General features: G+C 33.3%; 58 protein-coding genes, 1 pseudogene and 2 riboswitches (1 of these 61 running past the window's edge). Of the genes and pseudogenes, 26 read left to right on the forward strand and 33 right to left on the reverse strand.

All coding sequences use genetic code 11. The features are described 5' to 3' along the window. Positions 1-185: 185 nt before the first annotated feature. The 3 genes and pseudogenes from Z054_RS0117890 to Z054_RS32730 form a co-directional block, all read right to left on the reverse strand. Positions 186-761: a hypothetical protein gene (locus tag Z054_RS0117890; RefSeq protein ID WP_024771414.1), complete on the reverse strand. Its 576-nt coding sequence runs from the start codon at positions 759-761 to the stop codon at positions 186-188. 16 nt (positions 762-777) lie between these two features. Beyond that, a complete protein-coding gene (locus Z054_RS0117895; protein WP_024771415.1) occupies positions 778-1,026 on the reverse strand; it encodes a hypothetical protein in 249 nt (82 codons plus the stop codon). A gap of 63 nt (positions 1,027-1,089) precedes the next feature. Then, positions 1,090-1,234, reverse strand: a pseudogene (locus Z054_RS32730) (tyrosine-type recombinase/integrase); the annotation flags it as partial. A gap of 386 nt (positions 1,235-1,620) precedes the next feature. Here Z054_RS32730 and Z054_RS0117900 point away from each other — a divergent pair. From Z054_RS0117900 to Z054_RS0118005, 22 genes are all read left to right on the forward strand, one after another. After that, positions 1,621-2,238 carry an HAD family hydrolase gene (locus Z054_RS0117900; RefSeq protein WP_024771416.1) on the forward strand — a complete coding sequence of 206 codons (618 nt, stop codon included), beginning with the start codon at positions 1,621-1,623 and terminating at the stop codon, positions 2,236-2,238. Positions 2,239-2,287: 49 nt separating this feature from the next. After that, positions 2,288-3,028: a protein phosphatase 2C domain-containing protein gene (locus Z054_RS0117905; RefSeq protein ID WP_024771417.1), complete on the forward strand. Its 741-nt coding sequence runs from the start codon at positions 2,288-2,290 to the stop codon at positions 3,026-3,028. A 65-nt stretch (positions 3,029-3,093) separates the two neighbouring features. Then, positions 3,094-3,822, forward strand: a complete 729-nt coding sequence (locus Z054_RS0117910; protein WP_024771418.1) for a phytanoyl-CoA dioxygenase family protein — start codon at positions 3,094-3,096, stop codon at positions 3,820-3,822. Positions 3,823-3,964: 142 nt separating this feature from the next. Continuing rightward, positions 3,965-4,528 carry a Crp/Fnr family transcriptional regulator gene (locus Z054_RS0117915; protein ID WP_024771419.1) on the forward strand — a complete coding sequence of 188 codons (564 nt, stop codon included), beginning with the start codon at positions 3,965-3,967 and terminating at the stop codon, positions 4,526-4,528. A gap of 124 nt (positions 4,529-4,652) precedes the next feature. Continuing rightward, positions 4,653-4,847 carry a tautomerase family protein gene (locus tag Z054_RS0117920; protein ID WP_024771420.1) on the forward strand — a complete coding sequence of 65 codons (195 nt, stop codon included), beginning with the start codon at positions 4,653-4,655 and terminating at the stop codon, positions 4,845-4,847. A 5-nt stretch (positions 4,848-4,852) separates the two neighbouring features. Further along, positions 4,853-5,596 (forward strand): SDR family NAD(P)-dependent oxidoreductase, encoded by a 744-nt coding sequence (locus Z054_RS0117925; RefSeq protein WP_024771421.1) that lies wholly within the window; start codon positions 4,853-4,855, stop codon positions 5,594-5,596. A gap of 11 nt (positions 5,597-5,607) precedes the next feature. Beyond that, positions 5,608-5,976: a nuclear transport factor 2 family protein gene (locus tag Z054_RS0117930; protein WP_024771422.1), complete on the forward strand. Its 369-nt coding sequence runs from the start codon at positions 5,608-5,610 to the stop codon at positions 5,974-5,976. Positions 5,977-6,921: 945 nt separating this feature from the next. Further along, positions 6,922-8,313: an RtcB family protein gene (locus Z054_RS0117935; RefSeq protein ID WP_024771423.1), complete on the forward strand. Its 1,392-nt coding sequence runs from the start codon at positions 6,922-6,924 to the stop codon at positions 8,311-8,313. Positions 8,314-8,327: 14 nt separating this feature from the next. Further along, positions 8,328-9,023: a peptide chain release factor H gene (gene prfH / locus Z054_RS0117940; RefSeq protein WP_024771424.1), complete on the forward strand. Its 696-nt coding sequence runs from the start codon at positions 8,328-8,330 to the stop codon at positions 9,021-9,023. Positions 9,024-9,026: 3 nt separating this feature from the next. Continuing rightward, positions 9,027-9,560, forward strand: coding sequence for a tetratricopeptide repeat protein (locus Z054_RS0117945; RefSeq protein ID WP_024771425.1), 534 nt, complete (start codon positions 9,027-9,029; stop codon positions 9,558-9,560). Between the two features lie 49 nt (positions 9,561-9,609). After that, positions 9,610-10,152 (forward strand): 3'-5' exonuclease, encoded by a 543-nt coding sequence (locus tag Z054_RS0117950; protein WP_024771426.1) that lies wholly within the window; start codon positions 9,610-9,612, stop codon positions 10,150-10,152. 47 nt (positions 10,153-10,199) lie between these two features. Next, a complete protein-coding gene (locus tag Z054_RS0117955; RefSeq protein WP_024771427.1) occupies positions 10,200-11,663 on the forward strand; it encodes a cobyric acid synthase in 1,464 nt (487 codons plus the stop codon). Beyond that, positions 11,660-12,682 carry a pyridoxal phosphate-dependent aminotransferase gene (locus tag Z054_RS0117960; RefSeq protein ID WP_024771428.1) on the forward strand — a complete coding sequence of 341 codons (1,023 nt, stop codon included), beginning with the start codon at positions 11,660-11,662 and terminating at the stop codon, positions 12,680-12,682. Before Z054_RS0117955 ends, Z054_RS0117960 begins: the two co-directional genes overlap by 4 nt. Beyond that, entirely contained in the window at positions 12,664-13,590 is a 927-nt protein-coding gene (cbiB, locus tag Z054_RS0117965) for an adenosylcobinamide-phosphate synthase CbiB (protein ID WP_024771429.1), read from the forward strand. The genes Z054_RS0117960 and cbiB overlap by 19 nt, the downstream gene beginning before the upstream one ends. Next, entirely contained in the window at positions 13,590-14,114 is a 525-nt protein-coding gene (locus tag Z054_RS0117970; protein ID WP_024771430.1) for an AAA family ATPase, read from the forward strand. Before cbiB ends, Z054_RS0117970 begins: the two co-directional genes overlap by 1 nt. Before the next feature lie 12 nt (positions 14,115-14,126). Beyond that, positions 14,127-14,314, forward strand: a riboswitch (cobalamin riboswitch). 100 nt (positions 14,315-14,414) lie between these two features. Further along, entirely contained in the window at positions 14,415-15,236 is an 822-nt protein-coding gene (locus tag Z054_RS30425; protein ID WP_024771431.1) for a (2Fe-2S) ferredoxin domain-containing protein, read from the forward strand. Then, positions 15,223-16,038 carry a Rossmann-fold NAD(P)-binding domain-containing protein gene (locus tag Z054_RS0117980; protein ID WP_024771432.1) on the forward strand — a complete coding sequence of 272 codons (816 nt, stop codon included), beginning with the start codon at positions 15,223-15,225 and terminating at the stop codon, positions 16,036-16,038. The genes Z054_RS30425 and Z054_RS0117980 overlap by 14 nt, the downstream gene beginning before the upstream one ends. 41 nt (positions 16,039-16,079) lie before the next feature. Continuing rightward, positions 16,080-16,802, forward strand: coding sequence for a uroporphyrinogen-III C-methyltransferase (cobA, locus tag Z054_RS0117985; protein WP_024771433.1), 723 nt, complete (start codon positions 16,080-16,082; stop codon positions 16,800-16,802). Between the two features lie 168 nt (positions 16,803-16,970). After that, complete coding sequence (locus tag Z054_RS0117990) at positions 16,971-17,909, forward strand: sirohydrochlorin chelatase (RefSeq protein WP_024771434.1); 939 nt, start codon at positions 16,971-16,973, stop codon at positions 17,907-17,909. 343 nt (positions 17,910-18,252) lie between these two features. Beyond that, the gene (locus Z054_RS31790; protein ID WP_159025424.1) at positions 18,253-18,429 is read left to right on the forward strand and encodes a hypothetical protein; all 177 of its coding nucleotides are present in this window, start codon (positions 18,253-18,255) and stop codon (positions 18,427-18,429) included. A 3-nt stretch (positions 18,430-18,432) separates the two neighbouring features. Then, entirely contained in the window at positions 18,433-19,029 is a 597-nt protein-coding gene (locus Z054_RS0118000; protein ID WP_035092568.1) for a superoxide dismutase, read from the forward strand. Position 19,030: 1 nt separating this feature from the next. After that, positions 19,031-19,480 (forward strand): tetratricopeptide repeat protein, encoded by a 450-nt coding sequence (locus Z054_RS0118005; RefSeq protein ID WP_024771436.1) that lies wholly within the window; start codon positions 19,031-19,033, stop codon positions 19,478-19,480. Between the two features lie 144 nt (positions 19,481-19,624). On the opposite strand, the gene Z054_RS0118010 is transcribed toward Z054_RS0118005, so the two are convergent. The 5 genes from Z054_RS0118010 to Z054_RS0118030 form a co-directional block, all read right to left on the reverse strand. Further along, positions 19,625-20,194: a hypothetical protein gene (locus Z054_RS0118010; RefSeq protein WP_024771437.1), complete on the reverse strand. Its 570-nt coding sequence runs from the start codon at positions 20,192-20,194 to the stop codon at positions 19,625-19,627. A gap of 104 nt (positions 20,195-20,298) precedes the next feature. Next, positions 20,299-21,423, reverse strand: coding sequence for a helix-turn-helix domain-containing protein (locus Z054_RS0118015; RefSeq protein ID WP_024771438.1), 1,125 nt, complete (start codon positions 21,421-21,423; stop codon positions 20,299-20,301). Between the two features lie 156 nt (positions 21,424-21,579). After that, positions 21,580-22,728 carry an NAD-dependent epimerase/dehydratase family protein gene (locus Z054_RS0118020; protein WP_024771439.1) on the reverse strand — a complete coding sequence of 383 codons (1,149 nt, stop codon included), beginning with the start codon at positions 22,726-22,728 and terminating at the stop codon, positions 21,580-21,582. 63 nt (positions 22,729-22,791) lie between these two features. Further along, complete coding sequence (locus Z054_RS0118025; RefSeq protein ID WP_024771440.1) at positions 22,792-23,859, reverse strand: helix-turn-helix domain-containing protein; 1,068 nt, start codon at positions 23,857-23,859, stop codon at positions 22,792-22,794. 169 nt (positions 23,860-24,028) lie between these two features. Next, entirely contained in the window at positions 24,029-24,634 is a 606-nt protein-coding gene (locus Z054_RS0118030) for a hypothetical protein (RefSeq protein ID WP_024771441.1), read from the reverse strand. A gap of 181 nt (positions 24,635-24,815) precedes the next feature. On the opposite strand from Z054_RS0118030, the gene Z054_RS0118035 reads away from it, so the two are divergent. Further along, entirely contained in the window at positions 24,816-25,682 is an 867-nt protein-coding gene (locus tag Z054_RS0118035; RefSeq protein ID WP_024771442.1) for a winged helix-turn-helix domain-containing protein, read from the forward strand. Between the two features lie 136 nt (positions 25,683-25,818). Here Z054_RS0118035 and Z054_RS0118040 read toward each other — a convergent pair whose 3' ends face one another. From Z054_RS0118040 to Z054_RS30430, 13 genes are all read right to left on the reverse strand, one after another. Further along, positions 25,819-26,037, reverse strand: coding sequence for a hypothetical protein (locus tag Z054_RS0118040; RefSeq protein ID WP_024771443.1), 219 nt, complete (start codon positions 26,035-26,037; stop codon positions 25,819-25,821). A gap of 14 nt (positions 26,038-26,051) precedes the next feature. Then, positions 26,052-26,468: a hypothetical protein gene (locus Z054_RS0118045; RefSeq protein WP_024771444.1), complete on the reverse strand. Its 417-nt coding sequence runs from the start codon at positions 26,466-26,468 to the stop codon at positions 26,052-26,054. Further along, positions 26,465-27,010 (reverse strand): RNA polymerase sigma factor, encoded by a 546-nt coding sequence (locus Z054_RS0118050; protein WP_024771445.1) that lies wholly within the window; start codon positions 27,008-27,010, stop codon positions 26,465-26,467. Before Z054_RS0118050 ends, Z054_RS0118045 begins: the two co-directional genes overlap by 4 nt. A gap of 235 nt (positions 27,011-27,245) precedes the next feature. Continuing rightward, positions 27,246-27,827 (reverse strand): fibrobacter succinogenes major paralogous domain-containing protein, encoded by a 582-nt coding sequence (locus Z054_RS0118060; RefSeq protein ID WP_024771446.1) that lies wholly within the window; start codon positions 27,825-27,827, stop codon positions 27,246-27,248. Positions 27,828-27,874: 47 nt separating this feature from the next. Continuing rightward, entirely contained in the window at positions 27,875-29,212 is a 1,338-nt protein-coding gene (locus tag Z054_RS0118065; protein WP_024771447.1) for a dicarboxylate/amino acid:cation symporter, read from the reverse strand. A gap of 178 nt (positions 29,213-29,390) precedes the next feature. Then, complete coding sequence (locus Z054_RS0118070; RefSeq protein WP_024771448.1) at positions 29,391-30,146, reverse strand: hypothetical protein; 756 nt, start codon at positions 30,144-30,146, stop codon at positions 29,391-29,393. 192 nt (positions 30,147-30,338) lie between these two features. Further along, entirely contained in the window at positions 30,339-30,767 is a 429-nt protein-coding gene (locus Z054_RS0118075; RefSeq protein WP_024771449.1) for a hypothetical protein, read from the reverse strand. A 334-nt stretch (positions 30,768-31,101) separates the two neighbouring features. Then, entirely contained in the window at positions 31,102-31,599 is a 498-nt protein-coding gene (locus tag Z054_RS0118080) for a VOC family protein (RefSeq protein ID WP_024771450.1), read from the reverse strand. A gap of 75 nt (positions 31,600-31,674) precedes the next feature. Beyond that, positions 31,675-32,490, reverse strand: coding sequence for an AraC family transcriptional regulator (locus Z054_RS0118085; protein ID WP_024771451.1), 816 nt, complete (start codon positions 32,488-32,490; stop codon positions 31,675-31,677). A gap of 255 nt (positions 32,491-32,745) precedes the next feature. Next, positions 32,746-33,408: a hypothetical protein gene (locus tag Z054_RS0118090; RefSeq protein ID WP_024771452.1), complete on the reverse strand. Its 663-nt coding sequence runs from the start codon at positions 33,406-33,408 to the stop codon at positions 32,746-32,748. 150 nt (positions 33,409-33,558) lie between these two features. Further along, entirely contained in the window at positions 33,559-37,305 is a 3,747-nt protein-coding gene (cobN, locus tag Z054_RS0118095) for a cobaltochelatase subunit CobN (protein ID WP_024771453.1), read from the reverse strand. Further along, positions 37,296-38,591: a cobyrinate a,c-diamide synthase gene (locus tag Z054_RS0118100; protein ID WP_024771454.1), complete on the reverse strand. Its 1,296-nt coding sequence runs from the start codon at positions 38,589-38,591 to the stop codon at positions 37,296-37,298. Before Z054_RS0118100 ends, cobN begins: the two co-directional genes overlap by 10 nt. Positions 38,592-38,790: 199 nt before the next feature. After that, positions 38,791-40,455: a VWA domain-containing protein gene (locus Z054_RS30430; RefSeq protein ID WP_024771455.1), complete on the reverse strand. Its 1,665-nt coding sequence runs from the start codon at positions 40,453-40,455 to the stop codon at positions 38,791-38,793. A gap of 485 nt (positions 40,456-40,940) precedes the next feature. Between Z054_RS30430 and Z054_RS0118110 the strand changes: the two genes are divergently transcribed. Next, positions 40,941-42,104: a response regulator gene (locus tag Z054_RS0118110; RefSeq protein WP_024771456.1), complete on the forward strand. Its 1,164-nt coding sequence runs from the start codon at positions 40,941-40,943 to the stop codon at positions 42,102-42,104. 36 nt (positions 42,105-42,140) lie between these two features. Here the strand turns inward: Z054_RS0118110 and Z054_RS0118115 are convergent, their stop codons facing one another. The 10 genes from Z054_RS0118115 to cbiE all read right to left on the reverse strand — a co-directional run bounded on the left by Z054_RS0118115 (position 42,141) and on the right by cbiE (position 52,146). Further along, positions 42,141-42,458, reverse strand: coding sequence for an Hpt domain-containing protein (locus Z054_RS0118115; protein ID WP_024771457.1), 318 nt, complete (start codon positions 42,456-42,458; stop codon positions 42,141-42,143). Between the two features lie 229 nt (positions 42,459-42,687). Next, entirely contained in the window at positions 42,688-43,140 is a 453-nt protein-coding gene (locus tag Z054_RS0118120; protein ID WP_024771458.1) for a tRNA (cytidine(34)-2'-O)-methyltransferase, read from the reverse strand. A 71-nt stretch (positions 43,141-43,211) separates the two neighbouring features. After that, entirely contained in the window at positions 43,212-43,922 is a 711-nt protein-coding gene (locus Z054_RS0118125; RefSeq protein WP_024771459.1) for a hypothetical protein, read from the reverse strand. Further along, complete coding sequence (locus Z054_RS0118130) at positions 43,919-45,016, reverse strand: cobalt-precorrin-5B (C(1))-methyltransferase (protein WP_024771460.1); 1,098 nt, start codon at positions 45,014-45,016, stop codon at positions 43,919-43,921. The genes Z054_RS0118125 and Z054_RS0118130 overlap by 4 nt, the downstream gene beginning before the upstream one ends. Positions 45,017-45,389: 373 nt before the next feature. Then, complete coding sequence (locus Z054_RS0118135) at positions 45,390-46,124, reverse strand: precorrin-6A/cobalt-precorrin-6A reductase (RefSeq protein WP_024771461.1); 735 nt, start codon at positions 46,122-46,124, stop codon at positions 45,390-45,392. Next, on the reverse strand, positions 46,121-47,977 hold the full coding sequence (gene cobM / locus Z054_RS0118140; RefSeq protein WP_024771462.1) for a precorrin-4 C(11)-methyltransferase: 1,857 nt from the start codon (positions 47,975-47,977) through the stop codon (positions 46,121-46,123). The genes Z054_RS0118135 and cobM overlap by 4 nt, the downstream gene beginning before the upstream one ends. 257 nt (positions 47,978-48,234) lie before the next feature. Next, complete coding sequence (locus Z054_RS0118145) at positions 48,235-49,248, reverse strand: glycosyltransferase family 2 protein (protein WP_024771463.1); 1,014 nt, start codon at positions 49,246-49,248, stop codon at positions 48,235-48,237. Further along, positions 49,248-50,252: an NAD-dependent epimerase/dehydratase family protein gene (locus tag Z054_RS0118150; RefSeq protein WP_024771464.1), complete on the reverse strand. Its 1,005-nt coding sequence runs from the start codon at positions 50,250-50,252 to the stop codon at positions 49,248-49,250. The genes Z054_RS0118145 and Z054_RS0118150 overlap by 1 nt, the downstream gene beginning before the upstream one ends. A 173-nt stretch (positions 50,253-50,425) precedes the next feature. Beyond that, a complete protein-coding gene (locus Z054_RS0118155; RefSeq protein ID WP_024771465.1) occupies positions 50,426-50,827 on the reverse strand; it encodes a hypothetical protein in 402 nt (133 codons plus the stop codon). Positions 50,828-50,949: 122 nt separating this feature from the next. Beyond that, positions 50,950-52,146: a precorrin-6y C5,15-methyltransferase (decarboxylating) subunit CbiE gene (gene cbiE, locus Z054_RS0118160; RefSeq protein ID WP_024771466.1), complete on the reverse strand. Its 1,197-nt coding sequence runs from the start codon at positions 52,144-52,146 to the stop codon at positions 50,950-50,952. 201 nt (positions 52,147-52,347) lie between these two features. After that, a riboswitch (cobalamin riboswitch) is annotated at positions 52,348-52,536 on the forward strand. Between the two features lie 104 nt (positions 52,537-52,640). Between cbiE and Z054_RS0118165 the strand changes: the two genes are divergently transcribed. After that, the gene (locus tag Z054_RS0118165; RefSeq protein WP_024771467.1) at positions 52,641-54,980 is read left to right on the forward strand and encodes a TonB-dependent siderophore receptor; all 2,340 of its coding nucleotides are present in this window, start codon (positions 52,641-52,643) and stop codon (positions 54,978-54,980) included. A 104-nt stretch (positions 54,981-55,084) separates the two neighbouring features. Next, positions 55,085-56,548, forward strand: coding sequence for a PepSY domain-containing protein (locus Z054_RS0118170; protein ID WP_084050453.1), 1,464 nt, complete (start codon positions 55,085-55,087; stop codon positions 56,546-56,548). 133 nt (positions 56,549-56,681) lie between these two features. Here Z054_RS0118170 and bluB read toward each other — a convergent pair whose 3' ends face one another. Both bluB and cobJ read right to left on the reverse strand, forming a co-directional pair. Continuing rightward, the gene (gene bluB / locus Z054_RS0118175; protein WP_024771469.1) at positions 56,682-57,338 is read right to left on the reverse strand and encodes a 5,6-dimethylbenzimidazole synthase; all 657 of its coding nucleotides are present in this window, start codon (positions 57,336-57,338) and stop codon (positions 56,682-56,684) included. A 6-nt stretch (positions 57,339-57,344) separates the two neighbouring features. Next, positions 57,345-57,671, reverse strand: the 3' end of a protein-coding gene (cobJ, locus tag Z054_RS0118180) for a precorrin-3B C(17)-methyltransferase (protein WP_024771470.1). The gene runs 1,029 nt beyond the window's last position; only the last 327 of its 1,356 coding nucleotides appear in the window; its start codon lies off the right edge, out of view; the stop codon is at positions 57,345-57,347.

The following is a 57,671-nucleotide window of genomic DNA, read 5'->3' on the forward strand; positions in this document are numbered from 1 at the left end:
ACGTTAAATATATGGCAAGTTGGGCAGAAAACAAGCGATAATTATCGGTTTAGCCACAAGCCAAATCTTTTGTGTTTTGTTTTAATTTTTTCTTTTAATACCAAATCAAAAGATTTGGCGACTTCACAAATAGACAACAACCTTTTGATTAAACACCAATCGCCCAATTTGCTATATATAGTGTTCTACACCGTTTTTTCTTTCCGATATACATTTATTTCACTACTTGTCGCAGTAACAAAATACTCTCCATTATAAGAAAACCCGTAAGCTCTTAATTCATAATCGTGGAAGACTCTAAAGCAATCTTTTCCATCATCTTCTTTGTAAATACTTTTAAAGTTTGGTTCAAATATCAAGTCAATTATTGGCCATTCAGTTGCCATATATTGAATTCCATCACCAGACTTATTTGAAAGAGGTAATCCTCCTCCGTGTAAACCTCCAACCATTATTTTCTCATCCGAAAGTTTACCAATTCTCATAGCCCAAAGTTCATTAGAATTAATCCAATCAAAATCGTCATTATTATCTCTTTCAATTAATTCAAGTTTTGAGCAATCAATTATTCCTCTGCCTTGACTTGAAACAACTAATATCAGTTCAGGGTGTTTTTTTGAAAACCCAACTTCACTTAATCCACCAATTGCAAATGTTTCTTTTTTCCATCCAGTTGGAATGTCCGATTTTTTAGCATTATCGACAAGCTTTTGAAGTCTTAACCTATTTTCGTCTTTTATTTTGTTTTTAAATAATTTCATTAATTATTTCGAGTATTTATATCCAACAATTTGGCATTAGCCTCTCAATTTTTTCAATTTTAGCTGTAGTTATTTGTTCTGGTTCAGTATTGACTTTTTTCGTTTCAAATTGTTGATATTTTGAAATGTAATCAAACTCAATTTCGCCACTATAATCCGTTAAAACTTGTTTAACAATATCTTTGAATTCAGCGATTTTTTTTAAATGCTCATCGCTTGATGGTGATTCATTAGGAAACTCACTATGAATTATGATTTTCAGCATATTGTTTTTTTTGAATGGTGTAGAACAATTGGATATACCCAATTGGGTATATTTCTCTTTTACTCACAAATCTAGCGGATTTTTGGATAGACCTCAAATTATTTGTTGTCACTTGTGTATAAATTTCTGTTGTTTTGCTTGAACTATGACCTAATAAGGCCTGAATAATTCGCAAATCCGCTCCGTTTTCTAAAAGATGAGTAGTAAAGAATGTCTAAGCATATGGGCGTTACTCTTTTATATACCTTTGATTTTTGTGCTGTTTTGGCAACTATTATTCCTACACTTTTTCCAGAATATTTCATTGCATTTTAATTAATTCTCAGCATAAAAAAAAGAGCATATATCAGCCTGTTTCTTGAGGGTATTTTAAGTCATTTTATGCTTCAAAACTGAATGTTTTATGTGAAAAATTGAATTTTAATAAAAATCACACATTGGAACTATTGCTTTTACCTAGTAACACGGATTTGCACCTTAAATCCACACCATCGGGATGAAACTACTCTATTCATCAAAAATCCTGTAGATTTGTGAATGCATATCGCATATAAAGAACATATGTCTTTTGTATAATTGTTGTGAAGAATTGAGATGAATAATATTAAAACAATAGTTTTTGATTTATATAATACTTTGATTGAAATAAAAGAATCAAATCATTTCTTTTTGAAACTATTTAAAACTTCTCAGAACGGTTTTGGCATGGATGTTTCGGCATACCTACAGCTCGTGATGAAAAATAATCTTAACGGATTAAGAAATATTTTACCTTCTGAATTTAGCACATTATATGATAAAAAATTACCTGAGTTAGAACGAGAATTAAACTCTATCGTTATTTATGAAGAGGTTTTTAATGTTCTTAAAGACTTAAAAAAAGACTTTCGAATTTTCTTAATTTCAAATTTAGCATCACCATATAAGGAGCCCGTTTTTTATAATAATCTTGATCAGTATTTTGAGAAAATGGTTTTTTCTTGTGATTATGGATTTTTAAAACCAGATAAAGAGATTTTTAAAGAAATAGAAAAATTGACAGGTCACAAACCAAACGAAATATTGATGGTTGGAGATTCTTTTAAATCAGATATTGTAGGAGCAAAAAACATGGAATGGAATTATTTGAGAATTAATCGTTACACTCCTATTTCAAAAGAGTATGAAATAAAAAACTTGAACGAAATTAAAAAACGAATAACGACATTTTAAAAACGTTAAAACACATTTTATACGAAATATTGAGGCACATAAAAACTGAATGAAAATATATAAAACATTACATATTGGCGAATTTCATACCAACCACTGCGAAGATTTCTTAATTGAGGAGCAAATCGGAACAAATGAAAAACTACTAGCTGTCTTGGATGGCTGTACAATGGGAACAGAATCCGTTTTTGCTTCAATTCTATTCGGAAAGATTTTACGAAATATTGCTAAAAACAAATTTTATGAAGAGTTTGTAACGGATAACTCAATACAATTAAAAGACAAACTCAGGGAAGTTGTTAAAATCCTAATTCACGAGACTAAACTCTTCAAAAATCAACTAGGGCTTGAAATAAATGAACTGCTATCAACTTTAATAATTGGAATTGTTGAAACTAAAGAATCAAAGGCTGAGTTTTTGACAATTGGAGATGGACTAATCTGTAAGGATGGAGAATTAATTGAATATGAACAAGATGACAAACCTGATTATCTTGGATATCATTTAGGTGATGACTTTGATAGTTGGTTTGATAGTCAAGAACAAAAAGTCTCAATTTCTAATTTTAAAGATTTATCCATCTGTACAGATGGAATCTTTACATTTAAGAACCTGGAGAACAAATCAGAACAAAAACCTGAAAACGAAATTATCCAATATTTACTAATTGATAATAAAGGGGAAGAATTCGATAATTTCCTTGATAGAAAAATTCGAGTATTAAAAGATAAATGGAGTCATCTGGTAACAGATGATTTAGCAATAATTAGAATAAAAAACAATTTATAATTCATCTACTTCCCTTCCTTCTAGAAACAAATCTAACCTATAAAAGATAGTATCCGTAAGCTAAAATGAACTACGCAAAGAATAGAATAGAGCTTGAAGAAAATGGATATTCCGTTTTAGCCAACTTATATTCAGAAAATGAAATAAGTCAAATTTTGACTTGTATAGAAAATACTGAAAAAGAAGAGAATTCATTTCTAAAAACAAAGGATTTGTTCGCAATTCGACAGCTGACAAAAAGTGTTCCTGGATTAACCGAGTTATTGTTTAATGCAAAGCTGACTACATTAATTTCGGACCTTTCTGAATCTGACTATTTCTTAACCAAAGCTATCTATTTTGACAAACCAAGCGAATCGAATTGGTTTGTAGGGTATCATCAGGATTTGAGCATCTCGGTAGATAAAAAAGCAAATATGGAAAATTATGTGAATTGGACTTTTAAAAAAGACCAATACGGGGTTCAACCGCCAATTAAAATTTTGCAGGACACCATCACAATCCGAATTCATTTGGACGATACAGACAAAAATAATGGAGCACTAAAAGTAATTCCAAAATCACATCTAAAGGGAATAATTCGAGCAGAATCGAAAGATTGGAAAATTGAAAAAGAGCATATCTGTGAAGTTAAAAAAGGTGGAGTAATGTTAATGAAACCCTTAACTTTACACGCTTCAAATAGAACAACCAACGGAAAAAAAAGAAGAGTAATCCATTTAGAGTTAAATAAACATAAGCTGGCTGAGCCGTTGAATTGGTTGGAATATTGGAATGGAAAAACTAGTAAGTGATACTTCAAAGGTTCTTGTATATTTGCTATAGCACTAAATTTTTATAAGTTTAACAAGAAATAAAAATAACACAGAATAATCAATGGATTCAGGTATATTAGCCTTGCTTTGATTCATGTATTTAGCGTTAATAACAATTAAAATGACACACCCTTTACGACAACATATTGAAGAAATAATCAGTCTAACTGATGAAGAATTCGATTTCGTTTTGAGTCATTTTGAGCAAATCAAAAAACGTAAACATCAATATATCGTTCAGGAAGGAGAAATTGTAAACAAAGAATACTGGATCATAAAAGGATGTTTAAAAAGTTATTTTATAGACCATACTGGAAAAGAGCATATACTACAATTCGGAATGGAAAATTGGTGGATTACAGACTATGAGTCGTTTGTAAAACAAACTAAATCCAAAACTTCTATAGACTGTATAGAAGATAGCGAGTTACTCTATATAACTTTTGAAAATAGAGAAAAGCTAACGGCCAAAATGCACAAAATGGAACGTTTTTGGGCGAAAAAAAGTAAAACCGGTCGAATTGCACTTCAGAATAGAATTCTATCATTATTGAAAAACTCATCTAAAGAACGATATGAATTACTTCTCGAACACTATCCAAAACTTTTTCAACGTGTTCCCAAAAAAATGATTGCTGCATATTTAGGTGTTTCTAGAGAAACGCTTAGCAGATTAAACTCTTAATTTTATTTCTTTTACCATTCATCACATAAAGTGACATATATCACTTTAAAGAAGTGACAATCCTCCTTCGTAATAGTCTCATTCTACAACACCTTTGTATGACAATTAATTTAATAAAAAAGTCATGCCATACATTAATATTAAAGTTACCGATGAACAAGTAACTACAGACCAAAAACGTCAATTAATAGAAGGAACTACACAGCTCGTTGTTGACATACTCAACAAAAACCCCAAAACAACTCATGTCGTTATTGAAGAAGTACCCATCGAAAATTGGGGAGTAAACGGGAAACAGTATTTAGGAACTAAAAAATAGAGAACATGAAAAACAAAACAGTAATTATCACAGGAGCATCCACAGGAATTGGTAAAGAAATTGCAAAATACTTTATAGCAAGAGAAAGTAATGTTGTAATGAACTCTTCTAACGAAGAAAACTTAAAAAACGCTTATGAGGAACTCGGTTCTCCTTCGAACGCAATTTACCTGGTTGGAGATATCAGCAAACAAGAAACAGGACGAAAACTCGTGAACCTGGCAATAGAAAAATTCAATTCTGTAGATGTCCTAATTAATAATGCCGGGGTATTTTCTCCAAAACCTTTTTTAGATGTTGAAGAAAAAGATTTAGACCATTATTGGAATGTAAACCTTAAAGGAACATATTTCACATCACAAGCGGTGATTCCTAATATGATAAACCAACAAAATGGCTCAATTATAAACATCGGAACCGTCTTAGTAGACCATGCCATTGATGGATTCCCGGCAACAGCTCCTCTAACAAGTAAAGGTGCCATACATGCTTTAACCAGACAACTTGCTGCCGAATTTGGTAAAAATAACATCAAAGTAAACACAATCGCTCCGGGAATAATTAGAAGCCCATTACAAGGTAAAATCGGAATTGAAGATGCAGATAGTTTAGCAGGACTACATTTATTAAACCGAATTGGAGAAGCTAATGAAATTGCAGAAGCAGCATATTATTTAGCTACATCAAATTTTATAACCGGAGAAACGATTAATGTGGCAGGAGGGCATACAGTTGGGCACGCCATCTAAAAAAATAAATTATGTATCAAGAAAATATAAAAGAAATCGAAAATCTAATTACGAATTACTTTGAGGGAATTTTTTACGGAGATATAACCAAACTTGAATCTTGCTTTCATAAAAACGTATATATCTATGGAGATATCAAAGGTGTCGATTATTTAAAAAGTGTAAATGAATATCTTGAAGGAGTTAAAAGTAGACAAAGCCCTAGAGATCTAAACGAGAATCTAAAAATGAAAATTATAGGAATCGATATTATGGGCAAAATTGCCATGGCAAAATTACACGTCCCCATGCTAGGTTATAATTATTACGATTATTTATCATTAACCAAAATCAATAATGATTGGAAAATTGTAAATAAACTATTCACTCATGTGCAATAAATAAAGTATTACCATTTTAACCTGTTGTGTATTTTGATATTTTTGAATTCCAAATTTGTCAATTCGAGTGCTTCGACCATGGGAAGAAGTGTATCGAGAATAGAATTTGGGATCAAAAAAGATGAAGAGTTTCTTATAGCGGATAAAGTCTATTAGAGCTATGAATTCTAATAAACCCTTTGAAGGGTTAAAAAATAACCTCATATTTGCATCATAATTTTGAACCAAAAAACAAGTTTTAAGCCTATGTTATTATTTTTTACATATAAAAAGGACGCTGTAAAGCCGTTTTTAAATCAAGAATATAGGTAGCAAACTATACATGAGATATAAAAAACATAAGCGTCCAATACATTGGACGCTTTTTTTTATCATCTTTTTTTGTATATCTATTTTATCAAACAAAATGGTATTTGAGAGATAAACATCAGAATAGCAATTGGTTACCAAACAGGCTAATATCCGTTAAAAAACGGACAGGGATTCTTATGCCTAAAAACAACATAAAACATTGAATATCAATAAATAAAATTTAAAATTTTAGTTGCATAATTTAAAAATAGATTACATATTTGCACCGCAGTTCATAAATTGCAAAACCATAATAGTTAATCTTTAATAACCGAAATAATATGATTTTTACAAACATATATTGCAACACTCCAAAAGAATCAGATTCTTTTATGAGTATGCTTCGGGACTTCACTAGTAAATAATTTCCATTATATATAAGAAGAAGTCCGAAGCCTTAAAGTTTCGGATTTTTTATTTTTCCTTTTAGTCAGACTCAATTGTCACACTGAGCCCTTTGGTAAACTCAGGACAGGCTTTGTCAAAGTGTGGTCGAAATCTCAATAAAATCTCTCGAAACATTTTATCAAGTTTATGTCAGTAATGAAAATTTATTGCATCACTCATTATTGACAAATATCAAAACCTATACTAATGGGAAAGAAACTAAGCGGAAAAGACCTAATTAAATTAGGCTTTCCAAAGAATAATAGTATTAATGTGACTTTAGGTCAGATTAATCGATATCAGAAGAGAGTAAAAAAAGAACACATATTAATTGAAGCCAAAAAAGTATTGCTTAATCCAGAAGCATACCATGGTGATGGTATCTGGGGAAAGATAGCAGAGAGTTTATTGAAACCAGTAGAGGTCAAAAAGCATGCATTGAAAACAACTCGATCTCCTTTTCAGATTTATGGTGAAAACGAAATTGATGAACAAGCAAAATATCAATTGTTTGATGCCTTAAAATTACCGGTTGCAGTTGCAGGAGCTTTAATGCCCGATGCACATACTGGATATGGTCTTCCTATCGGAGGAGTATTGGCAACAAAGAATGCTGTGATTCCTTATGGAGTCGGAGTAGATATTGGATGTAGAATGTGTTTAACGATCTATCCTATAGCTATTTCTTACCTCAAAGGAAAAAAGCATCAGCTTGAGAATATACTTTCTGAACATACCAAGTTCGGAATGTATGAAACTCATAAGATAAAGCATGACCATGATATCTTCGAACGAGATGAATTTAAAACCATTCCGTTAGTCAAAAGATTGAAAGACAAAGCTTATAAGCAGTTAGGGACTTCGGGTGGTGGTAATCACTTTGTAGAATTTGGAGTAGTAACTATTACGGATACAGCGAATGAATGGGGGTTGAAGACTGGCGAATATTTAGGAGTGTTATCGCATAGCGGTTCAAGAGGGTTAGGGGCTAATATAGCCAAACACTATACTTATTTAGCTACTAAACAATGTCCGTTGCCAAAGCATGTACAACAATTGGCCTGGTTAGATTTAAACACTCACGATGGCCAGGAATATTGGTTGGCTATGAATCTTGCTGGTGATTATGCACAAGCTTGTCACGATGATATTCATGCCAGAATAGGAAAGTTATTAGGATCAAAACCAGTCACAAAAATAGAGAATCATCATAATTTTGCCTGGAAACAAGAAGTAAATGGAGAGGAGTGCATTGTGCATAGAAAAGGAGCTACACCGGCCGCCAAAGGTGAATTGGGAATCATTCCTGGATCTATGACAGCCCCAGGATACATCGTAAGAGGATTAGGAAACGAAGCAAGTTTACAATCTGCATCACATGGTGCTGGTCGCTTGCACTCTCGAAGAAAATGTAAAGAGAAATTTACAAAAAGTGAAATCAAAAAGCAGTTAAAAGCACATGATGTAACTCTTATAGGAGGAGAAATTGATGAGGCACCAATGGCATACAAAAACATTGAAAAAGTAATGGCCAATCAACAAGAACTCGTAGAAATTCTTGGAACATTTACGCCAAAAATTGTTCGAATGGACAAATGATAAAAAGTAAAAAAATGAATCAAAAGATTATACAAATAACAGCAGGAAGAGGCCCGGCAGAATGTTGCTGGGTCGTAGCCCAGGTGCTTAAGTATTTTTTGGATGACATACGACATACAGGAATAACCTATAGTATCATACAGAGAGTAAAAGGTATAGAAAACGGCACATTGCAATCTGCAACAATAAAGCTGCAAGGCAATGAAGTAAACTCTTTGGTAAGCTCGTGGTTGGGCACTGTACAATGGATAGGCACCTCAACTTTTCGCAAATATCATAAACGAAAAAATTGGTTTGTAGGTATCTATGAATTAGATCTTAAGCCGATAGAAAAAATAGCAGAAAAAGATATTGCATTTCAAACCATGCGAAGTTCGGGGCCGGGAGGTCAGCATGTGAATAAGGTAAATTCTGCAGTTAGAGCAACACACAAGCTTACAGGTACAAGTGTAGTGGTAATGGATAGTCGTTCACAACATCAAAATAGAAAAATTGCTGTCGAACGATTAAAAACCAAAGTAGTTGAAGTGCAATTAGAACAATTAAAAAAATCGATATCAGACGAATGGGAAAATCACCTGAATGTTCAACGTGGTAATCCGATTAGAGTATTTAAAGGAACTGATTTCAAAAAGAAAAGAGAGACAAAAACCTTTAAAAACAAACGAAATCAATTAAAAAATGATTTATACAATCAATTAAAGAATTAGAAAATGAGTAATTTACTAGACAAATATTTATTTCAGGCATTAGACGCCTATCCTTATAACTTAGAGGAAGCCGTAGAGTCTTTGAACTATGCATTGTCTTATGATGAAAAAAATCCAATTGCATTAAGTCTTTTGGGTCAGATATATGCAGAAAATTTGAAGAATTATGAGGTTGCAAAAGAGTATTATCAGCAGGCTTTAGCAGAGGACATGTATGCATTGGATGTATATCCTAAGTATATCAATGTATTACTTTGGAATGAAGATTATGAAGAAGTCGAAAAACTAATCGACTTTGCTCTTACCGTAAAAGGAACAGATAAAGCAATGCTACATCTAAGAAAAGGGATCCTTTTTGAGCAAAAAAAGGACTATAAAAAAGCATTAAAATGTCTGAAGTTGGCAAAAGAGAATGCCTACAATAATCATTTCATCAATGATATAAAAGAAGAGGAAGAACGAATTAAAAATAAAATGCCAAAGAAGAAAAAATCTAAGGATAAGTCTTCTTCTAAAAAGTCAAAGAAGAAATCATAAAATTTGTCATTCCAGCCTTCGCTGGAATGGCAAATTAAAAATGAAAAAAATGAAAACAACAAATACAATTATAATCATAGACCTAGAAGCTACCTGCTGGAATGGAGCTATTCCTGCAAGTCAGGTCAATGAAATCATAGAAATAGGAATCTGCCTTTTGGATACTCAAACGGGAAGCATTTCTAAAAATAAAGGAATACTAATTAAACCCGAACAATCAGAAGTAAGTCCTTTTTGCACAGAACTCACTACAATTACTCAAGAGCTATTGGACAAAGAAGGAATTTCTTTTGAAGCTGCCTGCAAAATGCTAAAAACTCAATACAATGGTCATGAATACACCTGGGCAAGTTACGGGCAGTATGATCTAAATATGATGAAGAAGCAATGTGCCAACAGAGGGATGGAGTACCCTTTATCACAAAATCATATTAATGTGAAAAAACTTTTTTCTGAGACCAAAGGATTAAGAAGAAAGGTTGGGATGAAAGGTGCATTAGGAATTTTAGAAATCCCTCTGGAAGGAACTCATCACAGAGGAGTTGATGATGCCAAAAACATTGCTAAAATCTTACATTGGTGTATTCGATAATATAATAATTTAGTTAATTTTGAAACCAATTCATTTCACAAATAAGAATGACAAAATTACGGCCTATTATGTTTGTAGGAACAGGATCAGATGTTGGGAAGAGCATTCTTGTTACCGGTATTTGTAGACTCCTGAAACAAAAAGGATATGCTCCCGCTCCATTTAAGGCGCAAAACATGTCACTTAATAGTTTTGTAACTCCAGATGGGTTAGAAATAGGGAGAGCGCAAGCTGTACAGGCCGAAGCATGCAAAATTGATTGCACTACAGACATGAATCCGATCTTATTAAAACCTTCTGGGGCTAATAAGTCCCAAATCGTTTTGCATGGCAAACCTATTGGTGATCAAACTATTAAAGAGTACTTCTTAGGAAATAATAAACAACAACTTTTTGAAGAAGCCAAAACCGCATTTCTTCGACTTCAGGAAAAATATAATCCTATTGTTTTAGAGGGAGCAGGAAGCATCAGTGAACTTAATCTAAAACATCGGGATATTGTAAACATGCGTATGGCACAAGCAGCCGACGCAGATGTATACCTTATTGCCGATATTGATAAAGGAGGTGTTTTTGCAAGTGTGTATGGTTCAATAGCACTTCTGGAACCCTGGGAAAAGAAACTGGTAAAAGGAGTGATTATCAACAAATTCAGAGGAGATATTTCTTTATTTGAAGATGGAAAAAAGACATTAGAAAAACTAACCGGAATTCCTGTTTTAGGAGTTGTACCCTATGCCAGTGACATTTATATTGAAGAAGAAGACTCTGTAGCCTTACAGAAAAAAGAGAAAACCATAGTGAATGGGCTAGTGAATATCGTAGTGGTCCTATTACCATACATTTCTAACTATACCGATTTTAATGTATTAGAAAAGGATTCTAGAACACATCTCTTTTATTCTAATGATCCCAAAAGCATATCTGAAGCTGATATTATTATACTTCCCGGTAGTAAAAACACCATTCAGGATCTTATATTTCTTAGAGAAAAAGGCATTGCTAAGGTGATATTAGAGGCTCACAAATCACAAAAAACCATTATTGGTATTTGTGGTGGATATCAGATGCTAGGAAAAGTGGTTGAAGATCCTCTGGGAGTCGAAAGTGATATTAAAACGCTTCCTGGGTTAGGTATTTTACCTATAAAAACTCAATTAACTTCAGAAAAGACTACTACGCAATGTAGCTTTACTTTTAAAGAATATCCAGAAACCATTTCGGGATATGAAATCCATATGGGAGAAACTACGGTCGAAGATCATCAACCTTTAAATTATATAGATGGCCAACCAGAAGGATATATCCAGGAGAATTGCTGGGGTACGTATATTCATGGTATTTTGGATCACTCTATCGTAATTGAAGATGTGTTGCAAAATTTTACCAATACCAAAACATCTTTTGATTATAAGGCCTATAAAGAAGAGAATTATGATAAGTTAGCTGCTTTATTAGAAAAAAACATTGATATAGACTCTATTATTTCTGAAATGCATACCATATTATGATATACGGACACGGTGATGACGGCTATCGCTACGCAATACCATTTAAAGCAAATTTTAGTTCTAATATTTGGCATGATGGGACTTCAGAGCAGTTACTTTCATATCTTAGAGAGCAGCTACCTCTTATTGCTAATTACCCAGCTCCTAATGCAGATGTATTAACGCAACAAATAGCAGATCATCATGGATTAAATTCATCACAAGTAGTAATAACTAATGGAGCTACAGAAGCTTTTTATAGTATAACTCCTCTTTTTTCTGGTAAAAAAACAGCCATTGGTATTCCTACCTTTTCTGAGTATGAAGATGCTTGTTTAAGGAGTAACATGAAAATCAAGCACTTTGATCGTTCTGAAGTACTACATACTTCTTTTGAAGAAGATCTCGTATTTCTTTGTAATCCTAATAATCCTGATGGTTTTAGCAATACGGTTTTAGAAATAGAGAAATTAATCGCTGATTTTCCTGATACAACATTTGTTGTCGATGAAGCCTATATTGATTTTACGGATAAGATCAAATCTTGTATCGAGCTTCTCGAAAAATTTGCCAATCTCATTATTATAAAATCACTAACCAAATTATTCTCGATACCAGGATTGAGGTTGGGGTATATTTTGTGTAGTACAGAAATAGGAGAAAAACTACAGCACTCTAAAATACCGTGGAGTGTCAATACCATGGCAATTGAAGCAGGAAAATACATATTTAAAAACTATAAAGCTTTATACCCGGATATGGCAACACTTCTAGAGTACAGCAATCAGTTACAACAACAAATCAATACATTAGATGGATTTACAGTTATCCCATCAGATACCAATTATTTTGTAGTAAAACTAGAAACACCAAGTGCTCCTCATCTTAAAGATTATTTAGCACATACCCATCAATTATTGATCAGAGATGCATCGAATTTCAGAGGTTTGGGCAGTCATTACATTCGTATTGCCAGTCAGAACCCCGAGAAAAATGAATTATTAATTCGCGCTTTACAGCAATGGAGTACACAACAGTAGTCATCCCCTTAGTGATTGGGTATATTCTCGATTTGATATTGGGAGATCCCAGGGGGCTTCCTCATCCTATACGATTATTCGGGAATAGTATTGCTTTTGGTGAAAAAAAACTAAACACAAACCCTTTTGCTTTTATAAAGGGAATGGTACTTACCATTGGATTACTCGCAAGCACAATTGCATTTTTTTACTATACTCAAAAACTCATTTCTCCATATATCATTGCCTATTATACGTTCACCTCTATATTTGTGTTCTACGCCTTAGCAAATAAAAGTTTAATAGATGAAGGCCGAGCTGTTTTTACAGCTTTACAAGAAGGAATAGAGCAAGGTAGAAAACGACTATCATGGATTGTGGGTAGAGAAACAGATCAATTAAATCCACAACAAATAAAATCAGCGGTATTCGAAACATTATCAGAGAATCTTAGTGATGGAGTTATTGCTCCTCTTTTCTACTATGCATTATTTGGGGTGGCCGGTGCTATGGGATATAAAATGATTAATACTCTTGATTCTATGATTGGTTATAAAAATGAGAGGTATATAAATTTTGGAAAATTTGCTGCAAAACTAGACGATGTGGCTAACTATATCCCGGCTAGAATTACGGCATTTCTAATGTTACTGGTAACTGGAAAACTTCATAAAATTCCTTTTGTAGTAAAATATGGCAAACAACATTCCAGTCCTAATGCCGGATATCCCGAAGCTGCGCTGGCCGCAATTCTGGATTGTAAATTTGGCGGACCTAATTATTATCACGGAAAACTAGTTGAAAAACCTTTTATAGGAACGAATGATCGAATCCTGAAAGATCAGGAAATAAAAACGGTAGCAAGGATCAATCAAAAAGTAACCTTTACATTTGTCCTTTTAATTTGTATGGTTTACTATTTTTTATAATGCCCAAAAGATATATCATTACCGGAGCACCGGGAACCGGAAAAACAAGTTTAATCCAGGCTTTACAAGCTAATGGATATCAGTGCTTTTCTGAAATTTCGAGAAAAATAATACTTGAACAACAACAGATAAAAAGTAATAAAACTCCATGGGGAGATCTTCCTTTCTTTGCAAATTTAGTCTATCAAGAAACGATTAGAGAGCTACAGATTCCTGTTGAAAAAAATATATTTGTAGATCGAGGACTGCCTGATATTATTGCCTATTTAAAAGCCAAATCTCATCCTATTCCAAAACACCTGTTGGACTTTCCGTTCAAAACACATTATGCGTCTACTGTATTTTTAATGTCTCCCTGGGAAGAAATCTATATCAACGATCCCCAACGTCCTCAATCTTATCAGGAAGCATTACATATTCATCAATGTCTCGTACAAGTCTATCAAAACTTCAACTTTACAATAGAGGTAGTACCTAAAACAACTTTAACAAAACGTGTGGATTTTATCCAATCATTTATTTAAACAAAAAAAGTATCTTCGCTGCTGATTTACGGTTCTTTTGGAAACAAAAGATGAAAAGGGAATTTGGTGAAAATCCAAAACTGTTCCCGCAACTGTAATACATATCTAAAATTATGATCCATATGCCACTGTAGTACAACTATGGGAAGGTGATCATAATTGTGTAAAGTCAGGAGACCTGCCATAAATCAAAATATGATATTAACTCTCGGGTAAAGGGTTGGTCTTGAATAGTTTTATGAATGCACATAAAGCACTCCTATTTTTGACTTCTCTTCCTGTTTTTAATTTCTTTTAATTATGGGAAAAAATCTAAGTAAAGTAAACACCACCTTTCAATTTTGTGATGGAGGGTCTTGCAAAAAAGCAAAAGGTGAAATCGCTATACGCGAAGCCAGAGCATATCTTCGTAACAAAGGGCTTTGGGACGCTACTCATACTATTAAAACAAGATGTAATGGTCGATGCGAAGATGCACCAACCTGGATCGTACAACCTGGTAATTTTTGGTATAAAAACCTGACTCCTGATAAAGCTGTTTCAATTCTAAAATCTCATTTAGAAGAAGATCAACCGGTAGAAGAATACTTATTATATAAAGAAGGATGGTCGGTCTTACTAACCGAAAATGAAAAAACCATTGCTCCTATTACTTTTAAAGATAAAACAGATACAGAATTGGGAGAAGCCTTAGTAGCCCGATCTTTTGCCTCTGATCAACACCTTTATCCTTTATTTAAGTACTTATTTCAAGAACCTAAACCTATTGCTGTGCAACAATACGACACAGCTGCAATTGAAATAAAATCGCCTCACCTGGTAGATTACACCGATGATTATGAAGTCAAAGTTACCGGAGAAGAGCTTCAGTTACAATTAACTATTGCCGGAATCCCAAAAGATATTTCTGATGAGATAGCCGATCGTAAAGTAAGTGTTGCAGAGGTGATCTGGCTTAAAAAATCTACTATCTTTACCAAGGCAATACGCTTGAAAAATAAAAAAGGAAAACACCTGGTAACATTTTGGATAAAAGAAGAGGATACAGTGACCTGGGAGCATATTCTTACTATTTACCTAGGGATGTCACCAAACCATATTAGAATCAGTGAAGAAGTCTAAACATATAAGTATATTAGGTTGCGGATGGTTAGGATTACCATTGGCAATAGATCGAATTGCCAACGGAGATACGGTAAAAGGGTCTACCACTACAGAAAGTAAAATCGAGAAGCTAAAAGCAGAAAGTATTATACCTCACCTTTTTACACTTGGAAAGTCTTCAGAAAAAGAATATATAGATTTTCTTTTAGGAAGCGAAATTGTCATTATCAATTTTCCTCCTAAAAGAATCTCTAATATTATAGAAATATACCAAGATCAAATAAAAAGTATACTTCCCTTTATTTCTGAAACTCAAAAAATAATCTTTATCAGCTCTACTTCGGTATATCAAAATACTAATGGAGAGGTAACCGAAACATTGAATATTGCGCCAGAAAAAGAATCAGGAAAAGCAGTTGCCGCTGTAGAGCGACTATTGCAAGAACAATTTGAAAATAGAGTGAGCATTATTCGACTATCTGGTCTTATTGGTGATGATCGATTACCAGGTCGATTTCTTGCTAATAAAAAAGAAGTGCAAAATGGAGATGTTCCTATTAATGTAATCCATAGAGAAGATTGTATTGGGTTAATTAATGCGGTTATCGAAAAAGAAGCTTGGGGAGAAATTATAAATGGTTGCGCAGATCAACATCCTATACGAAAAGAATACTATACACTTGCTGCACAAAAAATAGGACTTACCCCTCCTACTTTTATCAAACAAGAAAAGCAAGCATATAAGATTATCTCTAATGTCAAAAGTAAAACACTTTTAGGGTATTCTTATATCCATCCTGATCCTTTAAAATTAATATGAAACAAGCATTAAATGATTCCTAAAAATTTAAACGTTTAAAAATGAATGTTGTAGCCATAGTAGGTGCTGGTCCGGGAGATCCAGAATTATTAACCGTAAAAGCATCTCGCCTTATCAAAGAAGCAGATGTGATTCTTCATGACAATCTCGTTTCAGATACTATTTTAGCGATCAATACTATTGGAGAAAAAGTATATGTAGGACGTAAATTTGGAGATACTTCTGATCAAATAGAACGCCAACAAAAGATCAATGAATTACTCTATACTCATTATGAGAAAGGTAAAAAAGTAGTTCGTCTTAAATCTGGTGATCCTTATGTCTACGGAAGAGCAGCTGAGGAAGCACGATATCTAACAGAAAAAAATGTTCCTTTTGAGGTGATTCCGGGTATTTCTGCAGCACTGGCAGCCGCAAATATTTTTAATATTCCAATTACCGAAAGAAATAAATCCAATGCCATGCTGATATGCACGGCACATACAGCTGATTATTCTTTTGAGCAACTCACTGGGATTGCGCATATGCTTAAAGCTGGAAATACCATCTCAATATATATGGGACTTAAAAGCCTGCATAGGATTATTCCTAAGCTTTTAGAAGTTTGTGAAGATGATACTATCCCTGTTAATGCAGCCTCTAATGTATCAAGATTAAATCAGGAAATTATAACAGGCACGCTAGGTAGTATACAAGAACAGATCAAAAACAGTACATTGCAAATGCCTGTGGTGTTACTTATTGGAGCTAATCCAATTCGGTAAATTAATGTTTGGTATTCCTCTACAGACTGGAATCCATTTTTAACTATAGTCGATAATTCAATTTATAAATAAAAACAATGAAATGAGCCATAGCAATTGAGTTGATACCAACCGAGATGTTCAATGGCGAATTCCATCTGACAACTAAAAAATAATAAAAAAGAACAGATGAAAGAAGGAATATTACTTTGTGGACACGGAAGCCGTAGAGAAGCTGCCATCACTTCTTTTAAACGACTAGTAAGTATCCTAAAAGAACGTTATGAGAGTGACTATGAAGTAGATTATGGGTTTTTAGAATTTAACCATCCTACTTACGAAGCTGCTGTAGAGCGCATGTACCTAAACGGAATTCGAAAAATATATGCACTCCCGGTTATTTTATTTGCCGGGTCTCATGCAAAAAATGATATCCCATATGAATTGAACACCATTCAAAGTTATCATGAGGATTTAACCATTGCTATGGGAAAGCATATTGGTGTCAATTCCTTTTTGCTGGATCTTGCAGTAAAGCGAATTGAAGAGACAGAGGCTACCCTATCTAAACTAGATCGAAAAGAAACCTGCCTGGTGGTTGTGGGTAGAGGGACAACTGACCCCGATGCCAATAGTGATGTATGTAAGCTAACCAGTATGCTCTGGGAAGGAATGGGATTCGGATTTGCTACCACAGCATACAGCGGAACAGCCTATCCCAAAGTTGATGAATCGTTACAAATGATTGAAAAATTAGGATTTAAACGAACTATCGTTATTCCTTTTTTCTTTTTTACAGGAGTATTACTAGAACGTATTTATGGTCATGTCACCGATATGAATACATCTTCTACCCTAGAATATATCTATACAGACCCTTTTGGTACCGATGAATTATTGATGAAAGCATTTGACGAACGCTTAGAAGAAGCTAAAACAGGTACTGCTCATATGAACTGCCAACTTTGTAAATATCGAAAGCAAGTAGTAGGGTTTGAACAGGATTATGGTAAAGAACAAGTAGGGCACCACCTCAACGTAAAAGGTATCCTTTTTGAAGAAGATGAGAAACCAGGTGAAGTAAAAAACTCATTAGGTAGCAAAATCAAGAAGGTATTGGGAATCTAGATCTTTGATAATTCATTCCTATAATTCTATTGAAAATAACACTCCAAACTTAGTACACATACAATACAAGCCCTATTTGATAACATTAATTCGCCACTACTTTACCTTATTTACTCTAGTATTGTTTTGAAATAAATCCATCACTTTTGTCTCTTCCTAGACCTTTCTTATCTAATTAGACACTAATTACCAGCGCTCTAAATAAAAACATTCTTCCCTTCTACATCTATCATTATATGTAATTATAGTGCTATGCATAGTATAAAAATATTTATAAAATATAATTTGTTAGTTAAGGCTAACTTTTTTAGTTTTATACAGCTAATAAATTATATATTTACACATGGACTACGTTATTGAACTATTGGAAATGAAGAAACGGCAGTTAAACCGTGAAGTTATGAACCAAAATCTTCTGCAGAAAGATATTAGAAAAGGAATTTCAGAATTATCAAAAATCACAGAAATAACTAAGGCGATAAAGGTTTTAAAATCAAAAAGATACAAATACAAAAATTAAAACATGAAGATCACACAACAATTACCAGACCTACCGTATGATAAAAAATCACTTGAACCCATAATTACAGAAGAAACTTTTGATTACCATTATGGAAAACATCATGCAGCTTATGTAAACAATTTAAATACATTGATAAAAGACACTCCATTAGTAGACGTCACGGTACAAGAAATAATCCAATACGGGTCTCAACATAATGACACTCTTCTTTTCAATAACGCTGCACAACACTGGAATCATAGTTTCTTCTGGCATTGTTTATCTCCAAATGAAGGGAAAAAACCACACGGGGAGATCAAAAAACTTATCGAAAGAGATTTTGAAACATTCGAAAAATTTAAAGAACAATTTTCTACCAGTGCCATTAAATTATTTGGTGCAGGCTGGACCTGGCTTGTACAAAACCAGGAAGGAAAATTAGAAATTCTATCCTTGAAAGATGCTCAAACACCTATAATTGAAAATAAAACTCCTATCCTAACACTTGATGTCTGGGAACATGCATATTATATAGATTATCGTAATGCACGCCCAAAATTTGTAGAGAGTTTTTGGGAGATTGTAAACTGGAGTTTTGCTAATCAAAATCTAAAATAAGATGAGCGAATTATGCACTAATCAAATTGAAAATTATTGGAAAGCCAAAATAACAACTTCTAACATTCTGTTTAATAAAGGTAAACTCGACGAAGCATTATTAGGATATAAAGACGCTCTATACCGAGCTGAAATACTAAATATAAATCAGTCAGATTGTATTCGGGATAATATTCCATTTATACAGATATATATCATTTCTTGTAATAACATTGCTAATACCTATAAAGAATTGAAACAGTATGAAGAGGCTGAAAACACACTTAAAAGAGTCGTTTACTACCTTTTACACTTGTCTGGTAATGACGATTTAAACATAAATGAAATTAAAACAGAACTAAAAAGAGCTACCATTGCCTATATAAATTTTGTGAAGGAAAATGGAGGAGACAGAAAACAACAGGAACTATTATTTACCGTATTAAAAGAACAGTTAATAGAAAGTAATTAATACTACCAAAAACGTGAGTTTGATATAATATCTGGATTCAATTACTATTTGTTAAAATCAATAGTTATTATATCAAACTCACCTAAGTAAAATAGCAGTTTAACAATACTTAAAAACAGCTATTTTTGTTATGCCATTTATCTATTAAAATCGATAACCAATACGCAAATGCAAATTTACAGCAGCTTCGCCTTTATCTTTTGAGAATCCGGCGTTTTTAGAAAAATAATGGATATATCCAACTCCTACTCCAGCTTCATAATTAAAATGCTTTCCTATATTTCTTCTAATTCCCCAGGTTGGAATTATAGATAGATCGGTTACTATTTTGGTATCTTCATCATTATCCAAAACAATTAGCAGATCAGAATGATGCAAACTAGTTTTTAAAGAAAAGAAATTACCGCTATTCCCATCTATGCGTTTTGATTTACTTTCGCGTTTAGCTAAATTATAATACCAGCGAGGTTCTAGAGTAACTACAGTAGTTAATAAAAAACCTGTGTCTGAATAAAAATCACTCTTCCCATTTCGGGCATCAAAACCTAACTCACTTCTCAGTGCTATTTGATTTGATAGTTTTAACTCATTATATATCCAGAATCCTGCAAATCCGGTTTGTATTCCAAATGTTGATTGCTCTACACTAGCATTTTGAGATTTCGCAAATAGAGTAAACGCACAAAAGCCCAAAGTGAATATGATTTTTTTCATTGTATTATAAGTTTATAAATTCAATAGCAAATCAATGAATTTATAAGCGCTTTGATTGACCGATAGATGCAGTGGTGCTCTTTTTCAAAAAAAAGACACTAATCTTATAAAAATTGCTTTTTATAAACCGAAGGAGAGAGTCCTGTTTCTTTTTTAAAAATCCTATTAAAACTAGTTCTTGACTTAAAACCACACTCACATGCAATCCCAAATAGACTATAATTGTCATACAAATCTGACTGCATTTTTTCTTTTACTACGTTAATTCGATACGTATTAATTAAATCATAGAAAGTAGTATTCATGTATTGATTTAACAACATAGAGAGTTTTTTATCTGTCGTAGAAATTTGATTCGCTAATTTCCCTAAAGTTAAATCTTCATCCAAATAGGGACGATTTGTTACTAAAACGAATTCTAATTTGCTTTTTAATATTTCAAATTCTTCTTTCTTAAAACTCGGTAAAGTATTTTTTGACTTATTGGTAGTGAATTGATTTTTTTCTAATATATAATCTGGCAATAACACCTTAGATTGATTCACCCCATAATATCCCAAAAATGAAATTAGAACAACCATTGTTATTACAGAAATGAAGTCCACATTCCAATCAAAATCACCATAAAATGATTCATAAATTTTGAGTATTACATCAATACTAATAATACACAGTGCCCCCTGTAGCATAATCCTTATCCAATTAAAATCATATCGTGTTAAGTTTGAATAGTTAGATTTCATCAATTTCCTATACTTTGATAATAATCGCAGTGAAATAATAAGGTATAATATCAAATATAAATCTCCAATTCTTATAAAAAAATATATAAAATCTGATAGTATATATGATAATCTATCTATACTAAACATCCCGTATAACAATGTTGGAACTGCAATAAAGACAGTATATAATACCGCCGGAATAAAATGTCGAACCGAATTCTTTACCAGATTTTCTTCTTTTAAGAATAGCGATTTTATATACAAAAGTAATAATGGACCTACTACCAAAACAGTGATATCATTGGGAATAAAGCAGGTTCTAAACAACCAAAGAATATCATGTAACAGTGCATAAAAACATAGGATAACACATCCCAGGAAGACAAAAAATACAATTAATATTTTTTGCGACAATTGTTTCTTCTTTGACTTTATCAATAGCAATAACAGTATTGCTATAACAATAACACCACCAACTAAAACAAAATCTATAAGAAGCTTCATTACTTATTTTTGAACAGTATTGGTTTTTAATTAAGACTGCTAAAAATAAAATAATGTTGCAATTTTTGGATATCCTTATTCTTTATTTAAAGATCTACTACATATTCTATTCGGTTTGTATATTCTTAGGTTATCTTATCTATGCTTTCAGAAGGTTTATTTTGATCTGGACACCCATTTTTTTATAATTTCTTTTTCTTTTCTAACGCTATAGTATTTTATTTGTTTTCCCTGTATTACTTCTCCAAATACAATATCATTTTTGGGATATCTACTTTTATATCCTTCTAATTGATCTGATGTCATTTCGACCATAGGACGATTTACTAACCCTGCACTAATAGCTTTTTGAACATTAAAATAATACGCCCCTACAGGTTTTGATCTCCATAAAGGCATTATTTTATAAGGAAGGATTCCATTTTTTATAAGAAAGTCTCCATCAACCCAATGCAATTTTTTAGGCATATCTGTAGCATGAATGAGACTGGATACATAATCTTTAAAAGGAGTTGGATTAGAAGCGACATTGAATGCACCATATATCTTTGATTCTGAACAATGAACGATAAAGTTTGCCAAACTTTTTACATCTGTAACCTGCATGTGATGATTACGAACATTTGGCAATAGTATTTCTCCTCCTCTATAAAATCTAATCGGCCAGAAAGGCTCTGCATTTGGATCACCTGGGCGAGTAACTCTAAAACTTTTCATCCCATGAGATCTATATATCGTAAAATTATCCATCCGTTCTCTAATGGCTTCTTCAGCGAATGTTTTTCTTATGGCATATCTAAAATCTTCGCCTATTGTTTTTGGGAATTTTGGCAGAGGGTTTAAGGGTTCTGATTCTTCAATAAACTTTTTGTCCCATTTGTCATAAACAGATATAGTAGATATGTAGTGATAATGGCCAAATTGCCCTTTAAACTCTTCAAGGAAATCTGAAACAGCTTTTGGAGACTTTTGCCACGTATCTACAACAACATCCCAATAGGTTTCTTTATGTTTTTTATCAATATTTTTAAGTCCTTCCTTATTTTCTTTTTCCCGGTCACAAATGATAACGGGTAAATATTTAAAAAGTTCGGGATTGGTTTTTCCTCTGTTTAATAATGTTACTTCATAGCCTGATGCCAAGAATGTTTCGACAATAGTAGGGCCCAAAAATCCTCTACCTCCAAGGATAAGTACTTTTTTATTGATATCACCAAACATTTTAAATCCCGAAGCAGCTATTGGGTTTAAAAAAGTAATGGTTGAAGCGATCCCCAAAGTTTTAATAAAATCTCTTTTATCCATGTAATTCATCTTATGTTAGAATACAAATATGGGGGCAAGTAAGAGAATAGCAGAACTTCTTAATTAATCAGTACTTATTTCTTTTTTGAATTGTCCTGGAGTTTTTCCTGTATGTTTTTTAAAATGATGAAAGAAAGCCGATTTAGAGTTAAACCCGCACTCATAGCCTATACCTTCTAAAGTTAAATTTAATTCATCCCCCTCTTTTATTCTGTCTATAGCATACGCTACTCTTTTGGTATTGACTAAATCATAAAAAGTAGTATTCATTTCAGAATTTATGATTTGAGAAAGGTGATGCTTAGGAATGTTTACAGAATCTGATAAAGCAGCTAATGAAAAATCGGGATGTAGATATGCTTTATTTTCCTCGAAAAAACGATTAATAGAATCTATAAACATAATTATCTCATCGTTTTTGAGTGGACTATGTTTATACTTTTTTTTGTTAATTGCAGCATCAAAAGGTACTTCTGGGTGGTACACCATACCATATTTCAACCCATAAAACCCGATCACAGTTACGAGAATAACATACCGTAAAACATCCCAAACTTCAAAATACGCTACTCCCACCAAAAGTTCTATTGCTAATCTTATAAGACTAATTCCTATGCTTATAAGGAATAAAATTGCAATAATTCTAACCCAGGAGAGCTCAAGCATACTACTATCAGCTTTATGGGTTTTAAAAAACTTATCTGTTTTATAATAGGAATATAGTATGTACAATGGATAAAAAGTTAGAGAAATCAATTTTGCAATTAGAATTATTATTTCCCATAATAATTCTGATTCCTGCCTAATAAAAAAACTGAAAAAGGTAAAAATTACAAATGGCAAAAAATGTAAAAGATTGGCTTTAGTAATATATTGATTAAATAAGGATTTGGTATAAAACAGAAAAAAGGGACCGTGCAAAAAGCTAATTGTTGCTATTAATATCCCGGTTATACCGGTTAGGTATGAGCTTTTACCTATCCCTAATAATAAATGGATAGAAAACACTAAAAACCAAGTCAATAAAATTAGATCAGATGATTTTCTTTTCTTTTTCAATACAATGAGTATCGCAAATAAAATACTTTGAATAGATCCAATTCCTAAAATCACGACTAATGCATTAGACATTTTTATTATAGATTTTGGCCTAAGTTACTAGGTATTATTAAAAATTAGAGAAAGATAATATGATTTCACCTTTAATTTCAAGAAATTTTTAACTCTAATAACTTAGTACAACATTCCTTTATGTCTATTTTCAGAATTATAATAGGTTTTTACACATCCTCATCAAGTTTTACTTTTTCTTGTTTGGGCCATATACATCGCATACCATATCCGAAAAAATCCCAAAGTAAGCTGATCTATCTAGTTCTTTCACAGATAAAACTCCTGAACGTTGTGAAATAACAAATTTTACTTTTTCCATGGTACAGCGTGGTTCAATGACAAATTTGACCCAACCACTTACTTCAAAATCTTTTTGCGAGCCAATGGTGAGTTTCTGGGTGTAGGTGGTATTACGTTTTACAAAGTTTACCTGTCTGTCACTAAAAGGGTCATAACTTTCTAACGCCTTTGGGAATTCTACAATAGAGTCTTTCATAGCAAGATTCTTAGTTTCACTTAATGAAAGAGCAAAACGACCCATGAAATTACCATTGGAGTGCGGAGATACAAAAAAGGACTTATCATATAGATCAATCGAAACAATGAGGCTGTACTCATCCTTATCTATGGTATCGATTTTTAACGCTAACGAATAAGGATCATCCATTTTGCTAACAGTTGCTGTTTTGAGCGGATCAATTTGGAAAGTCTCTTTCTCTATATTTCCTTCCTGATTGTTTTTAGTACAACCTGCACTTAATAGTACTATAAATACGATTATAAATTTGTTCATTTTTTGATTATTTTAATTTGTTCTTTATGATGATGATAAGGATATGCATACCTATGATTTTTCTTATATTATTTTTATTTTTAGTAAAGCTAAATCGAACTACAATTAAAAGTGTCAAAAAAGTGTCAAAGAAATGTCAACTACTGTAAAATCTCATAAGATTGTATGTTATTTGTAATGTATGGAGAACAAAAAGATATATGTATTAGGAATTTTATTGGGGATTATTTTTCTCATTATGGGATTCTCTAACATAAAAGAGCAAACAGATGAGTTTTCAGAACTAGTAAAAATTGCATTACGTGATGTTGGAAATCAATTATTGTTGACCAATCAAGATAGTACTTCTTTGGTTTTACCTATAATGGCATTAGAAAAATCAAAGTATCAACTTTCTTTTGAAAACTCGCTTTCATTTGATCCCAGTGATTTGGTTTCAATTATAAAAAAAAGTTTTCAAAAAGCTGGATTGCCAGAGCAATATCGTGTTGAAGTATTACAATGTTTTGATAAAGAAGTTCCATATAGCTTCTTAATGAGGGATGATATTGCCAGAGATATTATTCCTTGTGGCGGAAGGTTTTTACCAAAAGGTTGCTATACTATTGAAGTACGATTTACCGAAACCCAGTCCAGTGACTTCAGTAAACAGACGTTAATCTATGGGTTACTTTTTATTGTGTTTATACTTCTTTTGTTGGTTTTATATAGAAGAAAGAAACTTAATGTTAACAATAAAAATGACACAAGTTATATATCTATAGGTAGCTTTCAGTTTTATCCTGAGCAACATAAATTGATTAAACAAACTATTGAAGTTAGTCTTTCAAAAAAAGAATGTGAACTGCTAGAGATTTTTGTTGCGCATCCTAATCAAATTGTTAAGCGAGATGAATTGATTAAAAAAGTATGGGAAGACAATGGCGTAATCGTAGGGAGAAGTCTGGACACATATATTTCTAAACTGCGTAAAAAGTTAAAAGATGACGAGGCGATTAAACTAATAAACATTCATGGTATAGGGTATAAGTTAGAGATAAAACCATAAGTATCATTATTTCACTTTTTAAACGTAAGTTAAATGTAATGAAGCATTCGAACTGATCTAGTTTTCTTACATCCAACTTACGTTTTATAAAATCTATTTCCTGAATTGTTTACAACTGGCTTTTATACTGGTAGTTTTAATCCGATAATGTTTTGATAAAAAAACCTTGTATTTGTACCAGATCAATAACATCTACTTCTGATAAATTTGTTGTAGCCTCAATTCTAAGTACATTGTCTATATCTTCGAGATCAATTGACCATTTAATAATATCTGAATGATTGTTAAGCACTGGTTTTAATGATTTAACTTTTTTCTTTGATTTAATATCTGTTCGAAATATTAGTAATTCCATATTGAAATTTAGTGTTATTCTGATTCTGGTTTCGAAGTGTCCTCTTCCACTTGATTTGATTGTCGTTCGATATATTGTTTGTAATATTCATCACCTTCTTCTTTCCAAAACTTATCATAGTATTTCCATTTTGAAAAATCAGTTTTCGAATCTTTTTTACAGGCGTCATTTGAATCTTTTGATGATTTTTTACCACTACCACTACCACAACCTCCAAGAAATATTTTTAGTAATATAAATACTCCGACAGCCTGCCAATAGGTAAGAGTAGTCAGTCCAAAAATCTCGGGCATAAGCCAATTCCATAGCCACATAATGACGAAGCCGAATAAAATGGCTAATCCTGTTATTGCAATTGCACCAAAAATGATTATTCCTACAATCTCTATTGGTGACTTTTTTCTGAATTTATGAGTGAAAAAATTTGTCATGATATATTTTTATTTTTATTAATCTCTACTTCTATTTTTTTATATAATATTCCTATTGCTCTATGCCTTCTAGACATTAGTGTTCCTATAGAAATTCCTGTTTTAGTCGAAATTTCTCTATATGAATACCCTTCAAAATCTACAGCTATGATAATATCTTTGTAGGCTGGTTTTAGCTGTTCTATGCACTTTTTTAACACTACTATCATTTGATCCGAAGTGTAATTGTCGGTTGATTGGTGCAATACCTCAGCTAATTCTAATAAATCTTTATCAATGTCAATCGAATTTGTCTTTTTTGTGGTTCGCATCACATCAATAATTTTATTTTTTATCGATCTGTAAACGAAACCAGCTACATTATTTATTGGAGCATATCGATCTGCTCCAGAAAATAATTTTAAAGCAACATCCTGGATGATATCTTCAGCATCCCGATTGGCTGTGTCACTTATTTTGGTTTTCACATACCTCTTGAGAGATTCATATTCTCTTCCAAAAAAATCGGTAAGCTTTTTACTGTTATCTGATTCCAAATTCATTAAAACCTTTTATGAAGGGTCTTCAATTAGAAAGACGACACTTTTTTAATCTATTGCATTTTTCAATATTTTTTTTTCAAAAAAATAAAATTTATGACGGAGTATTTCTTTTTATTGGCTACTATATAAGTCATGCAGTAGAAAAAAGAGTTTAGGCTAAAAGATAAGAATCCGGGTTTTAAACACTTAATTTAGTAAATACAAATTCATATGCCGTTGCATCTTATTACTCAACTTATTTAATACATCGTATAGAAAAAGCATAAGTTGGATGTTGTGATGCTTTTCTGATTTTATTGTTACCTTTTTCCAAAATATACGTCCAAATAAAATGTTCCTCTTCTTTAGAATTTGACCAAAATAATGTGTTTTCATTAAAATTATTTGGATGTTCCTCATTATTTCCTATTCCGGAAGGTCTTATAGAAAATCTACTACTGTTTGAATTTATTTCTCCTTTCCAAAACTGTTTATCTTTATAATTGCCCGCTACATTATCTTTTGAAAAATTAAATAGTTTTTCCCAATCCTTGTTGTTTGGTAGTCTCCAACCTTGAGGGCATACCTTACAAGCAGTTTCGAAATCATATAACAACCCATACAATTGAACATTAGTTGAATCTCCATCAGGGAAAAAATATTCTATATTGTTTTCATTTATATCTCGTCTAACTTTGAGATTTTCAGTCATCCAAAAAGTTTCCCCATACTTCATTATTGAATATCGATTTCCATCAATATCAATCAATTTTGCTGTTTCACTTTTGCAGCTAATAATTATGTAGAAAAGAAAAAATCCAAAAAATAATTTATTCATATGTTAGTTTTTCTAATGAAACACAACAGTTTTAACAGTCACTTGTTTTAGTGGTATCTATTTTTTGTTGGCAAATGTTTTATATTTTTATCCGAGCCATAAAACTTATTGAAAATTACGCTTGCAGTTAGGTCTCCAGTCACATTAACTGCTGTTCTAAACATTCCTAAAATTCTATCTATACCAATAATAATAATTAGTCCATCTATTGGAATTCCTGCGCTCTGTAGCACCGATGCAAGAATGATAACACCTCCTCCTGGAATAGCAGGCGTTCCGATGGACGCGGCTACAACTGTAGTGGTTATTAATATTAAGTTTATCACCGACAGCTCAATGCCATAAGCTTGTGCCATAAATAAAGTGGTTACACATTGAAATAGAGCAGTACCATCCATATTTATCGTTGCCCCAACAGGAATAACAAAGTCACTAATATTAGAGGATACCCCTAATTTTTCATCTGCTGTTTTCATAGATACCGGCATAACAGCTGCAGAACTAGCGGTAGAAAATGCTAATAGCTGAGGTTCACGGATCAAGTTTAAAAATTTCAAAGGATTCTTACGTGTGAAAGCGAATACCATTATTAAATAGAATATCATTAAGAGGATCAAGCCCAGAATAACGACTATCATATAGTAACCTAAACCAAGAAATATTTCAATGCCAATTTTAGATAACAAGGCTGCTATTAAACCAAATACAGCATATGGCACAAGCATCATCGCCCATGAAATTACAATCATGCAAATCTTCTGAATCGCTTCGACAAAACGAATGATAGGCCTTGCTGTGTCATGATTGAGCTGGGTAATCGCAACACCAATTATTATGGTAAATATTACTACTCCAAGCATTTCTCCCATTAAGATAGACTCCAGTGGATTATTTGGGATGAGCTTAGAAATAGTATCTGGAATGTTTTCGATCAGGTTCGTCTGTTCATTGGCTTCAATTAGTTTTTCTCCGCTGTTTGGAAATCCCCCCAGCTTGAAAACATATTGGCCGGGTTTCATGATGAATGTGACGATCAAGCCAATAGTGATAGCGATGACTGTAGTGAAAACAAAATACAATAACAGCTTTATCCCAAAGGCTTTAAGATTCTCAGATGTGTTCCCTACAATTCCCGAAATAATAGAAGCAAATATTAGGGGGATCATAATCATTTGAACTAACCTCATAAATATTTGACCTGGTAAGTCGAGCCAATTGGCTAATAATAAGCTAAAATTCTCTGGAACAAACCCAGTAGACGGGTTGATTACGATGCCAACCCCAGCACCTAAAATCAAACCAATAATTACCTTAAGCCATAAACGGCCTTTTATAAGGCGGTCCAAATAAACTGACAAATTATTAAGAGGTCTGATTTCTAGCATGGTGTGATTTATGAAATGTTTGCCAACGGCAGTTTGTGACGTAGTAGCGCAAAATGTTACCAAGCTATCAACGACTCTGTATTGATTTTATATCTTTTTCTTTCTAAAATCTAACACTACAACAAATATACGAGAACCTTCGATTAATCATGCTACTACTATGACATCTATACAATAGTTATTTTATAGCTTTAATCAGATTTTCTTTCGCTAATTTTAAAATTTCATGTAATTCCTTTAGAGATATTTCTGCTGCATTATTAAAATCCACTAGAACATGGTCATATTTTTTAGGATATTTTTCTTGTATAGCATCCCTAACAAATTTTACCGCAGGCCTTAAATGACGATATTCTCCATCAATAATAATAGATGATTCATAGAGTGCACAGAATAAGCTATAGGTGTTATTAGATTCACATACTCTAGTATCGTTTTTATTCCAACCTTCTGTAGATCCAAGTAGTTTAATCGTGTTTTCTATAATTTTCACTTCAATTTCACTAGGCTTAAACCAGTTCCCTTGTAATTGTGCATCTTGAAAGTTAAATTCTTTAATGACCATAGGGAGTATTTTTGTTCCGTCTTCAAAATTTCCCGCATAATAACCATCTGTATATTGAATAAGAGTTGCTATTCGTTTAGGCTTATTGGGCCAAGAAATCTCTACGAATCTTTGAACTGTATCGTTTTTGATAACTGTGAATTCCATTGGAGGTTTTCCATACGGAGCGAGAATGATGCTAGTTAAAGCCCTACCGTCCTTGATTATGTTATACCTACCTTGATGCACTTTTCCGTTCTCATCTGTGTAGGTTCCAAACCAAAGCTGTTCTTTCTGTGCAAAAATAGTACTAGAGAAGAAAAACAGAAATAGTAAAAAAAGGAGGTTTGAATAAAATGACGATTTGTTTTTTTTGATTGATGCTTGCATGACGTTTATATTTAACTGGTTAAATATAAGAGTACAATTACATCAAAACGTTACAGTTCAACAAGATAAGTCGATTTAGGCAAGATAATGTGGATACACCCAAGCAAATGTCATTTTCGCAATACGCTCATCATGATGTTTTGTGCTGCTCATATTTTGTGTTTATAATTTTGTTTAGTGCATTACCCTTGATTAAAAACTTATTCTTGTCATTGTTGTAAAAATTAGTAGCAATGTTAATATTCCAACAGCAGTTGTAAATATTCCGATTTTTTTTGATTTTGTCCATCCCGATAATGAAATCATAACCGTTAGAGAAAAGAGTCCAATCATAAAAGTCAGTAATCCAATTATTCTAGGAATTAAAAAGTCTTTTGTCACCACATCCTTTAAATATCCTCCTGGTGTAGTCATCATTGAGATTTGTATCATTGCAAATACAGTGACGAGAAAACAACCAGCAGATAACGTTGCAGACTTTAAAATTTTATTAGTTAGTTTATCTTTCTTGTCAGAAACTAATAGATTAGCAACTACGGTAATAGAAAAACCACTCAATAAAGAGCTTATCAGAATAGTTTGGTTAGCTAAAGTATTCCAATATTCTAATGTTATTTGCATATTCAGTTTGATATTTTTGTTTACTATTATTAGTAACTGTTTTGTCTAAAAGCACTTGCTTTTAAATAGCAATATACCTATTTAAACACAAAAAGCAGTTCGAGTTTGTACTCGAACCGCTTTTGCTTTTATATCTTGTTTTGCGTTCGCTTTTTTCTTCAACCCGATTATGCATTAAAACTTCGTTATGAGACTTGAAAGTACTATGAAATATGGCATTTTTTTTAGTTTTAGCATAGCATCGCTACGGTTAAACTGAAAAATGTAGTGCAACGGTATATTTTGAAGTAGTTACAAGGCGTAATAGATTTTCTAATGCATAATCCGGGTTTAATTAGTTTGGGGAATGTAACCCCATTTTATTTCCTTCAGAATCAAGAAACATTGCGAAATATCCGCTTTCATCGGCATGAGGTGTTTTGGGAACAATGATTTTACCGCTATTTTTCTCGACTTTATCAAGAATTACCTGAAGGTTATCTCCACCATTTAGGTATATAGTCACACCATCTGCCGAAGGCTGGAAACCTTCTCCTTTCATAATAACACCAGTAACCATCTGCCCTTCGTATGGAAGTATGCCCATTTCCATACCTGGCATTTCCATTTTCTCTATATTAATATCCAAAATTGCCTGATAAAATTCGATTGCTCGTAAAATGTCTGTTGCTGGAATTTCAAAAATTGAAACATAACTTTTCATGGCTTTTGCACTTTGATTTATAGTTGAATCATTTTTCTGTCTTTCTAATTCGGGTTTATCTGTGCTATTACAAGCAGTAAAGCCCAAGATTAATAGTGCAGTAAAAAGACTACATATTGTTCTTCTCATGTTTACTAATTAAATGTAGAGGTAAAGTTAAACTGTAAATGAGAATCGAAATTGTAAAAATGCGACAGATTTAATTCATTTGTAGAAAATAGAAGAAAGCGTCATGTTTTCATTCCCTAAAAACTCTTTTGGGCTAATTCCTGTAAACTCCTTAAAATCTTTGATAAAATGCGCCTGGTCGTAGTATTCACTTTCGTAAGCAATATTAGTGAGGCTTTCTCCTTCTTCGTTAAGCAACATTTTTAGAGCACTTTGTAACCGAATTACTTTACCTAACTGTTTCGGGCTGATCCCTATTTGTTTTACGAACATTCTTTCTAGTTGTCTCCTTTTGGATACATCTTCTTTAAGAATATCACGTATAGATGTACTCCCCTTTGTTGACAAAAGAGTATCTATAGTTGTTTTAACAATATTGTCGACTGTGACCTGCTCACTGAGTTTATTTAGAAGAAAAAATTCGATGATCTCTATTCTTTGTTTTGTATCTGTTGCTTGAATTATGTCTTGTTCTAATTTTTTGGCGGTTTTTTCTCCAAATAACATTTCTATTGGCGTTTCCTTGTTTGCCAACGTTCTGATTGGTACAGTTACAAAATTGGCAAAACCATAAGGATAAAAACGAATTGCAAATGTGTTAACATATCCTGTTGGCTCTATATAAAAAGGGGCAATGGTTTGTCCTAGCACCATTGAACGAGGTTGTATAATGAAATTATCTTCGGTAGTATATCGTTTTATATCATCTCCAAGTATAAATGCCATTTCGATTGTACCATCAGGAATTATTCGTTGTCTTTGGGTATCCTCTGCTGCAGGAACTTCCAAAGTCCAATAACAACTAATTAGCGATTCTAAATCTGGATGAGGCTGAAAAGTTTGATAATTCATGAACTGTTTCTTTTTCTTAAGTGAAACACAACGTCTCGGCTATGGTTAGTAAGGAAATTAAAAGTAGTAACCTTTTGGTTAAGTACTTAGTCAAAACTTTTTATTTTGTTTTTACCTTTTCATTTATAAGGCCAAAATAGATCATTTCGTTATCGCGTAATATTCTATTTGGCGGACTTCATTTTAAACACTAAACTTTGGATTAAGCACCAAACCCCGTATTAATTATAGCCATTGTTGCAGGTAGTTTTTTAATCAATAATTATACATGTCTAATTCATCAAAGTCTTTTATTTCAGACAGTTTGATTAGATTTTCTATTTCAATATTACTCCAAGTTTCCTTAAATATCTCATCTCCGCTTTCCGCATCCTCATTGGTATTTTCTCTAATTAGTTTCTTTTTTGTCAAGAAGTTAATGCTTGTTTCTCTATTTGTGATTGGACCACGATTACTACTAGAATCATATCCAATTAATTCAAAATTAGATTTTTGAAATCTGAAGGTGTAATCCCAATATCCGTATCTGCCGTGTCCATAATGCACATGCAATTTTTCATTTTTAATTTCAATCCATAATTCAGGTGGGAAATAAACTCCACCATCTTCATTTTCGGATGAAAAACAATTGTAATTTTTATCGGTAAGTTGATAACCATTCGCATTTTTAAATAACACAATTATTCCACGCCTATTTCTGTTAACTGTTTTGTCAAACCGATTTATAACCACATTACTTGTATCGGTTTTCTTAATTACAAGTACGCAGTCATCTTTTCCATCTTTATTAAGGTCTCCAAAATATTTGTCAAACTCTACATATCCTTTTGGAATAAATTCAGATGGTTCATTGTTTTGCGCGTTACAACCAAAATTCATCAATATAATTAGGGATAATATTTTTAAAACTTCATTCATTCGGTTTTAACTTCTGGCGGTTGGTTCAAATTACCTACAACAATGTTATAAAGGATATATATCCTTTATATTCTATGTATGTTTATTTACAAATCTACTGGTTTTTGCCCGATCTACGACATTAACCTGTTAGCCTAAAAGAAGATATACTTACTCTGTTAATCCTTCACCTTCCATATACAACTCCTCTAATTGTCTTTTAACCTCATCAGAAGGATTTGCCCACATCCCTCGTTGTATAGCTTCCAACAAGCGTTCACTCATATCTTTTAATGCCCAGGGATTGTTTTGGGTAATAAATTCTTTGTTTTCAGGAGTTAACAAATAGCTTTCTGTAATTCCTTCATACATAAAATCATCAATCAGATTTGTCGTAGCATCATAGGCAAACAGATAATCTAAAGTGGCAGCCATCTCAAAAGCTCCTTTATACCCATGCCGTTGTACTCCGGCAATCCATTTGGGATTAATTACCCGTGAGCGGTATACTTTTAGTAATTCTTCTTTCAATGTTTTTACCTTGGGGGTTTCTGGTCGGGAATGATCTCCAAAATAGATTTCGGCTTCATTACCTTTTACAGTTTTTACGGCATTGGCCAATCCCCCATGAAATTGGTAGTAATCATCACTATCCAAAATATCATGCTCCCTGTTATCCTGGTTTTGCATTACAATCTGCATCGCTTGTAATCGATATTGAAACGATTCATGTGCAGAAACTCCCTTTTTAGAATTGCCGTAGGCATATCCACTCCAATTGATATATACTTTGGCAAGATCTTCCTGGGTTTGCCAGTTCTTCTCATCGATTACTGCTTGCAGTCCTGCTCCGTATGCTCCCGGCTTAGAACCAAACACACGATATAAAGCACGTTGCGAAGCTTCCTCTTGTGGTAATCCTTGCTCCTGCCATTGTGATTGTTCTATCAAAAATCGTTTTCTGATTGGATTATCTTCTATAGGTTCATCCAGATTTGCCAAACGCGTTACCACCGCATTAAACAGATTGATTACATCTGGAAATGCGTCTCTAAAAAACCCTGAGATCCGTAATGTAACATCTACTCTGGGTCTTCCTAATCTTATTAAGGGGATTACCTCAAAATCAGTAACTCTGCGATTGGCATTTTTCCATAACGGGCGTACTCCCATTAATACAAATGCTTGTGCAATATCATCGCCCCCTGTACGCATGGTAGAGGTTCCCCATACCGAAACTCCAATGGTTTCGGGGTAATCTCCGTTTTCCTGCAAATATCGATCAATAATGAGCTGTGCGCTTTTCTCTCCCAAACGGTAAGCTGTTTCGGTAGGAATGGTACGTACATCTACAGAATAAAAATTTCTTCCGGTAGGCAACAAATCCAATCGACCTCGTGTTGGTGCTCCCGATGGCCCAGAGGGAACATAGCATCCATTAAGACCTCCTAATAAATACTCAAGTTCGTCTGTAGTTTGTTCTACCGCAACTAAAGTAGTAGATTTTATATGTCGTACTATTTGATTCAAGAAAGGATACTCTTCGGCAAGGATTTCTTTTTCTAAATACGTAATCAATTGTCTTTTTGCAATACTTTCTAATTGTTGAGTCACGTGCCCTGCCGTTTTACAAAAAACACCTTCAATAGTCAACTCCATAGATTCTGTATAAGCAACCTCTAGAATGTTTTTGGTGATTCCTAAATCTTTGGCCAGTGCTTGTGTGATTCCTTCCTGTTGATATCCTGGTACGCGATGTAATGCTATTAACAAATCAATGAGCTGTTCATCTACAGGAGCCTTTCCAAAAATATGGAGCCCATCTCTAATCTGTGCTTCTTTTAATTCACATAAATATCCGTCTAATTTGACTAATAATTCATCTACATCGTCTGAGGCGATTCCCAAATCCACATTTAATTTGGTTTGCGTAACCAGATCAGCTATTTCTTTTTCTAATACACGTGATCGTTTGGGATCTAAGGTAGCTGCTTCATAATATTCATCTACCAGATGTTCCAGTTTCATTAGACTACCGTAACTTTCTGCACGGGTCATCGGCGGAATTAAATGATCTATGATCACTGCCTGATTGCGTCGTTTTGCCTGTGTTCCTTCTCCCGGGTCATTAATGATAAACGGGTAAAAATGTGGTAATGCTCCAAATACGGCTGCAGGAAAGCAAGTTTCGGGATCTAGTGATACACTTTTTCCGGGTAACCACTCCAGGTTTCCGTGTTTTCCTAAATGGATCACTGCATCTGCCTGATAGTTTTGTTGTAACCAAAAGTAATAGGCAAGATATTGATAGGTTGGTGGCAGATCAGGAGAATGATAGATTGTCTGTGGGTCCTGATTATACCCTCTGGAAGGTTGAATACTCACAAAGATATTTCCCAATAAAAATCCAGATACTATAAATCCATCACCGGTATAATACGGATCATCTTCTGGTTTCCCCCATTGTGCTGTTACTTTATCCTGTAATGCTGAAGATAATGCCGAAAAACATATATCAAAATCTGCTCGATCAAAAGTCAATGCATGCGGCCTGGTCATTGTGGTCGTAACATCATTAGTGGTCACCTGTGTAATCCAATGCATTAGCTCTGTACCACTCTTTGGTAATTGTTCTCCTACATTATACCCTTCGGCTTTAAGCGTATTTAATAAAACAATGCAACTTTCGGGTGTATCGAGACCTACTCCGTTTGCAAGACGACTGTCCTTATTGGGGTAATTTGGTAAAATGACCGCTACCTTTTTATCTATATTCTTTTTATACTGTAATGCTGCCCAGCGCTGAGCTAATTCTGCCATAAAATCGCAGGCAGGAATATGAGCCTCATATTTTAAAATAGAGCTATCGGTAAGTGCATCTTTACTAATTTCTTTTTTAAACGAAACCGCACGACCAATAATTCTTCCGTCAATTTCGGGTAAGGCGATATTCATAGCAATATCTGTAGGAGGTAACCCAAAGAGTCCTTCTTCCCATACTTGCTTATTAGCAGTAGAAAATATGGCTTGCAAAACGGGAATTTTAAGTTTTTCGAAGATAAACGCTGAACCATCCATGGGTTTGATCGTAAACCCTGTAGTATTAATAATGGTATGCACATCACGATTCCCGTTATGTGTCATTAATGTTTGTACCTGATCTAATAATTTAGGATCTCGCAGATTGCTGACAAAAACCACAAAGGCATTTATTCCTCGTTCCTGAAGTGCTGTACTCATCACATGTAACGGCTCCATATTATCAGATAGAAAATGAGTGCGATATCCTAACAATGCCACATTAGGTTTGGAGGTATCTATAGTACTTTCTAAAACCTCTTGAGTAGTCATTCCTAACGCTGTAGTATACAAAAATACATCTGCAATACCTATAGCAGGTACAATCGGAAGTTGTATATCAAAGAAATGAGTTCGTAAATAATTAAATAGGGCAACAGCATTTTCTTTTCCTCCTTCTTGTAAATATTGTCGACACTGATGTACAATTTGTATGTCGACAGATGACAACTGCATTAGCTCAAAATCCGGTTCATGAGCTGGTAAAAATAATATCGTATTACCCGTTTGCTCTTGCAAATTCACCAGGGATTCTACCAAATATGTATAGTAGCTAATTCCTCCTAGCATACTACAAACAATAACTTTGGCTTTACTCAATACTTCTTCGAGATAGGTATCTATTGTCAATTCTTGTTTGAGATATACCAGATTGGTCATTCGCAAACTAGGTAATTTATTTCCTTCGGCTTCGTGTAGTTCCTTATACGCCTCATTTAAGGTATGAATTTCGGTATCTCCGGCACTCAGAAATACAATATCTCCCGGTTGCTGATCGATATAAAAAATACCATCATCATTGGGGTTCCACCCTCCGGGTATGGTTGCGATTAGATGCATAAATCTACAGGTTCTTCTAACGCTGCCCAGTACAAATGAATGTAGCTGGCGTATACGTTTTGATGTTGATATATTTTTGTTGAAACTTCTTTTTCTCTTGCCGAGAAGACTTGCCCTACAGTGGGTATGATATCATCGTTCATTACTTTGGAATAATGAAATTCGTGTCCCCAAATTTCTAAATCATTACACACTACTTTTCGATATCCTAAAGATAATTTTTTGTTTTGCATAGAAGTACGAAACGGAAATATTCCTACCATATCGTATTCCTTGCCTTCTTCATCAATAATGGTATTTCCCAGATACATCATCCCACCACATTCTGCCAGAATTTTTACTCCCCGATCTGCAGCTTTTTTTAACTGATTTCGCATTGCGATATTATCGGATAACATTTCAAGATATAATTCAGGATACCCTCCTGCCAGATATATCATATCTGCTTCAGGGAGTTTCTGGTCATGAATCGGGCTAAAATATAGGATTTCTCCAATAGCTTCTAACCATTTTAGATTTTGAAGATAAGTAAATGTAAATGCCTCATCTTTTGCTATAGCTATCTTATATTTTTTTTCTGAAGTTATAATATCCGATGCTTCTTGATCTATTTCAGGAACTATTTTTGCATATTCTAAAAGTGTTGGTAACGATATATGTGTTGCAATATGCGAGGCTGCTTTTTCAATAACATTTTCAAAAGTACCATCGATATGTAATCCCAAATGACGTGAGGGAATTGCAATTTCTTCATTCGGTGGAATGTATCCTAAAGATGGAATCCCTACAGTATCACATGCTTCTTTAAGGAAGGCATAATGTGATTCTGTTTTTATAAAATTAAAAATAACGCCCGCGATCTTAACTTTGGGATCAAAAGTTTTTAATCCATGTAAGATTGGAGCAATCGTATATGCCATAGCACTGGCATTAACCACCAGGATTACCGGAATATCCAATAATTTAGCTATCGCTGCCGAGCTTCCCCGATCCTTTACTGCACCATCGAACAATCCCATCACTCCTTCTATAATACTAATATCGACAGACGCACTATAATGTTCAAAAACAGTTTTTACATGTTTCTCAGGCATCATCACGGTATCTAAATTTATAGCTGATTTTCGAGCAGCAGTACTGTGATGAATCGTATCAATATAGTCGGGTCCGCATTTAAAAGTTTGCACAGTATTTCCCTGGTTACTAAACCAACGAGACATCCCTAGTGTAAGTGTTGTTTTTCCCGAATTACTCCACGGAGCAGCTATTAAAAATGCTTTGGACATATGGTTTAGAAAGAATTGAGATTTTAGATCGCTTCGCTGTTAGAAGTTAGATCATAAATTTTGTATTGGTGTAATTTCTTCGATTCATTGTCATGCTGAGCTTGTCGAAGTAAATTATTGTAAGAATGTCCTTCGACAAGCTCAGGGCGACATTTCTTTTTATAATTGTATATTTCTCTACACATAATTATTTAAATTACTAAAAATCAGAGACTGTAGTATAATTCAACTTTAGCTGTTGTGCTAACTGCTTGGCCTTACCTAATCTTACAAACCCTGTTTCGGTATCAATAACAGTAGTTTTTTGAATCCTCGCCAGGTATTTTTTATACGTGGTGATTGCATATTGAAATGGGTTTTCTGCTCCCGCATTTATTTTTCCATCTGTAAAAACAAACAATTGTACTGTTTGCGTATTTACAGATCGCAGCAATTCATATACTTTAAAAAAAGCAGCTCCCAAATTCGTCTTTCCTCCTGTTTTTAATTGATGATTTATATTTGAAATTTCCTGAATATTAGCCGTAAACTTCTGGATAATTTTAGCTGTAGTATCCTGTAAGCCAACTATAGCATACTGGATTTTTTGCAAAGGATATGACATAATTGTTTTCTCTATGACCCCCTTTAAATATGCCATTTGTTGATCTAGTGCCATAGACGCACTGGTATCAACCAAAAATATAATTCGTGCCGTGGCTTTCTGTGTTGTTTGTTTATATATTGCTGTAAATTTCCCCGTCTTCAGATAGTGTTGTACAGATTGCAATACTGATATTTCTTGTTGTCGTTCTGCCGGTTGTGATACCGAATATAATTTCTGTGGGGTATCTAAAAGGATTTCTTGTTTTTTAGATGCTTTTGAAACTGAAAATTTCAATCCTTGTTGTACAGCCTTCGGCAATTGAAATGCTGTACTACTTTGTCCGTTTCGAGGTACACTTTCTTCCCGGGGTGTATGGTTCTCTGTATCAGATGGGTTTTCTTTATTCTGATCTGTTGGAGGTGTATACTCTTTTGCTCGATGTTGCAATACAAAAGGTGCTATACTATCTACCATTTCTGCAGTTACCTGTTCCTCATTATAGAATGCTGCATAGGCTCTAGCCGTTTTCAAAAGTAAGATGTCTGCACGCATTCCTTCTACTTGATTGGCAATAGTTAATGCAGCACACTGTTCTTGTATTGATTCTGGAATAATTACATCATTAAGTCTCTTTTTGGCCAAAATAACTTGGTGTTTAACCTGCTGTTCTTCTTCTTGAAATTGTTTATAAAATGCTATTGGATCACTATCAAAACTAAGACGCTGCATTGCAATTTTGGTACGTGTCTTCATTTCTTTGGGAGTCTGGATAGTAACACTTAATCCAAATCGATCTAATAACTGTGGCCGCAAAGCTCCTTCTTCGGGATTCATTGTTCCTACCAGACAAAAACGACTATCCATCCATTGAGAGATTCCTTCACGTTCCAGGTGATACCCTCCTGTTGCCGAAGCGTCTAATAATACATCCATCAGGTAATCATTGAGGAGATTTACCTCATCGATATACAAAAATCCATGATGTGCCTGTGCTAGTAATCCTTTATCTACAATCGTAGTTTTCTGGTTAATCAATGCTTCTAGATTAATACTCCCTAATACTCGATCTTCGGTAGCGCCAATAGGTAAGTTAACAAATGGAAAATCTTCTCCCATCAATTGACTCAACCCCCTTACCATAGTGGTTTTGGCAGTACCTTTATCACCTGTTGCCAGTACCCCTCCAATACTTGAATCTACCAGATTAAGTAACAAACATAATTTTAGATCTTCCTGATCGGGGATGGCAGTAAAAGGATAGGTATATTTTGGTTTCATCTGTATTTTTGTATGATTGGTAAAAATACGGATTTATATAAGTAGAATTGGTATGCTTTTTTATTTATATCTTCTATTTTCTATATGCACAAAATAAAGAATAATCAGAACTACTATTACCTCCATGTTTTTTGGTGATGTTACTTTTAATAACCTCTATTAAGTTTATAAAAAATGCAATAGAAATGAATTTTAATCTTTACTTAATTATCCTATAAAATCTATAGTCCATTATAAAACATTAACACTTTATAAGCTTAGTTTACTAATAATTCCCTACTTTTAAAATAGTTATTGATTTTCTTTTTAACAGAAGGGTGCTCAATTTCTAGTCAAAATGCAAACGAATAAGAAACCCTATAAAAATTATATTCGTTAAAGAAGTTAGTCTTCTACTCTTATCTAATTACCCCTATTTATATTTTTTTGAATATGCATATATCGATTTTATTTACTGAATTGTTATATCGTGAAACCTACTTTAAATGAAGAGAATTTTAGCAATAGATGACCAACAACTTGTTTTATTATCCTTAGAAAAACACCTCTCTGATACAGGGTACATTATCAAATGCGCAGATAATGGTCAATTAGGATTAGATCTTTTTGATAGTTTTAAACCAGATATTGTTATTGTAGATATTAATATGGATGGAATGTCTGGTCTTGATGTAATTAAAAATATTCGTCAAGAAAAAAAATCAGATGTTAATATTTTGGTGATGTCAGGGAACACAAATGAAGATACTATTATAGATGGTTTTGATCTGGGGATAGATGACTATATGAAAAAACCATTATCGCTTAATGAAATTTCGGCCCGTATTGCGAGAATTCTTGGTATAAAACCTACAAAAAAGCTAGAAAACAACTCTAAAGGTCAAATGTTACAAAGACATTGCGTTGGAGTTGTAATCCCTTGTTACAATGAAGAGGCAAGAATTTTGAGTACAGAATTTATCGATTTCGCACACAGTAACTTAGGATATCATTTATGTTTTGTTAATGATGGAAGTACAGATAATACTCTAGAAGTTTTAAAAAAACTATCTGAAGGGAGAGAAGATAACATTAGTGTATATAACTGTGTTAAAAATGGAGGGAAAGGAGAAGCTGTAAGACAAGGAGTTCTTCATCTTGCCAAAGACTCACAGTTAGATTATATAGGATATCTAGATGCTGATTTATCAACAGACTTTAAAGATTTTGATGATTTGGTTAAAACTATAGAATCTTCAAAATTTAAAATCGTAAGTGGCTCAAGAATGAGTAGAATGGGAGCAAATATCACCAAAGAGTCTGCACGAAAAATAATAAGCAAAACTATTAATTTGATTATCAGAAATATCTTAGGTATGTCCTTTAACGATACACAATGTGGTGCCAAAATAATGGATAGAGAAATAGTCAATGAAATGTTTAGAGAAAAATTTATTACAAAATGGTTATTTGATGTAGAAATTTTTATGAAGATGCGTAAGTTTTATGGAAAAGAAAAAGCCATTTCTTATATATGTGAGCAACCACTTAAACGATGGGTACATGCTGATGGTTCTAAGTTATCTATGAAAGATTCTGTGAAGATTGTAGGGCAACTTGCTCAAATTGCTTATTACTATAATTTTAAAGTCAAATCAAAGTTTAAGTAAAATAGTAGAATCAAAAAAATCAATTATAAAAAGGAGTTATAGTGTACTTATGTATTCTGTTATCATTTGTAGAATTTTTTCAAAATCCTTCTTTAAATCATAACTTCCTTCTTTCAAATTGTTTTCATAATCTGTTGCTATTTCATAACTTTTTTCAAGTCCAAAAATACTGACCTTATGCTTTAATTTATGCACATATTCTGCAGCCTTTACAAGGTTTTTATTTTCTAAACTACTGAAATATTGTTCTTTTTCTATCGGGAATTCTTTTCTGATAACATTTAACATCTTTCCCTCAAAGACTTTATCCCCATTAGATATCTTATTTATTTCTGATAAATTTGGTTCTTCCATTTAGTTGGTTTTTAATTAGAGTATTCGAAGTACTAAAAATACTCCTTATTCTATAATTATTATCCAAATGATCCCAATAACACCCTCTGAATATGTTTTTTTATTCTCTTTTTGAAAAAGTAATTATATTATTGCCTTTCCCTTGTTTTCATAATCAGGTTTTAACAATGATCATCAAAATTTTAAGATAATCACTTGAAAATTTAACTCTATAAGATAAAACTTAGGGCTATCTAATATTTCTTATCCCTTCATAGACTACAATACTCACTGCATTGGCTAAATTTAAACTCCTTACCTTATCACTGTATATTGGTATTTTATAGAGTTGATCTGGATATTTTTCAATAATAGTTTTTGGTAAACCTGTAGATTCTTTTCCAAAAACAAAAAACAGATCATCTTCATAGGGTATAGAACAATAATCTTTTTCTGCATGGCTAGATAGGTATACCATATTCTTATTCTTATTAACAGCATAAAATTCATCTATACTATCATACATATGTACCGAAATGTGTTTCCAATAATCCAACCCAGCTCTTTTTAATCTCGAATCACTTAATTCAAACCCAAATGGTTTTACCAAATGTAGATTTGATCCCGATGCTAAACTAAGTCTACCAATATTACCCGTATTCATGGGAATTTCTGGTTCTACAAGTACAATATTATATGCCATTCTTTATTATATCTACGCTCTTCAATCGTTTATAAGCAATATATGCTAGTAACTAACATACTTAAAGTTATTCAAAAAAGTACACTTTGTAATACCATAAACCCTACTAGTATAGAAATGATACCAATAACACCATTCATCCATTTAAATATCGACATATTACGTTCAATAAAACGGCTCATGGTAAAGATCAGCACATAACTATATACCGCCATAGAAAATATAATTCCAATAGATTCTATTATCAATATCAGGATGGCATCAGAGATGGTATCTGCGCTAATAATTAGTGCAGAGGTTAACGCACCTCCTGTACCTGCCAATCCATGTAACATCCCAATCCAAAACGACCTGTTAATAGGATTCATAGCAATTTCTTCGCCTCTTTTTCCATGTAGATGAATAGGATTATTAGCTACATGCTCATGTGCTTCTATTTTTTTATGATCCGCCATCATTTCATTAATCTTATGATTTCTTTTGATGGCCATTACACCTAGCCAAATCATAATTGGCCCGACAGAAAATTCTGCCCAGAAAGAAATACTTTCTACAAAAGCATGTAAGGCGGCTCTAAATGCTAAAGCGATTCCTCCAAACATCAACAAAGTTACCGAATGTCCTAATGCCCATTGAGATGCTGTAAATGCAGTCTTAAAAGACACTTTCTTTTTCTGAATGGCATTTTCTGCCGCGAGTACCGATACTGCAGACATATGATCCGGTTCAAAAGAATGTAAAACCCCTGCTATCAGAGGGCGAGCAAGATTCATGATGTTCATATAGTATATGATATGTGAGTTCCATCGTTATTAATCAGATACATAGCAATCGTTACATTTGGTGCTATTTTCTGACAATGATAATGGCATTCTTGTATTAGTTTTTGATAAAAATTTTCCTGGGCTGTAAAAGTAAAAATTTCCCGAAGACGTCCTGCCATATTTAATGCTAAAACTTTGTTAGCAATTTCTTCTGGATATCCTGCAGATATAGCTAGTTGATATATAAAATCTTTATCCCATGTTGTTTTTCCACTATGGGTATTCGTTCTGCCTTGTGCTAATTTTGCTGCTTTTCCTAACATAATTCCCATAGATACCTTGGTTATTTGAGGAGATTGATGGATTTTTTCGAAAGTTTCCTGTATCCAGTTTCCATAATGTATACAGGATACTTCTGAAATGTTAGGAAATATAGACCTCAACATTTTCTCACTACGAGCTCCAGAGTTTATTAATAATTCTGTCATACCATTTGCAACAGCAACATCAACCCCTTGTTGAATACTAGCAATATAAGAAGCGGCAGAAAACGGAGTGACAATACCGGTAGTTCCCAATATTGAAATTCCATGTAATATCCCTAAACGGCTATTCAATGTTTTTTTAGCAAGCTCTTCTCCATTTTTTACAGATATGGTAATGGTTACTCCATTCTTTTCAAGCTGATGGTCTGATACTATCTTTTTACAAACGATACGCATCATATCTCTGGGAACTGGATTGATTGCTGGCTCTCCAACAGGTATTTCTAATCCCGGTAAGGTAACTAGCCCAACTCCTTTTCCTCTTCTAAAAAGAATATCTCCAGTATCATTAAGAGATACAGTAACTGTGATCTCTGCCTTATGGGTTACATCAGGATCATCACCCGCATCTTTTACAGTTGAATATACAGCCTCTTTTTGTGTTAATTTATTGGGTTGAACTCGAAATGTAGCGATTTCACCTATAGGTAATTGCACTTGAGTCTCAGTAATTTCCTGTTGAGTCACTAAACTCCATAATGCAGCTTTAACACAGGCCGTAGCACAAGCCCCTGTAGTATACCCTTTTCGTAATGGTTTATCTGGTATGTCTTGTAATTCGCTCAATACTTATTGATTGTTGGTTTAACCCGCTTTATGCATTAGAAAATCTATTCCATCTTCCAACTACTGCAAATACTGACGCTTTGCTTTATTTTTTAATTTAACCATAGCGATGCTATGCTGAAATCAAGAAAACACCAGTATTTATGGCATTTGAAAACTTCATAACGAAGTTCTAATGCATAAAGCGGGTTTGATCCGATTCTATTTTCATATACCATTGCTTTTTCTCTTGGCGTGTCCCTTTGGGTCAGGCTATTCGTTACAACTCCTCGTATCGTCTACCCTTCGACAGGCTCAGCAAGACAATACTGTGGGGTTTTCACTACTATCCTTCACGCAAAATACCGCCATTAAAGAAACCCTTAACTAATCTCTATCTACTAATCATTTTAATGAGCTCTGCTTCTCTATTTATGCAAAGATATCGATTAGAAATTTTTGGTTTTTTAAGAATAACTATCGGAATATTTACTGCTAAGGCCGCAGCTATTTTTTCTTCCAGTTTCCCATTACTCCCACTTTCTTTAGTAAAAATTACAGCTGGAGATAGTTTGGTAAATAACTCCGTTTCGGCTGCTTTAGATTGAGGATATCCAAATAATAACTTTGTTTTTGGAAACCCAGCTTCATCGGCAATCACCCTGGAGCTATCGCGATCCAAAATACGAAACCAGGTGAGATGCTCTTCCCAATAAGATCGTAATTTTGTAATGGTTTGCACTCCCGAAAGTGCCAATAATGAACTATAGTTGTTTTTATTAAAATAACGTATTGCCTCTTCAAAACTATCTACATAAAATACTTTTTGATCTAGTATTCTGGGAGAAAACTGTCTTTGAAAACGTATCAAAGGTAGTGCAATCGAAATATCAGAAATCATTTGATGCAATTGTACCGCAAAAGGGTGAGAAGCATTAACAATATGTGTAACCTCGTGTTTCTTGCAAAAAGTTTCTAATAGAGAGCCTGTCATCACTCCATGAATTGGAATTCCTTTTCCTTCATAATCCACTTTTGTTTTGGTCGAATAGTAATACGGATATTCTAGTTCATCCAATATTCTGGCGACTTGTTTCCCTTCTGTGGTACCTCCAAAAACGAGTATCATGAGGATTGAATTTCTTTTTCTTTTTTCCTGAAAATATGATGCCATTTATCATCATATAACCACGATCTGTTTTTACGAGCACCTACGGCTTCGCCCACTACAATAAGTACAGTACGAGTTAGCTTATTTTTTTTGATGATAGTAGTTAGTTCAGAAAGGGTACCCGTCCATACTTCTTCATCTTCCCAACTTACACGGTATAGTATCGCTAATGGTGTATTTTCTGGATAATGTTCCAGAAGCTGTGCTTGTATTTTTTTAGCTATACCTACACTTAAAAAAATACACATAGTAGCTCTTAATTTTGCCATATCAGCAATTTTTTCGTGCTCTGGCATTGGTGTATTTCCCTCTCCTCGGGTAAGGATAATAGTTTGTGCTACTTCGGGAATGGTAAATTCTGATTTGAGATATGCAGCTGCCGCCTGAAATGATGAAATTCCCGGAACGATATAATAATCGTATCCTTTTTCATCAAAAATAGTCATCTGTTCCTGTATCGCTCCATATATAGAAGGATCCCCAGAATGTAAGCGTACAACAGATTTCCCTTGTTTATAATATTGATCAATAATCATTATTTGCTCTTCTAAGGTCATCGATGCAGAATTACGTACCAATGCGCCTTCTTTTGCCATATGTGTCAAAGCTTCTGGCACCAAACTCCCGGCATATAAAATACAATCTGCATTTTCTAGAATATACTGCCCTTTTAAGGTCAATAATTCTGGATCTCCCGATCCAGCACCCACTATTGCAATACTTGCTTTACGCTCATATCTGGCCGACAAGCTTAATGCATAGGTAAATTTCTTACCAGACGGCGTGAGAGCTTTTGTTTTTTCGACCAGCCACGTTGATTGACCTGCTATTAATGCCGCAGCTGCTTCAGAAACGCCATAAACACCTACTTTTTTCTTTACAACTTCTGAAGGGTTGGCAACTATAATGGTATTGAGTTCTTCGCCTGTATAGGTAATAAAAGGAATATTATAATACGCTGCAAAATCAAGATATGCTTGTTCCTCATTCTTAATAGTTGCAGATCCAATAGCGTAGATACTTTCTATCGCGATATGCTGTTCTTCTAATGCAGACTCTAATCCTTTCATTAGTAGTTGAGGCTCTATATCTTTTGCGCATCCACTACCTAATGCCACACAAGGAGGATAGAAACAAAGAAGAGGAGTCTCTGTAGCGATAAGTTCATAACCCACATATAGTATTAATTCATAATCGCTATGTTCAAAATCTTTCTGATCATAATAAATATCCACAAAATCCGGACAGGTTTTCTCCAGGTGTTGAACTCCTTTATTCTTAACTTTTAGAACTAATGCTGTAGATTTCCTATTCACAAACAATGACACGACCTTATTAGTAGGAATAGAACTTTTCATTTTCCATCCATAAGTTTCTGCCAACATATCCAATGCCCATAGGTTTTGCAAATCACTAGATGTAGATAACACGGCTTGCGCATTAAGGATTCTACTGATTTGAGTTGTGAGCGTATTGGCTTTACCAATATGACCGCTAAGTACAGCTTGTACAAATTTACCCTGATCATCAACATTAATCACAGCGGGATCACTTGTCTTATCTTTAATATGTGCAGCGATACTACGCACACAAATCCCTAATGCTCCGACAAAAATCCATGCATCATAGTTATGAAATGAATCTTCTATCAATTCTAATACCGAATTGATTTGCTTTATATCTTTACTAGCTTCTACAGTTCTTGTTGTAAACAGCTTAGAGCGATAAAATTCTTTTTGCAAGGTTTTAGCAATAGATACTCCCTGATCTGTAAAACAGAGTATTGCAACTTTTATAGTGTGTTCTGACATGTGTTTTTTGAAAAAGCTATTAAATTATATCATTTGTATTTTGAATTTACTGGCAAAGAAAATTAAGGTTTTTTTGTTTCAGTAAAGAATAAAAATCAAGCATAGCAGGGCTACGGGTTATTTTTATTCTGAAACTGAGATGAAAAAAGAACATTTTATTCCAGTAGATTTAAAGTGCAAATGGTATTACTCCTACGACACAAAGATATTAGGTTATTAACGTCTTAAAAAATGTTTATTAAGATTATACATACTTGTTATGCAAAAAACCAAAAATCAACAACAGGTTTTTTATTCCATAAGACGAGTAATTCTTCTATTTCTTTTTTCCCTGTTGGAGATGCTACCACAATAATTACCTGGGCATTCTCGACTGTTTTGATATCGTCATAATGCTCTAATCGTACTCCATAGATGTCCTTTCCTATTTTTCTCTCATTATCACATACCCAATGAAATTCATCAGTATAAGATTGTAAGAGTTTGGCCATATCTTTTCCGTTTTTCCCTGCGCCCCATAGTACTAAAGGTCGTGTTCTATCTCTATCTAATTCATAGAAAAAGCGTAGCTTAAGGTCAAAATATCGATTGTCTTTGTATTCTTCCCAGGTACGTGAGATTCTATCAGATCGATCTCTCCAGTGATGTAGAATTTTATCAATCCCTACAACTGTTAAACCTAACCTGTAGAATCGAAAACAGAGGTCGTAATCTTCTGGGTATATAATTGGATCAAAAGCACCTGCAGCATCAAAATCTTCTTTGTGTAGTAACCAACAATGAGACGGGATAACACATTCTCTATAAATCTCTTGATAGTGAGTACTTGTTCTGGCAACTTCATTAAGCCATTTTTCGTATTTAAGAAACCCATCACCCACAACACCTTCGTCAACAAAATGCTCAGTTCCTCCTGCAATCACAGTTCCTTTTCCATATCTACTCCATTCTTCTACAAGTACTTCTATTTTATACGCTGGCATTTTATCATCAGAATCCATTCTGTTGATCAATGTTCCTTTGGTTTCGGCATATCCTACTTGTAGTGTTGGGATTAATTTAGGTCTATCACTATTAAAAAATCGAATTCTAGAGTCTTTTGCAGCATACTCCTGCAAAATTTTTGGGCTATCATCTGATGAGTGATCATTTACTGCGATAAGTTCCCAGTTTTGATACGTTTGTGCCAGAATAGAATCTAAGCAATCCCGTAAATAGGGAGCCGTATCTTTGACTGCCATTATAATAGTAACTAGTGGTTGATTTGTCATTATCTTAAAGGTTTTCTCCAGGAATTCGGCAGCTTTTTTGTTATTTCAATGTTTTGGAATTCTTTACTAGAACGAGCCCCATGAGTCTTTACCCATTTGGCCATTTCTAAAAGCCCGGTTTCTAAATCTATATGTTTTTTGGGATTAAAAACAGTATCAAATTTTGAATGATTAGCATAGGCGTGAGTCACTTCCTCCCGTTTTTCTAGTTGTTCTATATTTAGTTCTGATTGCATTGCATTACTTACCGCTATTGCCAGTTCTTTTACAGAGTATACTGCATCATTTCCTATATTAAAAACTGTATTATGTGCTTCGGGTATCGTTACCGAACTAGCAATATAAGGTGCAATATCATCAATATGTGTAAAAGCTCTTGTTTGCTTACCATCTCCAAAAATGGTTAAAGGTTTATTTTCAAGAATTTGATTCATAAATATCCCAACAACATTACGATATTTATCTCCTATATTTTGATGTCTTCCGTATACATTATGAGGTCTGAAAATAATATAATCCATACCAAACATCTTCTGTGCATTTATCAGGTCCAATTCTACAGCATACTTTGCTATTCCATAAGGATCTTCCGGTTGCGGAAATTGTGTTTCTACCAATGGCAATGTATTTGTCCCATAGACTGCAATAGAAGAGGTGAAAACAAAACATTTCACTTCATGAACTACCGATGCGTTAATCAAATTAACACTACCGATCAGGTTATTCTGATAGTTGAAATTTCTAATAAAATGGCTTAATCCTTCAGCTGCATAAGCAGCCAAATGATAGACATAGGTGAACTTATACTTATCAAAAAGAGTATGTATTAAGGTAACGTCTAGTATCGAACCTTCATAAAATAGTGCTGCTGAGTTTATATTTTCCTTATCTCCTCCCGAAAGATCATCTAAAACGATAACCTGGTGATTTTGTTTTAGTAAATGATTAACCACATGCGAACCTATGAATCCCGCTCCGCCGGTTACAAGTGAAGTTATTTTCACACGTTTAATTTTTTAATGCTCGTTTCATTTGACAAACCTACATAAATTGATCATATATGGGACAGGTTTTGTTTAAAATGAATTATTTTCAAGATCTGTAATAGGGCTTGTTATAAACTTTCTGTTGTTTACACTCCTTATATAACAAGCCTTGTAAACAGACGCTAATGATTCTAAAGCCTATAACGATAATCCAATATGAGAAATGGAGTTATGCGGGTATTTGGGAGTGATTCAATCAAGTCTTCTGTGTCTGATCCTGGGCAATAACCTTCATTCAATAAAATGTTTTCATAAGTGACGCATCTATTATCATCGTTAGTTTTTGTTGTTTTATCAATAATAGTTTCAACATTCGGTGATGAAATGTTTTTAGTATCTATAACTTCTACAATAAGATTATTTGTAAATAATTTTTCAGAAGAAACAGTACTTATAACACTGTTGGTTTCTTCTACCTCTGTTTCTATTTCTATCTTTTTGATGTCGAGTTTGGACATATCACCATCCTTTCTAAAAGAATATAGAACAGCAGCACCAATCATCAGCAAACTAAGTAGTTTATTTTTTTTCATAATCATGTTCTTTTCCTAATACTTAGACACAAAAGTATACACTATATGAAGTGAAGAACACACTGGAAACCGTGAATTTTATTAAAAACGAGCAAACCGGATACTGAATAAAAATTAGATTTCTATTTGATTTTAGACCCTAATTTTATTGCTTTAAGCAACGTAATTGGATTGTATTCATCAAGTGATAATATGGATTCTTCTATGATAGTATACCCTATTTTTTTGCAACCCGCTTTAAAAGCTTGTACCGAACTTTCTTTTACAGCATTGATGACTATGCAGGTTTCAAGTTGTAAAACCGGAGCGATCTTTAGAAAAAGTTCTTCTAACCTGCCACCGTGACCACCAATAAAAATCGCTTTAGGCTTTGCTAATTGAGCAAGATCTTGCTCAAAAAAATCTCCCATTACTACCTGAATATCAGGAACCCCAAAACATTTCTGATTTTCTATCATAATTGCTTCACATTGTGGTCTTTTTTCGAATGCAACTACGGCTATATCTGGGTTCTTTAATTTTGCTTCTATACTAACAGATCCAGTACAAAAGCCGATATCCCATACTATATCAACATTAAGAATATCTAAATAATGCAAGGTCATTAATCGAATAGGCATTTTGGTAATCATCTTAGGCCTGCCAGGTAAGCCTTTAAAATCAGTGTCGCTTATCCCAAAATCAATTTGGCGATGTGCTGTTTTTTTTAGGATAACACAATTCAGTGAGTGAAACTTCATTGTTGAAGCTTCCAATAAAGATAATTTCTGAAATTTTTCCTGTTCTCCTTCTATGTCTTCTCCTACAATAATTTCATAATTATCATATCCATACTCCAAAAGTCTTTTTGCAATGGTCGCTGGAGTTTTTTCTGTATCTGTAAGCACTCCTATACTTTCTTTTTGTTGGATTAAGATAGTATCTAATGCTTTCCAGCTTCTTCCGTGTACACTTACGGTTTGTAGTTGGTTACTATTCAAATGCATTGCATTAGCCAATAATTGAATCGAACTAAAATAAGGAGTTGTTATGATTTCTGCATCTGGATATTTATTTTTTAATGTATTCGAAAATCCATAAAACAGTGGATTTCCGGAAGCAAAAACAATAATCGGTACTGCTGCTTTTTCATATGCCTCGAATACCTGAGACATCGGAGATTGAATAGCTATCCATTGATGATTTTTGGGAAGATAGTCTTTGACCAATTCATAATGACGTTTTCCTCCACTAAAAATACGAGTATCCAGAATGTTCTGTTGTTGTTCTGTCGTGAAATCCGGGGTCTTATTTCCGATACCTATAATATGGAAGATCATAGTGCTATTGATATTGTATGTATTCTCATAGAATCAACAAAGCTACAAAGTTAAAGTTTATAGAAATCAAAATATTTATCACTTCTCACTAAAACTCCATTCTTTCTATCATTTACAATTGTTTAGCGTTAAAGCAAAATATATTCAGTTATTTTAAATGAAAATATAACCTTTCAACTTAATCCAATAGCAAAAAAACTATATTTGCGCCCGATAAATGGTTTTTCACCTATGGTGAAAATTAAAAGGGAATTTGGTGAGAATCCAAAACTGTTCCCGCAACTGTAAGATTCACAAAAAGTAGTACCATAAAACCACTGTAGCAAAGGCTATGGGAAGGAGGTATTTACCGAGTTAAGTCAGGAGACCTGCCATAAAATCTAAATAATTATTAACTCTCGGGTAAAGAGTGAAAATAATAATAACTGCCTTTAACCTAAAAGGTAGCTTTTATTTATTTCTGCATTTTTCCCTGCTTAATCTCAATTTAAAAAATGAAAAAATTAGCATTATGCAGTGTCTTATTGTTATGGGGTTTCATTACCTATGCACAATCAAACATTACAATTACTGGAACTGTAAAAAGTCAAATTTCCGAAAAAGGAATTTCTAATGTTTCTGTTTATATACAACAGACAAATCACGAAACAATTACAGATGAAAAAGGAAAATATTCGATCTCATTAGAAAAAGGAAATTACAATATTTTGTTCTCTGCCATTAGCTATCAACAAACTATTAAAAATATTATTTTGGATAGAGAACCTCTCATTTTGGATGTAACACTTAAAAAAAACATTACTGGATTAGAAGAAGTATTTATTAATGGAGGAAACAATAAAACCAATAAGGAAATACTAAATGTTAACAAATTAGGAATCAAAAATATTGACATCCCTGTAACCACTAATAGTGTTAATGGTGAAATTATGCAACAACGTAATGTTTTTGATATCGGAGATGCAGTTAAAAGTGTTACAGGTGTAAGGCCTATAAATAGGTATGGAGGTTTCCAAACTTTTAGAATTAGAGGATTTAATAATTTTGTTATGCTAGTTGATGGTGTTAGAGATGAAAGGCACAACATATCTACAAGTGCACCTTCTACGAATCTGGTAAATGTAGAGAGAATAGAGGTACTCAAAGGGCCTGCAGGGGTTCTATATGGTCATTCGGCATTAGGAGGAATTATAAATATAGTCCGTAAAAAACCTACCTATAACCAAAAAGCTAATTTTAAAGCTACTTATGGTAGTTATGACACTTATAATATTGAAGGAGGTATTAGTGGTCCAGTTTCAGATAAATTACGTTATAGAATAGATATAGGAATGACACGTACCCAAGGGTGGAGAGATTATGGCATAGCGACTAATAATGGATCCTTAATGTTAGATTATACCCCTTCGGCAAATGACAAGTTAGCTTTCTACTTTCAAACTAATAAAGATGTATATGATACAGATACGGGTATTCCTGTAGATGAAGATAGCTCTATTATTTCAGGAATGGATCCAGAGACCAGATACAACGACCCACAGGATTATTTAAAACACAAGCGTCTTGATTATCAAATAAAATACTCACATGATTTTAATCCTAATTTAAAGTTATCAAATCTCTTATCGTATTCAAATGATGATATAGATTATCTTTCTACAGAATTTCTAGAGTTAAATCCAACTAAAGATTCTATCACCAGAGCTTTCCCGTTTTATTTTAATCATCAAACTAAAACTTTGCAAAATCAATTAGATTTAAGCTATACATTCAAAACAAGTACTATAGAACATAAGACATTACTAGGGAATTCTATCAGTATTTTAGATCGTAAGACTTTTAGAGGAGAAGTAATCGGTCCTGGAACTTTTACAACTATTTCTGTTCAAAACCCTACTTTAAACCAAGGGTACATTGAGGCAATAGATAATAAAGTTGATGTAAAAAAGGAGGTAGTATATGCATTTTATTTGCAAGATTGGATTAAATTTTCTGATAAATTTAAAGCACTAATAGGACTACGTTATGATACATTTACCGGAACTTATTATAGAGATATTATTAATAATAACAGAGCCTTAATTACTTCTGGAGTTCGCACAAAAATCCCTTCATCTTCATTCTCATATCGTGCTGGTATTGTTTACCAACCGGTTAAAGATATGATTAGCATTTTTGCTTCATACTCAAACTATTTTAAACCATCAAGAAGAGTAACTCCGAATGGAAAAGTATTTGACCCTGAAACAGGTTTTCAAAATGAATTAGGAATCAAGTTTCAAAAAAATGATCTGTTTACTGCTACACTTTCGGCTTATTTTATGTTAAAAAATAATATCGTAGAAAAAACAAGTGTCGACGATTACCAGCAAATAGGTTCTGCAGATTCTAAAGGCATAGAATTAGATATTGAATCAAAACCTTTTGAAGGATTTTATATTAAAGCAGGGTATGCTTTTATAGATGCCAAAATTAGAGATTATAACAAAACGCTACAAACTATACCTGCAGGAAACAGGTTACCATATGCTCCTAAAAATTCTATTAATTTCTGGGGAAATTATGAATTTCAGAAAGGGTATTTACACGGTTTGGGAATCGGTTTAGGACTAAATTACGTAGGTAAAAACTATACCAACTCAAGTAATACATATACATTACCTTCGTATACTACTATAGATGGATCCCTTTATTATCAAGCAAAAAAAGTTAGAATAGGATTAAACATAAATAATATAGCCGATACACTTTATTTTACCGATGCGATCTATTCAAATCAGTTTTTTCCTGGCCAAGGAAGAAACTATAAATTAAGTTTGGCATATAAGTTTTAAACAAATTTAAAAGGAGAATGTATCGATGCAATCTAACTATCGGTGCATTTTCCATTACTTTAATAAAATCTATAATTAGATACTCTGAAATATTATAAAAACAGATGAAAAAGATTATTTCTTTACATCATTGGCTTGGCACTTTTTTTTGTGCCTTATTCTTAATTTGGTTTTTATCAGGCTTTGTTATGATGTACCAAAGTTTTCCACATCTAAGTGAAACTGAAAGAATAGAAATGCTTTCTAATTCAGTAAGTACTGAAGTATTACCCCCTAAAAATGTTTTTAAAAATGATACTATTGGCGAGATATCTCAACTTAGACTGAATTATGTTCTCAATAGACCCGTTTTTCATTTGATTACAGGTCAGGGGAATTTTTTTTCCAAATATGCAGATAATGGACAAAAAGTGACCTTAACAAAAGAGATGGCATTAAAAATTGCAACAAAAAACACAGGAATAGCGGCTAATTCAACTGTCCAAATATTAGCAGAGCTAGACCAATGGATTCCAAGAACAAAGTATCTACCACATATGCCCATTTTCAAAATTGAATTTGAGGATAAAAACAATACGTTGGTTTATATCTCATCAATAACGGGAGAGCTACTTGCTATAAATACCAGTTCTGAAAGATTTTGGTCGTGGTTGGGTGCTATTCCTCATTGGATTTATTTTAAGGATATTAGAATTCATAATACATTATGGAGACAACTGGTAACATGGTTAGCCGCATTAGGGTTCATCATGGTAATTACAGGTATAATTACAGGGTTGGTGAGATACAAAAAGAAACCAAAGGCAAAATTTAAAAGATTCAAAAACAAATGGTACAATTATCATTATTATTTTGGATTGGTTTTTGGGGTATTTGTATGTACCTGGATTTTTAGCGGATGGATGAGTATGACACCTTTTGGATGGACTCCTAGTGCACAATTACAAAAAGAAGAAGTTCTAAAATGGCAAGCGCAAAAACATACTATAAATTATTATAATGAAGATAGTTGGAGTGGTTTTTTAAATCTGCAAAAACAAAAGAAATTTAAAGAAATAAGTTTTAATTTTTTTCAAAACAATGTTTACGCCCAAGTTTTTTTTCAAAATACAAGTTCTTTATATAGTTTATATAGTGCTAACCCTTCTTTAAGTATAGATAGCTATCAAAAAGTTATAAATTCTTTTTCTTCCGAAAATGGAGTGAAAGAAAGTATTCTCCTCAAAGAATATGATAATTATTATTATAGTCGGCATAATGACAAAGATTTACCCATAATTAGAATTAAAACCACTAAAAACACAACCTATTATATCAACCCAAAAACGACTAGAGTAGTATATAAATGTGCTACGAAAAACAAAATTCAACGTTGGATTTATAACGGCTTACATAGTTTAGATTTCTCATTTCTGGCATGGAACAGGCCGTTATGGGATATTGTTCTTTTTATTTTATTAACAGGAGGTACAGCACTTAGTTTTTCGGCAACTGGATTAGGGATTAAATTCATCAGAAGAAAAAATAGACGAAGGATAAAAAGAAAAGAGAAAAAATTTAAAAAATAAAGTTTTACAATAGAATATCATTACTATACTATTACTTTACAATTTGGTTACAGTAATTTTTTTATAATAAAAATCACAAACCTCAACCAGAGCAATTTATTTTGCTAAAAGTGAAGAATAGTAACATCTTCGATTATTTATATTTTTCTTCAATCACCACCTCTTTTTGAAGTTTTTTACGATCCCATTTTTTTAATTCTAATTCGGGTTGGTTATAAAACATGTCGGTGTATCCAAAGCATAAATACCCTATCAATTGGTTTTTTTCTGGAGCTCCAAGTACTTGTTTTACTTTTTCTGGATCCAAAATACTCACCCATCCCATTCCTATATTTAAGGATCGTGCCATGAGCCACATATTTTGTATCGCACAAACCACACTGTATTTACCCATATTAGGCATACTTGTCTGTCCTAAAACAGGGCCTTCTGCAGGTTTATAAAACACTGCCATATTTAGAGGAGATTCTAAAATCCCTTCTAGTTTAAGCTTGATGTATTCTTTTTGCTTTTCGTCTGTAAATTGTTGTGCAGCACGTGCCGTTTCTTCAGAAAAAGTTTCTTTTACAGCTTGCTTCGTTTTTTGATCCTGGATTAATACAAACTCCCAAGGTTGTGAAAACCCAACCGAAGGAGCTGCCAATGCAGCTTCTATGATCCTATCAATTGATTCCTGAGATACAGGAGTGTTTAAAAATCGATTCCCTCGAACATCCCTGCGATGCGCCATTATCTCTTCGAGCAATGCTTGTTCTTTATCGTCAAATATACGTTGCGGATGCTCTTTCATTTGTTTTTATAATTTAGCTTCTTCTAGAGTAAATGCTGCATTAATTATGGCCGCTGCAAAATTACTACCTCCCCGTTTTTCGGTAATTAACGCATACGGAATATGGGATATTGTCTTTAATCGTTCTTTAGATTCAATTACATTGATAAATCCTACCGGTGCCCCAACAACTCCTGTTGGAGATAATATTCCAGTTTGAATCTGATCTGCAATCTCAATTAATGCTGTCGGTGCATTTCCGATAACAAATAGTGCATTGGGATATTTTTTTGCAGCAAGTTTTATTCCCGCCTGTGTTCGTGTTAATCCTTCTTTTGCGGCAAGCTGAAGAGA

The sequence above is a fragment of the Aquimarina macrocephali JAMB N27 genome (assembly GCF_000520995.1).
GTDB classification, from domain to species: domain Bacteria; phylum Bacteroidota; class Bacteroidia; order Flavobacteriales; family Flavobacteriaceae; genus Aquimarina; species Aquimarina macrocephali.

Bases quoted from the DNA above. Each gene is read 5' to 3' on its own strand.
- Z054_RS0117890 (WP_024771414.1), bottom strand. From the start codon at position 761: ATGAAATTATTTAAAAACAAAATAAAAGACGAAAATAGGTTAAGACTT.
- Z054_RS0117895 (WP_024771415.1), bottom strand. From the start codon at position 1,026: ATGCTGAAAATCATAATTCATAGTGAGTTTCCTAATGAATCACCATCA.
- Z054_RS0117900 (WP_024771416.1), top strand. From the start codon at position 1,621: ATGAATAATATTAAAACAATAGTTTTTGATTTATATAATACTTTGATT.
- Z054_RS0117905 (WP_024771417.1), top strand. From the start codon at position 2,288: ATGAAAATATATAAAACATTACATATTGGCGAATTTCATACCAACCAC.
- Z054_RS0117910 (WP_024771418.1), top strand. From the start codon at position 3,094: ATGAACTACGCAAAGAATAGAATAGAGCTTGAAGAAAATGGATATTCC.
- Z054_RS0117915 (WP_024771419.1), top strand. From the start codon at position 3,965: ATGACACACCCTTTACGACAACATATTGAAGAAATAATCAGTCTAACT.
- Z054_RS0117920 (WP_024771420.1), top strand. From the start codon at position 4,653: ATGCCATACATTAATATTAAAGTTACCGATGAACAAGTAACTACAGAC.
- Z054_RS0117925 (WP_024771421.1), top strand. From the start codon at position 4,853: ATGAAAAACAAAACAGTAATTATCACAGGAGCATCCACAGGAATTGGT.
- Z054_RS0117930 (WP_024771422.1), top strand. From the start codon at position 5,608: ATGTATCAAGAAAATATAAAAGAAATCGAAAATCTAATTACGAATTAC.
- Z054_RS0117935 (WP_024771423.1), top strand. From the start codon at position 6,922: ATGGGAAAGAAACTAAGCGGAAAAGACCTAATTAAATTAGGCTTTCCA.
- prfH (WP_024771424.1), top strand. From the start codon at position 8,328: ATGAATCAAAAGATTATACAAATAACAGCAGGAAGAGGCCCGGCAGAA.
- Z054_RS0117945 (WP_024771425.1), top strand. From the start codon at position 9,027: ATGAGTAATTTACTAGACAAATATTTATTTCAGGCATTAGACGCCTAT.
- Z054_RS0117950 (WP_024771426.1), top strand. From the start codon at position 9,610: ATGAAAACAACAAATACAATTATAATCATAGACCTAGAAGCTACCTGC.
- Z054_RS0117955 (WP_024771427.1), top strand. From the start codon at position 10,200: ATGACAAAATTACGGCCTATTATGTTTGTAGGAACAGGATCAGATGTT.
- Z054_RS0117960 (WP_024771428.1), top strand. From the start codon at position 11,660: ATGATATACGGACACGGTGATGACGGCTATCGCTACGCAATACCATTT.
- cbiB (WP_024771429.1), top strand. From the start codon at position 12,664: ATGGAGTACACAACAGTAGTCATCCCCTTAGTGATTGGGTATATTCTC.
- Z054_RS0117970 (WP_024771430.1), top strand. From the start codon at position 13,590: ATGCCCAAAAGATATATCATTACCGGAGCACCGGGAACCGGAAAAACA.
- Z054_RS30425 (WP_024771431.1), top strand. From the start codon at position 14,415: ATGGGAAAAAATCTAAGTAAAGTAAACACCACCTTTCAATTTTGTGAT.
- cobA (WP_024771433.1), top strand. From the start codon at position 16,080: ATGAATGTTGTAGCCATAGTAGGTGCTGGTCCGGGAGATCCAGAATTA.
- Z054_RS0117990 (WP_024771434.1), top strand. From the start codon at position 16,971: ATGAAAGAAGGAATATTACTTTGTGGACACGGAAGCCGTAGAGAAGCT.
- Z054_RS31790 (WP_159025424.1), top strand. From the start codon at position 18,253: ATGGACTACGTTATTGAACTATTGGAAATGAAGAAACGGCAGTTAAAC.
- Z054_RS0118000 (WP_035092568.1), top strand. From the start codon at position 18,433: ATGAAGATCACACAACAATTACCAGACCTACCGTATGATAAAAAATCA.
- Z054_RS0118005 (WP_024771436.1), top strand. From the start codon at position 19,031: ATGAGCGAATTATGCACTAATCAAATTGAAAATTATTGGAAAGCCAAA.
- Z054_RS0118010 (WP_024771437.1), bottom strand. From the start codon at position 20,194: ATGAAAAAAATCATATTCACTTTGGGCTTTTGTGCGTTTACTCTATTT.
- Z054_RS0118015 (WP_024771438.1), bottom strand. From the start codon at position 21,423: ATGAAGCTTCTTATAGATTTTGTTTTAGTTGGTGGTGTTATTGTTATA.
- Z054_RS0118020 (WP_024771439.1), bottom strand. From the start codon at position 22,728: ATGGATAAAAGAGATTTTATTAAAACTTTGGGGATCGCTTCAACCATT.
- Z054_RS0118025 (WP_024771440.1), bottom strand. From the start codon at position 23,859: ATGTCTAATGCATTAGTCGTGATTTTAGGAATTGGATCTATTCAAAGT.
- Z054_RS0118030 (WP_024771441.1), bottom strand. From the start codon at position 24,634: ATGAACAAATTTATAATCGTATTTATAGTACTATTAAGTGCAGGTTGT.
- Z054_RS0118035 (WP_024771442.1), top strand. From the start codon at position 24,816: ATGGAGAACAAAAAGATATATGTATTAGGAATTTTATTGGGGATTATT.
- Z054_RS0118040 (WP_024771443.1), bottom strand. From the start codon at position 26,037: ATGGAATTACTAATATTTCGAACAGATATTAAATCAAAGAAAAAAGTT.
- Z054_RS0118045 (WP_024771444.1), bottom strand. From the start codon at position 26,468: ATGACAAATTTTTTCACTCATAAATTCAGAAAAAAGTCACCAATAGAG.
- Z054_RS0118050 (WP_024771445.1), bottom strand. From the start codon at position 27,010: ATGAATTTGGAATCAGATAACAGTAAAAAGCTTACCGATTTTTTTGGA.
- Z054_RS0118060 (WP_024771446.1), bottom strand. From the start codon at position 27,827: ATGAATAAATTATTTTTTGGATTTTTTCTTTTCTACATAATTATTAGC.
- Z054_RS0118065 (WP_024771447.1), bottom strand. From the start codon at position 29,212: ATGCTAGAAATCAGACCTCTTAATAATTTGTCAGTTTATTTGGACCGC.
- Z054_RS0118070 (WP_024771448.1), bottom strand. From the start codon at position 30,146: ATGCAAGCATCAATCAAAAAAAACAAATCGTCATTTTATTCAAACCTC.
- Z054_RS0118075 (WP_024771449.1), bottom strand. From the start codon at position 30,767: ATGCAAATAACATTAGAATATTGGAATACTTTAGCTAACCAAACTATT.
- Z054_RS0118080 (WP_024771450.1), bottom strand. From the start codon at position 31,599: ATGAGAAGAACAATATGTAGTCTTTTTACTGCACTATTAATCTTGGGC.
- Z054_RS0118085 (WP_024771451.1), bottom strand. From the start codon at position 32,490: ATGAATTATCAAACTTTTCAGCCTCATCCAGATTTAGAATCGCTAATT.
- Z054_RS0118090 (WP_024771452.1), bottom strand. From the start codon at position 33,408: ATGAATGAAGTTTTAAAAATATTATCCCTAATTATATTGATGAATTTT.
- cobN (WP_024771453.1), bottom strand. From the start codon at position 37,305: ATGCATCTAATCGCAACCATACCCGGAGGGTGGAACCCCAATGATGAT.
- Z054_RS0118100 (WP_024771454.1), bottom strand. From the start codon at position 38,591: ATGTCCAAAGCATTTTTAATAGCTGCTCCGTGGAGTAATTCGGGAAAA.
- Z054_RS30430 (WP_024771455.1), bottom strand. From the start codon at position 40,455: ATGAAACCAAAATATACCTATCCTTTTACTGCCATCCCCGATCAGGAA.
- Z054_RS0118110 (WP_024771456.1), top strand. From the start codon at position 40,941: ATGAAGAGAATTTTAGCAATAGATGACCAACAACTTGTTTTATTATCC.
- Z054_RS0118115 (WP_024771457.1), bottom strand. From the start codon at position 42,458: ATGGAAGAACCAAATTTATCAGAAATAAATAAGATATCTAATGGGGAT.
- Z054_RS0118120 (WP_024771458.1), bottom strand. From the start codon at position 43,140: ATGGCATATAATATTGTACTTGTAGAACCAGAAATTCCCATGAATACG.
- Z054_RS0118125 (WP_024771459.1), bottom strand. From the start codon at position 43,922: ATGAACATCATGAATCTTGCTCGCCCTCTGATAGCAGGGGTTTTACAT.
- Z054_RS0118135 (WP_024771461.1), bottom strand. From the start codon at position 46,124: ATGATACTCGTTTTTGGAGGTACCACAGAAGGGAAACAAGTCGCCAGA.
- cobM (WP_024771462.1), bottom strand. From the start codon at position 47,977: ATGTCAGAACACACTATAAAAGTTGCAATACTCTGTTTTACAGATCAG.
- Z054_RS0118145 (WP_024771463.1), bottom strand. From the start codon at position 49,248: ATGACAAATCAACCACTAGTTACTATTATAATGGCAGTCAAAGATACG.
- Z054_RS0118155 (WP_024771465.1), bottom strand. From the start codon at position 50,827: ATGAAAAAAAATAAACTACTTAGTTTGCTGATGATTGGTGCTGCTGTT.
- cbiE (WP_024771466.1), bottom strand. From the start codon at position 52,146: ATGATCTTCCATATTATAGGTATCGGAAATAAGACCCCGGATTTCACG.
- Z054_RS0118165 (WP_024771467.1), top strand. From the start codon at position 52,641: ATGAAAAAATTAGCATTATGCAGTGTCTTATTGTTATGGGGTTTCATT.
- Z054_RS0118170 (WP_084050453.1), top strand. From the start codon at position 55,085: ATGAAAAAGATTATTTCTTTACATCATTGGCTTGGCACTTTTTTTTGT.
- bluB (WP_024771469.1), bottom strand. From the start codon at position 57,338: ATGAAAGAGCATCCGCAACGTATATTTGACGATAAAGAACAAGCATTG.